The sequence below is a fragment of the Acinetobacter populi genome (assembly GCF_002174125.1).
In the GTDB taxonomy this organism is placed as follows: Bacteria; Pseudomonadota; Gammaproteobacteria; order Pseudomonadales; family Moraxellaceae; genus Acinetobacter; species Acinetobacter populi.
This window is the reverse complement of sequence record NZ_NEXX01000001.1, coordinates 692,058-749,728: the sequence shown is the minus strand read 5'-3', so window position 1 is coordinate 749,728 and position 57,671 is coordinate 692,058. Positions and strand designations below refer to the sequence as shown.

Here is a 57,671-nt window from a genome sequence, read left to right as displayed (position 1 = left end):
CAGCAGGTAATGTTAACTCATCTGTAGTTTACTCTCTAATTTATAAGTAAGTTAAGCATGCATTTCCATTCATAGAATGGAGATGCATTTTCTATTTTAGGGGAGTGGTCAATGAAAAAATTTGGACTGAAGCTGGCATTATTTTTATTATTTACACCTGTATGCTGGTTTGAGGTGCATGCAAGTGTCATATTAGATACGACAAGACTAATATATAACGATACAGATAAAGAAGTATCGTTGCATGTATTTAACTCGGGAACATACCCTGTACTATTACAATCATGGATTGATGCTGGAAATATTAAATCAACACCAGAAGATATGGATGTACCATTTCTAATTACACCTCCTATTACACGTATAGACAGTAAAGAGTCACAAACATTGCGTATTCGGTATATAGGAAGGAAGCATGATAAAAATCAAGAAACAGTTTATTGGTTAAATGTATTGGAAGTACCACCTAAGTCTGACTCTTCTGAAAATGAACTGAATGTGGCTTATAGAACAAGAATAAAACTTTTTTTAAGACCCGAAATTCTAAAATCTTTAGATTTATCAACATTAGTGAAAGCTGTGAAGTGGAACATAATTGGTAATAAATTAAATATAATCAATTCTACACCATTTAATATATCACTAGTTGATATTAATCTGGAAAGTAATGGTGATAAGTTTGATATTCCTGGTGAGATGATTTATCCCTATTCAAGTAAATTGTTTGAATATAATTTGTCTAATAAAGTAACTAAGTCAAATTTGAAGGTAACTTTAAATTATTTAAATGATTTTGGTGGTTTGAATTCAGCTTTAATATCGTCAGATTAACTCTGATGTGGGTGGTATTATGAATCTTAAGGTCGTAATAAAAATATTTTTTGGCTCACTGGTTCCATTGTGGCATTGTAGCTTTGGATGGGCAGATGAATTAAACGATAAGGTTGAGCATGTACGATTTAACGAAGATGTTATTTTTAGTAAGTATAAAAATGCTATCAATCTTAAAAGATTTGAAAAAAATGAAATAATTCCAGGTTTATATTATATGGATATCTATGTAAATGAAGAGAAAATTGGCTATTTTGATGTTGATGTTAGAGATATGGAGGGTAAAATAATACCATGTTTAACTACAGAAATTATTTTTAATATTGGTTTAAAAGAAAGTGTTTTAAGTAGTATTAAGGAAAAAATTGATAATTCTAATATGTGCTTTGATATAACTAAATTTTTAAGTGGATCGAAATTTAGAATTAATTCAAGTGATCAAAATATTTATTTATCTATACCACAAATTTATATGGATACAAATCCAAGAGGTTTTGTTTCACCTAAATTATTAAGTAATGGTATGAATTCTGCATTTTTAAATTATAACTTAAGTGCCTATGATAGTCAGTTTGAAAACAATAATACAAAATCAAGTTTTTTCTCTGTAAATTCTGGTATAAATTTATGGGGATGGTTTTTTAGACATAATGGTAATTATAGTTATTATAACGATAAATATAACTCTAAACATTCTTATCATAATATGAATACTTATCTACTAAAAGATATTTTTTCATTATCAAGTAAGTTAATTATTGGTCAAAGTAATACATCTGGCAGGGTTTTTGATTCTATTAATTATACAGGTATCTCTCTTTCTAGTGATGATGCAATGTTGCCAGAATCTTTAAGAGGATTTGCCCCTGTTGTTCGTGGTATTGCACAAACAAATGCTAGGGTTACGATTAGACAGAAGAATTCTATTATATATGAAACGACAGTACCCCCTGGTGAGTTTGTCATTCGGGATCTTTTTCCCACAAGTTATGGTGGGGATTTGCAGGTTGTTGTACGAGAAGCCAATGGGTTTGAATCTAGTTTTATCATACCATTTGCTTCAGTCGTAGATATGCTACGGCCTAATGCATATAAGTATGAGGTAGTGGCTGGAAGCTATAGAAATGAAAATATTAAAGATGGTCAGCCATTTTATCAGCTAACCTATCAAAGAGGTTTGTCCAATTTCATGACTTTGTATGGCGGTAGTCAGCAAAGCGATTATTATGGTTCTTATTTATTGGGGAGTGCTTTTAACTTTCCTTTTGGTGCATTTGCAGTCGATGTAACACATTCAGGTACACATGGCTTAGAGGATAATCTTACAGGGCAGAGTTACCGTTTGAGTTTTAATAAGCGTATTAATAAAACACATAGTGACATTACATTGGTTGGATATAAATTATCGACGGAAAACTATCTGGATTTCGATAATGCAATGTTATATCAGGAACAATTAAAAAATGGTTATACACTGAGTACAGATTCTTTTTTAAGGCCGAAAAATAGATATACATTGAGTTTGAATCAGAATTTAGGCGCTGAATATGGGCAACTATATATTTCAGGGCTTTATGAAAATTACTGGAATAGTTCTCATACAGGTAAGCAAATTCAATTTGGCTATAGTAACGCATGGCGAAGACTTTTCTACTCTTTAAATGTGAGCCGATATAGCAATCAATTCAATGATAATGACTATTCTTATATGCTTACTTTAAATATTCCTTTAGGAAAAGAAACCAAAGGTGCTCTAACGTCCAGTTTGGGTCGGAATACGAGTGGCGATTGGTATGAACAGTTAATGCTATCTGGATCTTCAGGGAAAAATAATCGCCTAGGTTGGTCTGTAACCACCAATAAGACAGAAGGCGAGCTACTTAATGCCACATTAAGTGGTAATTATACTAGTCCTTTTACTACTTTGGTTGGTTCTTCCAGTGTAAATGGTGATGCCAGAACAATAAGCGCCGGTGCTTCAGGTGCGATCGTGGCACATCCGTTAGGTGTAACATTTAGCCCTTATTCAAGTAATGGATATATTATTGCCCATGCAGAACAAGCAAAAGGTGTTGAAATTTCAAGCTATCCTCATTTAAAGCTAGATTTTTTAGGAAATGCAGCGATTCCAGTTGGATCTCCTTATCAAAAAAATACAGTAAGTTTAGATCCAAAGAATCTTTCTAATAACATTGAGTTAAAGTCATCGTCAAAAGATGTTTATCCAAGAAGTGGTGCAGTGGTTTTAGCAGAATTTGATACTAAAGTTGGTTATCCACTGCTATTAAAACCCATTCATTCCCCGTCGATTGCACTTGGTACAAATGTGTATGATGGAAATATGAATATAGTGGGGCAAGTCGGTCAGGGTGGTCTAATATACATTCATCCTTCTACTGTACAGGGGATACTTACGGTTTCCAACAGTTCGGCTCAGGAGAGTATTTGTACCATAAAATACGATATTCACGACCAGATAAAAATTGATTCTACTTCTAGTTTATACATATCAAATTATTCATGTGAATAGTGTTCATTAAATGAATGGGATACTTTTATGAAATTTAGAGATCATCTTTTTAAGTTAAACTGCCTATCAATTTTAGGTTTTGGATTTTGTTATGCTTCTGCTACTCAGGCAGCCTGCGTTGTATCCTCTGGAAGTCCTGTAACAACCACAATTCCTATGAATATTGGAAATATTTCTGCAGGAAGTGGTATGGCAACAGGAACTGTTCTCGCTCGCCAAACCATTCATGGATATCAGGATGTTTCCGTAAAGTGTGGGGTGAACTCGACATTTGCAGGTTTTAGGTTTGAGGGGGGAACATTATTATCCTCAACAGCATCGGGAGAGATATATGAAACAGGAATCCCCAATCTTGGAATGCGAGTTAAATTGTATGATGGTGCCTTTGCGCCAAAAACTTATCCCGGGACACTACAAAACGCTGATGGTAGTTGGGCATCTCGTATTTTTTCAGCTTCAGGATATTTAAAGGTTGATCTTGAATTTGTCAAACTTGGAGATATACCTGCTGGTGGAACAATCAATGGGTCTATACTGCCAAGGCTCATCATTTATGCAGCAAGCATTTCAAATCCTGCTGACCGTTACACAGTTGCAAACTATGGCTTTGGTGGTACGGTTGTCTATAACACACCTACATGCGCTACGCCTAATTATCAATATAATTTAGGGTCACATAATGTAAGTGTTTTACCGACAAATGGTTCATCTACGGTGTGGACTGCAACACCGATAACGTTAACCGGATGCAGCATATTTTATGGTAATAATAGTGGAGCCAATAGTTCGGCATCTTACCAGATCACAGGTTCAAATTCTGGGACTCCAACAGCAAACAGCCTTACAAAAAACTATGTTAATTTAGATTTTCTATTACCTTCAGGTGTTGAATCTATTCTCGGAACGACAGGTCTAATATCTGGTGATAGTACATCTTCTGCAAAAAATGTTGGTGTACAAATTGGTTATGATTCCAGTAGTACTAACACTTATGTGCCTGTTGATCTTACTTCAACCACTACAATTAGACCTAATATTGGTGGTAGTGGTAACTTGACTTTTCCATTTGCTGCACGGCTATATCGTTATGGTGATCAAGTAGTTTCAGGAAAAATAAATAGTTCGCTTATATATGTTATTTCCTATCAATAATATGATCATATTTTTTATAATCGTAAATTTAAGGGGTTGAATATTATAGGTGTTGAGAGCATCATTAATAATAGGAAATAAAGTTTAAGGAAATGTTTACGGTTGTTTTTTAATTGTATAATTAGAGTTGCACTATGAAACGTTTTTATCATATTAAATCTTTAAATAGTGGTTTAATTGAGTTATTGGAAGTTTTTATCGATCAACATAATCTAAATATTCCTAAGCAATTACATTATTATGATGTAAATGAAAGAGTTTCTTTTATTGAATGGTTTTCATTATTAGAGGAAATAGCACAAAAATATAAGGGGCCAGCGATTGAATTGGAAATAGCACAATGTGCCCAATTTTCCCATTTTGGTGTTTTAGGTTACCTTGGTCAGTCTTGCCAAAATATCTCTGAAGTCATACAAGTCTTTGTTAGATATCAAAGGCTTTGTTATGACTTCCTTCAACCAATAGTCTCTGTGGAAGGTTCAGATATTAGAATTAGTTGGGAATCTAATTTCGACATAATGAGTAGTTCTTTAGCAAACACGACAATGATTGCTATTTTATTTAATGTTGTTAGTCAATTTGTTTTTCCACAAAAAATTAAGTTAAATAAAGTTTATCTGAGCTCAAAAAAACCAAAAGTTACACAGATTTATGAAAGTTTCTTTGGCTGTCCTATTGAGTTTGAAAAAGATAAAATATGTATGTTTTTTTCTCAAAGTATTCTAGACTTAAGTATACCGAATAGTGATCGGACATTGAATAGTATTTTGATTTATCAGGCAGAAAAACTGCTTGATGAGCTTCCTGAAGTTAATTCTTTTGATGAGAGAATTCAAGCTACGATTATAGAAGCAATTCATGAACGTAATATTTGTATTAACAATATCGCTAAAAAATTAGGTTTATCAACACGTATATTACAAAATAAATTGCAGCAGCAAAATCGCACCTTTAAACAGTATTTAATGCAGGTGCGTAAAGAAAGGGCGTTATTATATTTGCGGGATAGTTCCTTAAGTGTTAGTGATATAGCTGAACTACTTGTTTATAATGAACAAAGTTCATTTAAACGTGCATTTAAAAGCTGGTTTAATATGAGCCCATTACAATATCGTCGTAATATGATACGAAAATCGAATGTGAAAAATATTGAGATCGAAAAATAATTTATAAATAGAGTTGTTATAAGTGGTTATAGTAACCCTGAGAATTAATTAATAATTCTAGTATATAGATTAAGAGATCTTATACGATGTAAGACCTCTTATATTCATGCAGAATTTTCTGTCCATATTTTAAGAGAACATGCTATTTTAGTTCTCCTTATTCTTAAAGTGAAATTGCCAATTTTAAAATCCGTTAATGAATTTGAAATCACCTAAAAATTTTTGGTAATTGACAGGGTTGCAGTTGCGTCAATTGGATTAGAAATCCGAGCATTTGGATTACCATTACTATATGCTTTATAGTAATTATCTTTATCCCATGCTTTGCTATAGATGAGGCTTGCAGTAAAGTGATGCGGCAATTCTTTGTTGACTGCAACACTGATATCTTGAAAGTTCGCTGCCGAGAAATTTTTAATACGCTGATGACCATAATGTGCATTTACAGACCAGTCTTCTGTGATGGGTTGATCCCAATTGATATCTAAGTAAGCTGATCCACGGGAATGTTGTGGTGTATCAGTGCCTAAAGTATCAGCGTTATTACCAAAATAATCACGAGTGTAAGTGACAGCATATTTAACTGTTAAAGGTCCATAACCAATTTCGGGAATAATTTCACCATAATTAAAACGTGTATGTCCTGTTTCAGCTGTGGTTTTTGCACCAGGATAATAGTAATAAGCGGCGGTAACGCCTAAGGAAAGATTGCCTAAATCATGATAATAACCCGTGTAAACATCCCACTCGACAGTGGCATCACGGATAAAATGATCACTGACAGTCGATGCCCATGTTCCAGCAAATACACCGCTTGGATGGCTGTAATCCAGTCCCCCTTGCAGGGCTGGTTTTCCCCATGTTTGCTGAAAGCCTCTGGAAACATATTGACTGGCAAGCGTGAGGTTGGCACTTAATGGGGAGATGGTTTCTGGGGCTAACTCGGCAGCATAAACAGAAGGTAAATATAATCCTAAAGTGATTGAAAGGAGCAGTTTTTTCATTTTTTCCCTTGGATGTAACTAGCACCTTATCGGACCTAAGGTGCTGTTGGTAAGACATATTTTATTGAAATGGACGTAGTGGTGTTTGGCGTATAGGTGCAGTGTCTGCTTTGAAATAGCCAGCTTGGGAAGGTGGTAGTTGTTGGCCACGGATTTGATCGGCAATTTTCTCAGCAATCATAATTGTGGTGGCATTTAAATTGCCTGTGATAATGATAGGCATGATCGAGGCATCTACCACACGTAGTCCTTGCAAACCATGGACACGGCCTTGGCCATCGACGACTGCCATATCGTCTTCGCCCATTTTGCAGCTGCATGATGGGTGGTAAGCTGTTTCAGCATGGTCTCGGACAAAACTATCCAGTTCGGCATCGGTTTTGAGTTGCATACTGGGGCTGATTTCCTCACCACGATATGCGTCAAGTGCTGGCTGATGCATGATTTCACGGGTGATACGGATACCATCACGAAATTCACGCCAATCCTGTTCTGTGGACATATAGTTAAACAGGATACTTGGGTGTGCAAATGGGTCTTTTGATTTCAGTTTAATCCGACCACGGGACGGCGAGCGCATGGAACCGACATGTGCTTGAAAACCATGTTCTTTTACTGCATTACTACCATTATAGTTAATCGCAACAGGCAAGAAATGATATTGGATATTAGGCCATTCAAATTCTTCAGATGAACGGATAAACCCACCCGCTTCAAACTGATTACTTGCACCAATACCTTTGCCTAAAAACAGCCATTCAGCGCCGATAGCAGGCTGATTATGCCATTTTAATGCTGGATAGAGTGAAACAGGCTGCTTGCATTTGTATTGTAAATACATTTCCAAATGATCCTGCAAATTCTCACCGACACCGGGCAAATCCTGTACGACATCGATGTCCATTGATTGAAGGAATGTACTTTGACCAACACCTGAACGTTGTAAAATTTGTGGGGAGGCGATTGCGCCGGCGCAGAGCAAGACTTCACGCTTTGCGTAAGCCTGTTTCATGTTTGCTTGATCCGCGCCAAGAATATATTCCACCCCAATGGCTTGTTTTTGAGTAAAGAGGATTTTGTTGGTTGTGGCATGGGTGACGATGGTTAAATTAGCACGATCTTTCGCCATATCGAGATAACCACGTGCGGTACTGGAACGACGGCCATTTGGTGTTACCGTCCGGTCCATGGGGCCAAAACCTTCTTGCTGATAACCATTTAAGTCGTCAGTACGTGGGTAGCCTGCCTGTACACCTGCTTCAATCATGGCATGGAATAATTCATTATTACCTTGCTTTGGCGTTGCCACAGACACCGGTCCACTGTCGCCATGGTAATCATTGGCACCAATATCACGTGTTTCGGCTTTTTTATAGTAGGGTAGACAGTCGGCATAGTGCCAGTTTTCAAGCCCTTTAATGCTTGCCCACTGATCCAGATCCATGGCATTGCCACGAATATAGCACATGCCATTGATCAGGGAAGAACCACCTAAACCTTTGCCACGACCACATTCCATCCGACGATTGTTCATATGTGGTTCAGGATCGGTTAAATAGGCCCAGTTATAGCGACGACCTTGTAAGGGATAGGCCAGTGCTGCGGGCATTTGCGTACGAAAATCCAGTCGATAATCTGGGCCACCGGCTTCTAATAATAAAACTGAAACATCTGCATCTTCAGTTAGGCGGGCAGCAAGGACATTACCTGCCGAACCCGCACCAATAATAATATAATCGTATTCTTGCTTGGTCATAATTTTCCTTATTTATGTTTGGATCAGAACTGAAAGATTGCTTCTGTTCAGTTCGTGCGAAAGGAGGGGAAATACTTAGAAAATACTGTGGTAATCGCCAAGCTCAACTTGAATGGATTTAACGCGGGTGTAATGTGCCAAGGTGCTGATACCATTTTCACGGCCAACGCCGGATTGCTTATAGCCACCGACTGGCATTTCGGCTGGGGATTCGCCCCATGTGTTGATCCAGCAAATACCGGCCTCAATCTGATGAATAATACGATGTGCTTTATTAATGTCTGGGCTGACCACACCTGCGGCTAAACCAAAAGGTGTATTATTGGCACGTCGAATCACTTCTTCTTCAGTCTCGTAGCTGAGAATACTCATCACAGGGCCAAAAATTTCCTCCTGCACAATTCGCATATCATCGCTACAGTCTGTAAACACTGTCGGCTGTACATAGGCACCTTGTGCCAATTCGCCTGTTGCACGTTCCCCACCAATAAGAAGTTTTGCGCCTTGTTGTTTGCCAGAATTGATGTAAGACAATACTTTTTCCATATGCGGAAAACTGATCAGTGGGCCAAAATTGGTTTGATTGTCCATAGGATCGCCCATGCGAATGCGTTTTACACGTTCGACTACGGCCACTTCAAAATCAGCTAAAAGTGTTTTAGGCACAAAGACACGTGTGCCATTGGTGCAGACTTGACCTGAACTAAAGAAGTTCGCCATCATCGCAATATCAGCCGCCTTATTGAGATCAGCATCATCACAAATAATCAGTGGGGATTTACCGCCCAATTCCATGGTGACCTCTTTGAGGGTGGAACCTGCGGCACTTGCCATGACTTTTTTGCCCGTTTCTACACCACCAGTAAATGAGATTTTTTCAATACCGGGATGTTCTGTGAGCCATTGGCCAATGTCACGACCTGCACCTTGTACTACATTAAATACACCATTGGGTAAGCCTGCTTCGGTATAGATTTCTGCCAGTTTAAACGCGGTAAGCGGTGTGACTTCACTGGGCTTGAAAATCATGGCATTACCAGCGGCAAGGGCCGGCGCAGATTTCCATAGTGCAATTTGAATCGGATAATTCCATGCGCCAATGCCCGCAACCACACCTAAAGGTTCACGACGAGTATAGAAAAAGCTAGAGTCGCGGAGTGGCACTTGTTCGCCCTGAATCGCGGTAGCAAGGCCTGCATAGTATTCCAGTACATCTGCACCTGTGACAATATCAACGGTTGAGGTTTCGCTATATGCCTTACCAGTATCAAGTGTTTCCAGTTGGGCCAGTTCATCATTCCGTTCACGCAAAATATCTACTGCACGACGTAAAATACGAGAACGCTCCATTGCGGTCATCGCAGCCCAGACTTTTTGTCCTTGTTTGGCACTGTGTACCGCTTTTTCAATATCTTGTTGAGAAGCCTGTTGAATGCTGGCAATCACTTTACCATTGGCGGGATTAATACTATCAAAACTTATACCACTGCTGGCAGGGGTGTATTGGCCATGGATATACAATGGATGAATATGCACATCATTCATATGGTTTCTCCTCTTGTTTATTCATTAAGTTTGGCGCGTTGCAACTGTATTTCTAAATAATCGTAAGCAATATGTCTGGCGGATTGACGATCAAATCGATCATACTGATTTAAACCGCCACGCAGCCATAGACCATCAATTAAAGCCGCAAGGCCGCTTGCGGCGGTATCTGCCTGATCATCTGGTAATAGTTTAAGAAACTGAAATTTTAGATTTGAATACAGGCGTCGATCATTGACCCGTTGTAAACGCGCAAGTTCAGGGGTATGCATACTGGCAGACCAAAAATCTAGCCAAACTCGCATCGCCATCTTATTCACCTGACTTAAGTCAAAATTGGCATTCACAATCGCCTTAAGATAGTGTTCCGGCTGTGGATCATTGACTTCCGCTTTGTACTGCTGAGTAATTTGGTACAGTCTTTTCAGCATTTCTCGCATACATGTCGTCATCAGTCCTTGCTTGTCACCAAAATAATGACTCACGATGCCGGTAGAGACTTCAGCTTTTTTAGCAATTTGAGCAATCGTGGTATGAGATAGTCCAACCTCATAAATCACTGCAAACGCTGCATTGATAATTTCTTCACGACGTTCATGTTCGGGTTTAACGATGCGTTTTTTCATGCTTGTATGCCATAACTCACTAAAATTTAAACCGATAATAAAATATTTAAAAAACAGCACAAGTCGCGATTCATATTAATATAACCTTTATTGATTGAATGTTCAATCAATAAAGGTTATGCTTGTTACAACAGGGTTTTTATATGAGTCTTGTAAAAGTGATCGGACACAGCTATTAAAGTGTTGATCTAATGATCAAGATGGTCCATTTTACTGAGGAGATGTTTATTTTTTGCCAGAGACGTTGTTGGTACTAAGTCAACAACACTGCAAAGGGAACAGGGTTCAAACCTGATTTTGATCAGCAGGTTTCATTTCTAATCTTTTATGACATTGTTTTTCATATGTGATGTTTGTCATGGCAGTACGATGCTGTCAGGCAAGAGAACATATTTTTTTAAATTCACTTGAGGATTGTATGGTGACAGATAATCCAAGAGCAGTTGATAATTCATCCATTCAAACAAAAGATCATTTAAATCGTGTGGTCTTTTATGTTTCAGCGCTCATTATTTTAATATTTTCATTTACCACGATTTTCTTTAATGATTTTGCCAATCATGTATTAAATACTGTGCTGGCTTGGGTTAGTTCCACGTTTAGCTGGTACTACTTACTTGCCGCAACGCTCTATTTAATTTTTGTGATTGTTGTTGCCTGCTCACGCTATGGCGATATAAAACTGGGCCCAAAACATTCCAAACCAGAGTTTAGCCTGCTCAGTTGGTCTGCGATGCTATTTGCTGCCGGGATCGGAACAGACTTGATGTTCTTTTCTGTGGCAGAACCATTATCCCATTATATGAATCCACCCGTTGGCGAAGGACAAACCTTTGAAGCCGCGCGACTAAGCATGGTGTGGACCTTATTTCATTATGGTTTAACGGGATGGGGCATGTATGCTCTGGTTGGCATGGCATTGGGCTATTTTAGTTACCGGTATAATTTACCTTTGACCATCCGTTCTGCCTTGTATCCAATTTTTGGTAAAAAAATTGATGGGTCAATTGGTGATAGTGTAGATACCGCTGCGGTGATTGGTACAATTTTCGGGATCGCGACCACCTGCGGTATTGCAGTGGTACAGTTAAACTACGGTTTACATGTGTTATTCGATTTGCCGGAAAACTTATGGGTACAAACGACATTAATTATTGTCGCTGTGATCGTCACCATTATTTCTGTAACAACCGGCGTCAACAAAGGCATTCGCATTTTATCTGAAGTCAATGTTTATGTGGCAATTGGCCTGATGTTATTTGTATTGGCAGTTGGCAATACCGAGTTTTTACTCAATGCCTTGGTACAGAACTTTGGCGATTATATTACGCGTTTTCCGAGTTTGGCATTGGAAAGTTTTGCCTTTGAACAGCCCAAAGACTGGATGAATAGCTGGACCATCTTTTTCTGGGCATGGTGGGTGGCTTGGTCACCGTTTGTTGGCTTATTCTTGGCGAGAATTTCTCGCGGGCGTACCATTCGTGAATTTGTCTGTGGTACCTTGATTATTCCCTTATTATTTACCATGACATGGCTGTCCATCTTTGGTAGTAGTGCATTATATAATGTGATCTTTGATGGTAATACTGCACTTGCGGAAACTGTACTGATCAATCCTGCGCATGGTTTTTATGATCTGTTGGCACAATATCCCGGTTTTGCCTTTATTGCGGGTGTTGCCACAATTACTGGCTTATTATTTTATGTGACTTCTGCTGACTCAGGTGCGTTGGTGCTAGGAAATTTTACGACAAAATTTTCGAGTATTGATAATGATGCACCGCGCTGGCTGCGTGTGTTCTGGGCAATTGCAATTGGAGTGCTAACCCTTGCAATGTTGATGGCAAATGGAATCACTGCTTTACAAAGTGCAACGGTGATTATGGGACTGCCGTTTAGTTTTGTGATGTTGTTGGTTATGGTCGGTTTATATAAATCCTTGCGCCTCGAGGATTATCGTAAAGCCAGTCGAAGTCTGAACGCTGCACCTGTCGTTGGTAATGTGGATATTCTGAACTGGAAACAGCGTTTATCCCGAGTGATGCAGCATCCCGGTACAACCGAGACGCTCCAGATGTTAGATGGTGTTTGCCAGCCTGCCGTTAAGACTGTTGCCGAAGAACTGATTAAACAGGGCATGCAGGTTGATGTGACAACGACACCACTGAAAGAAAATGATGCCCTTTATCATCTTGATTTAACAATTTATTTGGAAGAGGATTATAATTTTGTCTATCAGATTTGGCCCGTGCGTTATACTGCACCACAGTTTAGTGAACGTGGTAAATCCGGCAAACATTTTTATTATCGTTTAGAAACATTCTTATATGAAGGTTCACAAGATAATGATTTGGTAGGGTATACCAAAGAGCAGGTGATTAATGACATTCTGGATAAATATGAGCGTCATATGTCATTCCTGCATATGAATCGTATTGGTCCTGGGAATCGTCCGCTATTTCCAGATCCAGAGGATTAACATCAGTTAAAAAAGAGGCGATAATTCGCCTCTTTTTAATCGTTACGAAAAACATTACTGGATAAAGATTCGATCATAAAAATAGTGGTTTATTTATGACATAAGTGAATTTCTATATTCTTGTTTTTTAATCGAATGGATTCAAATTCCGGGTGTTTTTCGATATCGTCATTGCTAATGATGGTATTGATCTCTTGACAGCTTGCATAGCAAATTCTGCTGCTTACCCCAATTTTACTGCTATCGGCCAGAATGAAAGTTTGTTTTGCTCGCCTAGACATGCTTTGTGCAATCAGTGCTTCCTCACTATAAAAACTGCTCGCACCAAAATTTGCACTCAAACCAACGGGTGATAGGAGGGCGATGTCCACAGTAAATTTTTGAATTTCTGCAATGGTAAAATCCCCTTGAGTTTGTGGGCGATTGAAAATCCGGCCGCCAATTAAAATAATTTCATGTTGTGGGCTTTCATTTTCATCGGCCAGTGTCAAATTCATCACAGCCTGAATACTGTTGGTGATAATGGTTAAACCGGACATGGTGCGTAATTCTTCAGCCAACATTGATGTGGTTGAACCTGCATCAATAAAAATACTTTGCCCTGGTTTTAATAGTTCAACAGCTTTACGCACGATACTGCGTTTTTCTTTTGCCATATGTTGATAACGTTGTGTTAGCGGGGCTTCTTGATTAATCGGTTCAATGGCAACGATGCCACCATGCACACGTTTTCCTTCTCCCATGGCTTCGAGTTCAATAATATCTCGACGTGCAGTTTCTCGTGAGATATTTAATTCTTTCATGATGCGTTCAGTGGAAATATTTTTAAAATTACTCAATAAAGCCCGAATTCGATGTAAGCGTTCTTGTTGCAGCATCAGCGCAAGATTCCATAAAGAAAAGCATCGTTAGATTGTAACCATTAATGTAGCAAAGAATAAGGCTTATGTGTATAAAAATGTATTTGTGTATTTTCTTGCATTTTAATAAAAATAGGCATAATCTATTTCTAGCTTATCCACATTTGTCATTTCATCGCTTAGAGAGGGTCATATGGTTACACGTTCCACTATTATGGATACCAATAGTTTTCGTGCTGAACATGCCAATGCATTAGATGCCGAAACTCGCCAACTTACGGATAAACGAAGTAAAATTTTGGGTGGTTCGTACCGTTTGTTTTATCGCAACCCTGTGCATCTGGTTCGTGGTGAAGGGCAATATTTATGGGACGCGGCAGGGAATCAATATCTCGATGCCTATAATAATGTGGCAAGTATTGGACATTGTCATCCAGCAGTGATTGAGGCTGTGAATCAACAGATGAAGATGTTGAACACACACACACGCTATCTGCATGAAGGTATTCTGGATTACACCGAGCAGCTTTTGACTACTGTCCCGACCGAGGTTGATCGTGCCATGTATATGTGTACTGGTTCAGAAGCCAACGATCTAGCGATTCGTGTAGCACAGTCTTATAGCGGTGGTACAGGCATTATTGTTTCACAGGAAGCCTATCATGGCACAAGTGCATTAACCTCTGGTTGTTCGCCTGCACTAGGTTCCGGTCAGACATTGGCTGACACCACTCGTTTGGTACCAGCACCAGATGCTTATCGTGTGGATACAGCTGATTTAGGCGAATGGTTTGCCAATCAAATCCAACAGCAAATTGATGATATGAACGCACATGGAATTAAATTTGCTGGATTTTTAGCAGACTCTATTTTTTCATCCGATGGCGTGATGCCAAACCCAGTAGGCTTTTTACAAAAAGCCGTCGATGTTGTCCATGCCAATGGCGGAATTTTTATTGCAGATGAGGTTCAGCCAGGTTTTGCCCGTACTGGTGATGCATTTTGGGGTTTTGCCCGGCACGGTGTGGTACCGGATATCATTACCACAGGTAAACCGATGGGCAATGGTATTCCTGTGTCTGGTTTATTGGCAAAAAGCGATGTGTTATCTGCTTTTAGTGATCAAATTCCTTATTTTAATACTTTCGGTGGTAATCCGGTGTCGATGGCGGCAGCTCAGGCGGTTTTGAAGGTGATTCAGGAAGAACAATTACAGGCTCATAGTCAACAGGTGGGCGCATTATTACAAGCTGAACTGACAAAACTGATGGAACGACATGAATGTGTTGGCGATGTGCGTGGGGCAGGGTTATTTATTGGTTTTGAATTGGTCAAAGATCGCCAAAGTAAAACACCGGATAAAGCATTGGCTCTGGATTTAATTGAAGAGTTGCGTAATACGCATCGGGTACTGACTTCTGTTGCAGGTCCTTACGGGAATGTTTTAAAACTGCGACCACCACTGGCATTTCAAGTACAGGATATTGATTGGCTGGTTAATGCATTGGATCAATCTTTATTAAAGTTAAAAAGATCATAATGATTAATATTGTTAATTAATTTAATAATAATAATGTATCCGCAATATCAATATATATTATTGGTGTTGTGGATTTTTGTGTTTTAAAAAAATATAAAAATTAATTTAATGTATATTTATATATCATATTGATATTTAATAATTTATTTATTTTATTTCTTGGTGTTTTATTATTGTGCAATGATATATTTAATGGTCATTTTTGGTTCACTTATAATCATGTGTTTTGATTTTATTTAAGCAATTTTTAGATTTTTATTTTAGATTTTTAGATATTTGAACGCCTAAACTAAATTATAAAAAATGAATGTTATAAAAATCAGCAAGATAAAAAGTATAAGGAGTATTTGTTTAAATTTTGGCATTGAAATTGCTTTTATAGATAAACTGGTATAAACCAGATTGAATTATGAAACTTCCTATTTAAAGAGGTATAAAGATGAAACGATCACTGAAAGATCAAGCTAAATGTATTTTAGCAATGAGTGGATTGATGGTATTCGGTACAGCAAATGCTGGAGTAATAACGGTTTATACCTCTTTAGAGGCAGATCAGTTACCCAGTTATACCGCAAGTTTTAAAAAGGCTTATCCCGATGTCACAGTGAAATGGGTTCGTGATTCCACTGGCGTCATTACTGCCAAACTTCTAGCAGAAAAAAATAATCCCAAGGCAGATGTGGTGGCAGGATTGGCATTGACCAGTCTAATGGCACTGGATAGACAGAATATGTTAATGCCTTATGCACCTGTGGGAGTTCAGAAGCTGGATAAACGTTTTGTCAGTGATAAAAAAGTACCGACATGGATTGGATTATCGGCTTATGAAGCTGCACTTTGTGTTAATAGTATTGAGCTGAAAAAACGTAAATTGCCCTTACCGCAAACTTGGCAGGATCTGACTAAGCCAATTTATAAGGGGTTGATTGTGATGCCGAATCCGGAATCTAGTGGTACTGGCTATTTAAATGTTTCTTCGTGGTTGCAAATGATGGGTGAGCAAAAAGGCTGGGCCTATATGGATGCCTTGAATAAGAATGTCAAACAATATATTCATTCGGGTTCAAAACCCTGCAAAATGGTTGCACAAGGAGAAGCCGTGATTGGCGTTTCTTTTGGCTATCGTACAGCACTATTAAAACAAAAAGGCGCACCGATTGATCTGGTCTTTCCAAAAGAAGGTTTGGGTTGGGATATGGAAGCCGCAGCAATTGTGAAAGGGACCAAAAACTTAACTGATGCACAAAAATTCATGAATTGGGCGGTGAGTAAAGATGCCAATGTTTTGGCTGCGACACAGTCTGCGGTTGTTGCTTATCCGGGAGTTGCAAAACCAGTTAAGTTCAGACCATCAAATGTCAATGCATTAATGATTAAGAATGATTTTGCATGGGCTGCAACCAATAGAGACCGTATCCTGAAACAATGGAATTCTCGTTATTCAGCCAAGAATGAGCCGAAATAATATTCAGATCTAATGCAGCGTTGAGATAGGAAGATTGCTTGGGTGTCTTAGGTGAGTGACACAACAATCTAGATAATACTTGTTGATTTTGAGTCTATTTAATTGTGTGCATTAAATAGTTGACTCAAAGAGGTATCCGTATGAATACATTATCCCGGAAACAATCTACGCCCCAAAATTTAGATGGGAGTGCAGAGAACAAAAACAAAAGCGGACAGTCGGCACTTGAGATGATTGGTATTCGCAAACAGTATAAAGATTTCGTGGCACTACAGCATATCGATCTGAGCCTTGGGCAGAATGAGTTGTTATGCTTTCTTGGACCTTCGGGTTGTGGAAAAACCACATTATTACGCTTGATTGCAGGTCTGGATGAAATCGAACAAGGTCAACTGATTAAAAATGGAGAAGATATCAGTCAGTTAAAGGCCGAAAAAAGACGCTGTGGTATTGTTTTCCAAAACTATGCACTGTTTCCCAATCTAACGATTGCTGACAATATTACCTATGGTTTGCAGGGCGCATATTGGTCCAATATCCGTAAACAGGAGCGGGTGACACAGTTGTTGGAAATGATTGGGCTATCGGGTTCCGAGAAAAAATATCCCTTACAGCTTTCTGGTGGACAACAACAACGGGTAGCCTTAGCACGTGCCATTGCTTCTGAACCTGATATTTTATTATTGGATGAACCTTTATCTGCACTGGATGCCAGAGTCCGTCTACATTTACGTCAGGAAATCAGAACATTACAACAGCGTTTGCATATTCCGACTATTTTGGTCACTCACGATCAGGAAGAGGCACTGACACTGGCCGATCGTATTGTGGTGATGAATCATGGTGTGATTGAGCAGGTGGATACGCCCGAAAATATTTATAAGCATCCAGCAACAAAATTTGTTGCAACCTTTATCGGGCATATGAATCTATTGCCTGCAAAAATTAAGGCCAATCATCTCCTTGAAGTCGGTGATCAGCAACAGATTAGTATCATTTTAAAGAAACAGTTTATTAGTAATACACCAGTAGAGATTGGCTTTAGACCTGAAGATGCACAATTGGTTGATGTCAATGACAGTATGCTTGAGCATAAATTGTATATCTCTGCATTTATTAAGGCGCATGAGTTTTTAGGTGCAAAGGCACGATTACATCTTGCTCTGGATCAGGCGGAGACTCCACAGGACGAAGAACAGCAGCCATATCTGCAAATTGATATTGATCATCATCTGAGTAAAAAATTCGCTCTGGATCAACAGGTATGTATCACGATTGATCATGATCGACTACATGTTTTTGAAACAGATGGAGGTGCATTATGCTAAAACAGCCTGTCCTCCCGGATGAATCCAGCCATCCATTCTGGGAAAGATACCAGCTTACGCCGAACAATGCAGTTTTGCTTTTACAGTGTGCAATATTGTTTATTCTGGTGGTCATGCCGCTTGGTGTAATTATTTATAAGTCTTTTTTTGATCGAGATGGGTTGTATGTTGGATTGGCCAATTATGTGGCGTATTTTTCCGATTCGACTTTAACCAGTTCGATTTTTAATTCTCTATTTATTGCAGTTATTGCAACCAGTATTACTTTGGTTACGGCAAGTTTGTATGCCTTTGCACTTACCAGCAGCCGTATTCCATTGAAAGGTTTTTTTAAAGTGGTCGCTTTATTACCGATTTTGGCACCGTCTTTATTACCTGCAATTTCTCTGGTTTATTTGTTTGGTAATCAGGGCATTTTAAAAGCATTACTTGGTGATCTGGAAATTTATGGGCCATTGGGGATTGTCATGGGATATTGCTTCTGGCTATTTCCGGCAGCATTGATGATCATGATTTCTGCCTTTCGGGGACTTGATGCACGGTTATTTGAAGCCAGTCGCAGTCTGGGTGCAAGTCCGCTAAAAACATTCTACTTTGTCATGTTGCCATCTTTGAGAATTGGACTGGTCAGTACGGTGCTGATTGCCTTTACCAATGTGATGACAGATTTTGGGATTCCAAAAGTGATAGGTGGTTCCTATAACATGATGGCACTGGATGTCTATAAACAGATTATTGGTCAGCAAAACTTTAGCATGGGGGCAGTGGTGTCATTACTGCTGGTTATTCCTGCCGTAATTTCTTTTACCATTGATCGCTTACAGAAAAAATCGCAAAGCAGAATGCAGCATCAGGATATTCGTCCCTATCTTAGTGGCAAGAATAAAGGTCTGACCATTGCATTATTTGTGTTTTGTGCTTTGATTGCTGGTTTTATGCTGTTGGTCACTGGTACTGCGATTTTTGCTTCTTTTGTCCAGTATTGGCCTTATGACATGACACTGGGACTTTCACATTATAATTTTGAATATGTGGATGGTGGTTGGAATTCCTATTTTAACTCTCTGAAACTGGCTTTTGCTGTGTCCATTTTCGGTACTCTATTTATTTTCTTGGCGGCTTTTACCAGTCAAAGACTAAGAGGATATGAGTTTTTGAAAAATACCATTCAGGGCTTTGCATTGTTACCGATGGCAATTCCGGGGCTGGTATTAGGGCTTGCTTATATCTTCTTCTTTAATGATCGTGCCAATCCCTTAAGTTTCCTGTATGGCACCATGTATATCTTGATTTTATCAACGATTATTCATTATTACACCGTACCCCATTTAACTGCTGTGGCGGCTATTAAACAGCTTCCTATACAACTGGATAATGCCGCACGCAGTTTGGGCGTGTCCTTACCCAAAACATTATGGAAAGTGTATATCCCGGTCTGTCTGCCAGCCATATTTGATATTTCGGTTTATCTTTTCGTGACGGCAATGACCACCGTGTCCGCAGCAATATTTTTATATACACCAGATACTATACTGGCCTCGGTATCTATTCTGAATATGGATGATGCAGGTGATACGGCTGCTGCTGCTGCAATGGGATCACTGGTGTTAATTTCATCCATGATCATCAAACTAGTGCACTGGTTATGCACCCGAGCATTGTTACAACGGACACAGGCTTGGCGACAATTTAATCAGTAAATCCTGAACCATGCGCCACCTGGCTTGGCGCAAATATTCCACTTCACGCAACACTGAAAAATGATTGGTAACAATCATATCGGGACACTTTGTCTTTAAAAAAGCCAAAGTAAATTTAAATCTATTTTAAATCAATGTTATGGGGATTATGAAATGAAGACAACCTACTTTCACACATTGGCGTTTGTTCCACTTTTATTCGGTTTTTACACGCATACACATGCCGGTGTAGTGACCACAGAAGGGCAGGATATCATCATCAAAACTGATGGCGGTTTTAGCGCAAGAACCGCAGATGATCAGTTTTCTATCAGTCTGACGGGACGGATTAATTTGGATACCTCGTATTCTTCTGGCGTATTAAATAATGCAACCGATGATAAGAGCCGGGTAGATAGTTATTTGCGTCGTGGCTATTTTGGCATTACCGGGACAGCCTTCAAAGACTGGTATTATGAAATGATTGTCAATGGTTATGGGGATCTGGGCAGTGAGAGTCAACTAGAATGGGATACATTCTTTTTGCAATATAAAGGGTTACCTTGGTTTGATGTCATGATTGGGCGTGCGGTCAGACCTTTTGGGTTGGAGCAATCAATCAGTTCGGGTGCAACTTCTACCATTGAGCGTGCAGCAATCTGGGATTTAACCAATGCTGGCAATACCGAATCCAGTCAGCAGTTACAATTGAGTAAAGGCTATGACAAGATGAGCTGGGCGGTGTCATTATATGATAATGGCAATACTTCGGTGAACTCCCAAAGTACCCGTTATGGTTATGATGGACGGATTACTTATGCGCCTATTTTAAGTAAAAAAGAAGTCTTGCATCTCGGACTTTCTCTGGATGATGCCAATATTGATCAAGGGACATTTACCGCCAAAAGTACATTGGGGGCGAAAAAATCTGACGGGATTAAATTTGCCACAGGAACTTTTGACAGTGATCGTTCTGGTGTACTGGAATTTGCTTATATGAATGGTCCGTTTTCAGTGCAGTCAGAATATTTGAAACGCAAACTGAAAGCGGTGGATGACAGTAGTGAAGATGCCGATATTCAGTCCTATTATCTGATGGGGACTTATACGCTTACAGGTGAATCGAGAGGCTATAGTGCCAAATCTGGTAAGTTTTCCAATATTACACCGAGTCATAAAACAGGTGCATGGGAGCTTGTCGGACGTTATGAACACGTGGATGTTGATCAGTACGACAGTAAAAAAGCAGATGTTTATTTACTGGGCGTAAACTGGTATGCCAATAAAAATGTCAAGTTAATGTTAAATTTACAGAATATTCAGACCAAGCAAGTGGCAGAAGCTAGTCGTGATGATTCTGGGAATTCTGCATCCATGCGTGTTCAATATAATTTTTAAGGGCATGCATCATCTTGAACATTTTTGCTGAGATACGGATAACGGTTCAAGACCATCTCGGATGTTGTCTTGTATCTCGGGAAAATAGATGATCGCTATACATTTAAAAAGCAATGTGTCTTCAATAACAGGTTAAATATGTCCGGATTTGCAATTCTATTATTATGTTTATCGACCATTGCCCATGCCTCGTGGAATTTATTTGGTAAAAAAGGTGCGGAAGCCGGACTTTCTTTTTATTTAATTGCAGTTGTGGCCTCATGCGTATTTTATGTTCCTTTACTGGCATTTGGCAGACACTGGTTTGATGTATTACCTGCTTCATTCTGGATTTTGGTCTTTTTTGCAGGGATTGCGGAAACATTTTATTTTATGGGGCTGGCAGGTGCTTACCGTTTTTGCTCACTCGGGTTGAGTTATCCTTTGGCAAGGGCTTTACCTGTGCTATTGGTGCCGATAGGTAGTTTTTTAATTTTTCATCAAACCATGAGTATATCTGCATTGCTTGGTGTGGTATGTGTGGTGATTGGAATGTTGGGATTACTGAGATTTGATCAGGGATCACGACATAAAGGTTATATGATCGCTTTTGCACTCTTGGCAGCTTTGGGTACCATGGCGTATTCTATGATTGATTATCAAGCACTACAATTGGCAGGTGAATATTTACCGGATATCCCAAAATTACAGATAGCATTGTTTTATGCAGCGTGTCAGGGAATTGCAACGATTCCCTTTTTAGCCATGATTCTGCTTAAAAGAAGTGAACGACAAAAATTAATCACCACATTCAGGCTGTACAGAAATACTGCCATATGGGCTGGGCTGGTCATGGCCATCACCTATACACTGGTTTTGTTTAGTTATATGTTTGTCACGAATGTCAGTTATGCAGTGGCTTTTCGCCAGTTGAGTATTCCTATTGGCGTATTATTTGGTGTAGTTTTTCTAAAAGAACCGTTGACGCCAAGAATTGCAATTGCCAACCTAATCGTGTTGCTGGGTTTGATACTGGTTGTGGTCTAATAAGCACCTCCTACTGAATTTTTATCTCAAGTCATAATATATGATTTATTTCTGCTAATATGCTGATAGAGATCGGTCCTGTGTATTTGCCGGACTGTGTACGATACGATGTCATAAATGGAAGATTTAATCTGGCGTAGGAATAGAAAGAATAGGTTTTTCTTTCCATACGGTGATTATTAAGGTGATGAGTACAAAATTGACCAGTGTAAAAACGCCTCAGTACTTAATGATGAGAGATCATTTGGCCGCTCAAATTGAACAGGGTGTATTCAAATCAGGTGACAAACTGCCATCTGAGCGAGAAATGTCGGAACAATTCAATGTGACCAGAGTTATGATTCGGGAGGCTTTACTTGCTCTTGAAACTGAAGGACTGATTTATCGGCAAGATCGTAGAGGTTGGTTTATTACCCCATCACGGATTATTTATAATCCCCGTAGTACCGAAAGTTTTATTCAATATGTCACTGCACAGGGAAGAACACCAAAAAGTGAATTAATCTCGGCTGATTTGGTAGAGGCTTCGGAATGGGCTGCCAAAAGACTAGGTATTCCGGTGGGTGCACCTGTGTATTCAATCTGGCGTCGACGTTTTATCGATGGTCGCCCTGTTTTTCTGGAGCATGTACGGGTTAATGCAGCATTGTTTCCAGCATTTTTGGACAAAGATCTAACGCATTCCTTGACCGAAATCATGTATAAAAATTACGATACCGAACTGGTTCGAGTATCAATCAATTTACATCCTGCTTCACTGACCACAATACAGGCTCGGCATCTTTTGGTGGCATCGGGGACATTGGGTTTATATATTTGTCGTAGTAGTTTTAATATACAAGGACAAGTGACCAATGTAGATCAGGAATACTGGATTCACGATGCATTAGAAGTGACTCTAGAAGCCACCAAAGATGATAGTGCATTACAAAAACATGTATTTCCTCAATCTTAAATCTTTATGTTATTAAGGTGGGCTCTTTTCTGTCTAAGTATAGTTAATCAACATAAATCATTGTTTAAGCTGTGGTTGGGCTTGCCATACAGCGATTAACCACATAAGAAACTGCCGCCGTACGAGTTTCTACACACAGTTTTTCAAACACATGCTCAAGATGTTTATTAATGGTTCTTGGGCTTAACTCCAGAATATCGGCAATGTCCTTGTTGGTTTTACCTAGAATAAGCCAGTGCATGACCTCCGCTTCACGTGGGGTAAGTTGAGTGCAATGTTTGAGAATTTCGGTTGTCGCAGGGGCCTGTTGAATTGGTTTCAATTGCACCAGATAGTTTTGAGTCGGCAAATCCTGTTGAGGACTGAGCATGATCAGTTGAAACTGTTGGCTAGCGGTGGAGTAGCGACAATGCAGCAAACTTTTTTCGACTTCGTTGTGCTGTATATCGGCAACCCATTTTTTTAAGCCTTGTTCAAAACTGTCCATATCGATTAAATGCTCATTGATCAAATGCTGGGCTTTAGCCGTCTTCCATGTAATATGTCCTGCGTGATCAAGTGCTAGAATCGCGATTTCAGTTGCATCAATGACCTGCTGTTGCTGTTTGAGCAGGGTGGCATTATTCAGGTGGGTTTGTACACGAACTAGGACTTCGGCAATATTTAACGGCTTGGTGACATAATCCACGCCGCCGGATTGAAAGCCACGTACAATATGTTCGGTTTCGGATAGGCCGGTCATAAAAATAATCGGAATATTCTGGGTCAGGGGACTGGCTTTTAGCTGGATACAGCATTCAAAACCATCCAGATTGGGCATATTGCCATCCATCAGGATAATGTCTGGATGATATTGATGGGCAATTTCAATGGCGGTAATCCCATCGAGTGTGACCAGTACGGTATAACCCGCTTCATCCAGACTTTCATGTAATATTCCCAGATTTTCCGGTACATCGTCGACAATTAAAATGACAGGTTGTTCTGGACTCTTCATGTTAAGCTCACTTTGTTCCTCAGTGTTTCAACTGAAATTCGTTTAAATCCTGTTTAACTGATTTCAAATCATATCTGGCGATATGTTGCAAAAGATTATCCCAAAGGGCTTGATCGTGAGGGAAATGTTGATGGCAATAGCTTAAAAGCTGTTTTAACCCACGAATATAGCCTTGATTGGCAAGCACATTGAGCATGTTGATGGCATCACTGACGCTATCTGGCATTTCCATCGCAGAGATTGGCGGAATCAACATATGTTCTTTGCCTGATTGCTGTGGACTCAGGTTTTGTGAATCTGGTCTGACATTGTGATCACGCTGTACAGAATGGGTTGAATCCTGCTGTGCTTCTGCCAAGTCTAATGCTTCTGATGGTTGAGATGCTGCATCAATCCATTGTATATCCAGTTTGTCTCCGATCTTATTTAACAAAAGATTAAGGTCGACAGGTTTCACTAGAAAATCTTCATTTAAAATTTCGGTTTGTGGATTGGTGGTGCGTTCATTGGCATCGGCGGAAATAATCAAAATAGGGACATTGGTCATTTGATTACGACGTAGAATTCGTGCTGTTTCCCAGCCATCTAGCGTGGGCATGGTCAGATCCATGAGAATCAGGTCTGGCAGAAATTCCGGTACCAGACGTAAGCAGTGTAGTCCTGATTCGGCTTCTTCGACGGCAAAGCCCAAAGGTTTAAGAAAATTGGTCACCAAACCACGATCAACAGCTTCATTATCCACCACCAGAATTTTTCTGCGCTCACCCAGATAGCCGACAATATGATTACTATGCAGATTGGCAATCGGATGGATCAGATCTTTAGATGGCAGATAGAGTTTGATTTTAAAGATAGTTCCTTGATTTAACTGGCTTTGAACATTTAACTGGCCGCCCAGTAGTTCGGTTAAGAGTTTGACAATCGGCAAACCCAGTCCTGTGCCGGTGAAGCTGCTTTGCATGACATTGCTGCCGCGTTCAAATGGATCAAAAATACGTCCAATGTCCTGCTCTGCAATTCCACAGCCACTATCTGCAATTTCAAAATACGCAGTTTGAAAACGATATTCCACTTTGAAGCGAACCCAACCCTTACTGGTAAATTTGAGTGCATTTCCCAGTAAGTTAATTAAAATTTGTTCCAGACGTTTTTGATCTATACGCACATAGTTCGGAATATTGTCATGAATATCTGCGTAAAATTTTAGATTTTTTTGTTCGAATTGCGGTTCAAACATTTTTATAATCTGTTGCAGAAAATTTGGAAACTGTATGTCCGACATATGCAGGGAAATTTTACCAGTTTCAATTCTGGCAAGATCGAGTAAGCCATCGATTAACGCTGTTAGGTGTTGACCACTGCGACTAATGACGCCCAATGCCATTTCACCCTGATTAGACAAATGTTCCTGTTTTTGAATCAGCTGGCTATAGCCGAGAATACTATTGAGTGGTGTACGAAGTTCGTGGCTGATTCCGATCAGATAACGGCTTTTTGCGGCATTGGCAGTTTCTGCCTGTATTCTGGCATCCTGAAGTTGCTGATCAGTAATTTCATGGGCAGCAATCTCGTCAATCAGCAATTGATTCTGAGTGCTACTTTCCTGCTCGGCATTGCGACGGCTGACATCATTTAGAACTAACCACCATGCTGCAACACACATCAATAAAAATAATACGGCATATATTTTTACAAACAGCATGAAGATATGGTTAATCTCGTTTGCATTGGATGGTCCAAGTAAGCTGGTTTCCTGAATATAGACCAGACTCAGACACACCGCCAATACAATGCCCAGTACAAAGGTCACCAGAATATACAGACCGAGCTGGCTGTTTAGCCGTTTAGCCCAGTTGGAGGGCAGCAGTGTGGCAACGATCTGATTGAGCTGTGCCGACCAGCGACCATGTGGCTTGCATAGATCGTGACAACGTGCTTCCAGCGAGCAGCATAACGAACAGATATTGCCGCGATAGGCAGGACAATCGGCAATGTCGGCAGACTGATAATCATGTTGACAGACCACACAGGTTTCAATCTGTACAATTGACATCGGTGGTGGTGCAGTCCGTGCTAAATAATATTTACCCTTAGTGATATAGGCAATGATGGGAACACTCAGAAACGATGTTGCCAGTGCAATAAAGCCAGCCAGTGCTTTGGCATAATCCCCGAATAAATCCAGATAGCATAAAATGGATAACACTGAGGCAATACATAAGGCACCGACACCAACCGGATTAATATCGTATAAATATGCTCGTCGAAACTCGATGCCTTTGGGGCTAAGTCCGAGCGGTTTGCAAATGATTAAATCGGCAACGATGGCACCAATCCAAGCCAGCGCAATATTACTATACAATCCCAGAACTCGTTCAACTGCATGGATAATGCCCAGTTCCATTAAAAGTATGGCGATACAGACATTAAACACCAGCCAGATAATGCGACCCGGGTGATTGTGGGTCAGTCGGGCAAAAAAGTTGGACCAAGCCAGAGAACCAGCATAGGCATTGGTGACATTGATTTTAATTTGTGAAATACAGACAAAAATCAACATGAAAAACAAGGCAATGACCGGGTGGCTAAAGACCTGTTGATAGGCGATCCAGTACAGATAAGTCGGATTATTAATTTCGTCAAAAGGCACAAAATAATGTAAAGCCAATACAATCAGCATCATGCCGACAAATATTTTAATAAAGCCAAAGATGATCCATGCCGGCCCACCCAAAAATACTGCCAAAGACCATTTTTTAGCGTTTTTTTCGGCATCGGGTAAGAAACGCAAGTAATCCACCTGTTCCCCGACCTGAGTGATCAGGGAGAATACCAGGGTGCATGCTGCCCCAAATGCCAGCACATTAAAGCTCAGGCTATCGGTCTGTTCACCAATAAAATATTGGCTTTCTTCAATTAGTCCCGGATTTTTCCAGAAGATAAAAAACCACGGTAACAGTAATAGGAACAACCAGATAGGTTGGGTAAACGATTGGATTTTATTAATATAATCAATACCACGAATCACCATTGGAATAATGATGAGTGCAGAAATCAGGTAACCCAAAGCCAGTGGAATATTGAGGGTAAGCTCAAGGGCCATGGCCATGATTGCAGCTTCAAAGGCGAGAAAAATAAACGTAAAACTTGCATAAATTAGCGAGGTGATGGTCGAACCGATATAACCAAAACCGGCACCACGCGTTAATAAATCAATATCGACATTATATTTTGCGGCATAGTAACTAATTGGCCAGCTACTGAGAAAAATTAAAATTGAAACCACAATCAGGGCATAAAACGCATTGTAAAAACCATATTGCCAGATCATGGTTGCACCAATTGCTTCCATGGCTAGAAACGAAACCGATGACATGGCGGTATTGGTCACTGTCCATAATGACCATTTTCGTATCGATTTTGGTGCATAGCGCAGCGCATAATCTTCAATACTTTCATCAATTACCCATGAATTGTATTCACGGCGTGTCGGGATAACACGCTGTGGGGCATGGGCTTTTGAGTCAGTTTTATTCATTGGCAGCAGAAATTGTGCAGGCGGTGGATGGATTATTGCCAAGCAATAACCGTACCTTTTCTATTTAAAATTCTGAATCTGACAAGCAGGTGATATACGCAATGTAACGTATATACCCAATTCGGTTCTCGCAATAGTCTTGCTTCACAAGCACACATTGATCGACGTCAATGTGAATGAGCATGACACTTGAGGGGACCATGAATATGACCACAAACGTAAAATCTACGGCAAAAAAAGCATTGATTGCAGGCTGTCTGGCTGTTCCATTCCTGATGGCATCGGTATGGGGGAATGCGGCACCAGCAACATCCGAGGTCAATAAAACCAAGTTAAAAGTTGATGATAAATTTGTTTATGTTGGGCAATTACACTCATCAACAGGCACCATGGCCATCAGTGAAACAGGATCTATTCAGGCAGAACGTCTGGCGATTGAACAGATCAATAAAGCAGGTGGTGTGCTTGGTCGGCAGATCAAAATTGTTCAGGAAGATGGTGCATCCGACTGGCCAACCTTTGCGGAAAAAGCCAGAAAATTAACCGAGAAAGATCGTGTAGCAGCAATTTTTGGTTGCTGGACATCGGCATCACGTAAGGCGGTGTTACCGATTATCGAACGGAATAACTCATTATTATATTATCCGACGTTTTATGAAGGTCTTGAGCAATCCAAAAATGTGATCTATACCGGTCAGGAAGCAACCCAGCAGGTACTTGAATCACTTAACTGGCTGGCGCGCGAGAAAAAAGCCAAAACTTTCTATCTGGTCGGTTCGGATTATATCTGGCCACGGACCACCATGAAAATTGCCCGTACGCATATCGAAAAAGTGTTGAAAGGTAAAGTAGTTGGGGAAGAATATTATCCACTAGGCAATACCCAGTTTGGTTCACTCATCAATAAAATGAAACTGAAAAAACCGGATGCAATTGTTGCTGCCGTGGTTGGTGGTTCCAATGTATCGTTCTATAAGCAAATGAATGCAGCAGGGGTGACTGGCGCCAAACAAACCTTATTAACTTATTCGGTGACAGAAGATGAATTGCTCGGTATTGGCGGCGCCAATATGGCTGGTTTCTATTCGTCAATGAAGTATTTCCAAAGTCTAAATAATCCAAATAACATCAAGTTTGTACAGGCCTTTAAAGCCAAGTATGGTCCAAAAGCGGTGGTCGGTGATGTGACACAGGCAGCATATCTTGGTCCTTGGTTATGGAAAGCTGCTGTTGAAAAAGCAGGTAGCTTTGATGTTGATAAAGTGGTGAAAGCATCACCGGGGATCGAACTAAAAACAGCACCTGAAGGCTATGTGAAAATCGATGCCAATCATCATTTGTGGAGTAAAGCCCGAATTGGTCAAGTGTTGCCAACAGGTCAATTCAAAGTGGTATATGAGTCCAAAGGTCTGATCAAACCAGATCCATTCCCTAAAGGTTATTAATCCTTGTCTGATGAGGAATGTCTGACATTCCTCATGCTCTATTTCGTTTAAAAAATTTAATGATTGGCTGGGAGGAATTGCGATGGATTTTAGTCTATCTGAATTCGGTGCAATATTTGCCATGCAGGGCTTTAATGGTTTATCAGTTTTCTGTGTTTTGTTACTGATGGCGCTGGGACTTGCGATTATTTTCGGGCAAATGGGTGTCATTAATATGGCACATGGTGAATTTCTAACCATAGGTGCCTATACCACTTATGTCATTTCAACCCTAACAGAAAGCTATCTGCCGCAGTTGATGTCGTACTATTTTTTTGTTGCTATTATTGCGGCATTTTTGGTGGCAGGGTTTATCGGTTATCTGGTGGAACGGCTGATGATTTCGCATCTATATCATCGACCACTTGATACATTGCTGGCAACATGGGGCTTAAGTCTGGTGATGCAGCAGGCATTTCGCTCTATTTTTGGTCCAAAAGAAGTGAGCCCGACTTTACCTGACTGGTTGATGGGGTCTTACCAGCCGACAGATACCATTGATATTCCTATTAATGGTTTGTTTCTGGTGGGTGTGACCATTGCAGTGACGGCTTTTGTTTATTTCTTGATGTATCGCTCACGCTGGGGCTTGCAATTACGTGCGACCAACCAAAACCGTTTTATGAGCAATGCAGTGGGTATTAATACCAAAAAAGTAGACCGCATGACTTTTGCTTTAGGCTGTGGTCTGGCTGGAATTGCTGGCGCTGCTTTTACCACGATTGGTTCAACTGGACCAACCGCAGGCTCACTTTATATTGTTGATACTTTCCTTGTGGTGGTCTTTGGCGGTGCTGCAAGCCTGATTGGTACAATCGCATCGGCCTTTAGTATCGCACAGGCGCAATCCATTTTGGAATTCTTCCTTTCCGGCTCAACTGCGAAAGTTCTGACTTTGTCGACAGTGATCATTATTTTAATGATGCGTCCTCAAGGTTTGTTCTCGATCAAAGTCCGTAAATAAACATTCAGTGAGGGAATCGTAATGAAAAATTCATTGAATAGTCTATTGGGTGGCAAAGAAGGTGCCATTGGTTTACTGATTCTAGCTGTGTTAATGCTTCTGGTCATGCCGATGTTTCTTGATGTTTTCCGACTCAATTTGATGGGGAAATATCTAACCTATGCTTTTGTTGCCATTGGTCTGGTGTTGTGTTGGGGTTATGGCGGCATTTTGAGTCTGGGACAAGGGATTTTCTTTGGTATTGGCGGTTATTGCATGGCGATGTTTCTAAAACTTGAAGCTTCGGATATGCAAAGTACTGCTGCACAAACCACACCAGGCATTCCGGATTTTATGGACTGGAATCAGATTACTGCTTTGCCTTTATTCTGGGAACCATTCCATAGTTTTAGTTTTACCATTTTTGCCATCATTGTGATTCCAATTTTACTGGCATTTATCATTGGCTTTGCCATGTTTACTCGCCGGGTGGGGGATGTGTATTTTTCTATCATCATGCAGGCCATTGCTGCGATACTCACCATTCTGGTGATTGGTCAACAAGGTTTGACTGGTGGGATTAACGGGATTACCGACCTAAAAACCCTACATGGCTGGGATATCCGTACCGATGAAGCAAAATACGTTTTGTATTATATCAATGCCTTGTTGCTGATCGCTGTGATATTGCTAAGTCGTTTTGTGCTGAGTTCAAAACTGGGACGTTTATTATCTGCCATGCGTGACAAGGAAGAGCGAGTACGTTTTTCCGGTTATAACGTTGCCATGTACAAAGTCTTTATTTTCTGTTTTGCAGCGGTAATTTCTTCTATCGGCGGGGCAATGTTTACGCTACAGGTTGGCTTTATGTCACCAACTTTGGTGGGCATTGTGCCATCAATTGAAATGGTGATTTTTGCCGCTGTTGGTGGTCGCTTATCCATTCTTGGTGCTGTATATGGTGCTGTGCTTGTGAATCTGGGTAAAACTTATTTTTCCGAAGCATTCCCGGATTTATGGCTATATTTACTAGGCGGGCTGTTTATTGTGGTGGTGATGTTCTTACCGAATGGCTTGGCCGGGTTATATGAAAAATATGTCCATCCGCTTTTCTTTAAACGCAAAAACAACGTACAGACCAAAGTCACCAAAGAGAATACATCTGTTGCAGCGAGTCAGATCGATACAGGAGGCTCCAAATGAGTAAGGCAATTGGCGTTGAAATGAAAAAACCGGTATTGGTGATTGAGGACCTGACTGTGTCTTTTGACGGCTTTAAAGCCGTCAGTGACCTGAACTTCTATGTCGATGCCAATGAGGTTCATGTGGTGATTGGTCCCAATGGTGCAGGAAAAACTACAGTACTGGATTTGATTTGTGGCAAGACCAAAGCCACTGCGGGAAAAATACAGTTTAAGGGACAGGAATTAACCAAACTTAAGGAATATGAGATTGTACGGGCAGGTGTCGGACGAAAATTTCAGAATCCGTCGATTTATGAAAATTTGACAGTATATGAAAATCTGGAAATGTCTTTTCCGCGCGGACGCAATGTCTGGGGTTCATTATTTTTTAAGCGCAGCCATGATGTGGATGATCGAATCCATGAGGTTGCAGACAGTATTTTTCTGACGGATTTTCTCGATACGCAATCTGAATTGTTATCACATGGACAAAAACAATGGCTTGAGATTGGAATGCTGCTGATGCAGGACCCGGAACTGTTAATGCTGGATGAACCGGTTGCCGGTATGAGCGTGTCTGAGCGAGAAAAAACGGCTGTGTTGCTGAGACAAATCAGTACAGGGCGTTCGGTACTGGTGATTGAGCATGACATGGAATTTGTCAAATCAATTGCCGATAAGGTGACGGTACTGCATCAGGGAAAAATTCTGGCAGCAGGAAAAATGGATGATGTACAACACGATCCAAAAGTGATTGAAGTCTATCTGGGACATTAAGGAGACAAATATGAGCGGATTATTTGAAATTCAATCTTTACGTTCTGGATATGGTCAGAGTGAAGTCATTCATGATGTGAGTCTGACGGTACAACCCAAAGAAATTGTTGCCGTTATGGGGCGCAATGGTATGGGGAAGACCACATTCTTTAAAACCCTGATCGGTGCCATCAAAAATACGTCGGGTGAAATTAAGCTGGATGGTAAAAATCTGGAAAAAATGGAGGCATTCAAGCGGGTACAAAATGGTGTGGCTTATGTGCCTCAGGGACGTATGATTTTTGGTACCATGTCTGTACTGGAAAATATTCAGACCGGATTACCCGCTTCTGCACATGGACGTGTCCCTGATGATTTATATGAATTGTTTCCGGTATTATGGGAGATGCGTAAACGCAAAGGCGGCAACCTGTCGGGTGGTCAACAACAGCAACTGGCGATTGCACGGGCGCTGGCCACCAATCCCAAGGTGTTGTTACTGGATGAACCGACGGAAGGGATTCAGCCTTCAATTATTAAAGACATTGCAAAAACATTAAAGCAAATCCGCGATCAACGGGATTTGACGATTATTGTTTCCGAACAGGTATTGAGCTTTACCATGGCCATGGCGGATCGTTTTCTGGTGATTGATAAAGGTCAGTTTGCCTACGAAAATATTCGTGAAAATGTGGATGAAGAGACCATTAGCAAATTTTTATCTGTTTAATCGAGCTGTAATCTGCTGTTTTAATAAAACGCTGAAACTGGCTTTTAGACTTTTATTTTAATCCTTGTATTTACAGGGATTTTTTTTATATATTCATCGAATGATGCCTCTATACGTAATTTTACGTATTTCTAGCGACGCTGTTTCGCTGCAAAATCCAATCACAGCGTAATTTTTTGATATGGGAAAAAACGATGAGACATGGTGATATTTCAAGCAGCCCTAGTACCGTTGGTGTAGCAGTTGTGAACTATAAAATTCCACGCCTGCATAACAAGGCAGAAGTACTGGACAATGCAAAAAAAATTGCAGAAATGCTGATTGGTATTAAACAGGGTTTACCGGGCATGGATTTAATCGTGTTTCCTGAATATAGCACCATGGGCATTATGTATGATCATGATGAAATGATGGAAACTGCGGCAACCATTCCTGGCGATGAAACTGCGATTTTTTCTGCGGCATGTAAGCAGGCCAATGTCTGGGGTGTTTTCTCCATTACTGGTGAACAGCACGAACAACATCCACAGAAAGTGCCATATAACACTTTGATATTAATTAATAATGAAGGTGAAATTGTACAGAAATATCGCAAGATTATTCCATGGTGTCCGATTGAAGGCTGGTGTCCGGGGGATACCACCTATGTAACCGAAGGACCAAAAGGCATCAAAATGTCCTTGATTATCTGTGATGATGGGAATTATCCGGAAATCTGGCGTGACTGTGCCATGAAAGGTGCTGAGTTGATTGTCCGTTGTCAGGGGTATATGTATCCATCGAGTGAACAACAAGTCCTCATGGCAAAAACCATGGCATGGGCCAATAATGTCTATGTGGCAGTTGCCAACTGTACCGGATTTGATGGCGTCTACACTTACTTTGGTCGTTCTGCCATTGTTGGTTTTGATGGACGTACGCTAGGTGAATGCGGTACCGAAGAAAATGGTATTCAATACGCGCAGTTATCTATTCCGGAAATTCGTGACGCACGTCAATATGATCAGGCGCAAAATCATCTATTTAAGCTGTTGCATCGTGGTTATACCGGCACATTTAATAATGGTGATGGCGATAAAGGTGTTGCAGATTGTCCATTTGATTTTTATAGAACATGGGTGCTGGATGCACAAAAAGCACAGGAAAATGTGGAAAAAATTACCCGCTCAACCATTGGTGTAGCAGCATGTCCAATCGGAAATCTTCCTCATGAAGGTTTAGAGAAAGAAGCTTAAGTTCTGGCGGTGAGGATTGCATCATGACATTTGCCAGTGACAGACTTCAACATCAGCAGGATGTTTTGGCTCAACAACAGTATGATCAACAGGGGCAGCAACAGGCTGCCCGCACTTCACGCTTCAAGTTTGAACCCCAGCAACTGATGCAAATGCTAAGAACCAGAATCGTGGGACAACCGCATATTCTCGATGCACTTGAGGATATGCTCAATGTGGTGAAGGCAGATTTTAACCATCCGGAACGACCTTTGTCTGTCACCATGTTGCTGGGACCTACAGGCGTAGGTAAAACCGAAACAGTACGGCTAATCAGCGAAGCAATTCATGGTCATGCCCATGCTTTTTGCCGGATCGACATGAATACACTGGCACAAGAGCATTATGCCGCAGCACTGACGGGCGCACCGCCTGGTTATGTTGGTAGTAAGGAGGGCAACACGTTATTTGACATCGAAGCCATACAGGGCAGTTTCTCCAAACCTGGCATTGTACTTTTTGATGAAATTGAAAAAGCTAGTACAGAAGTGATTCGTGCTTTATTAAATGTGCTTGAAACAGGGACATTAACATTAACCGCAGGAACAAAATCCATAGATTTTCGTAACTGTATGATTTTTATGACCAGTAATGTTGGTGCAAAAGAGAGTCAGGCCAGATTGCAGTTGCTCAATAAATTTCCTGCCCGTATAGCCGATATTGCACACCGCCTTAAACTGGATGATCATGAGATGACCAAGCGGGCACTCAAGCATAAATTTGATCCAGAATTTCTCAATCGTATTGACCGTATTTTGTATTATCAGGCGATTCAGTCTGATGAGGTACAGCAGTTAATTGCAATAGAACTAGAGAAATTAAATCGCCGTTTAAAACGTCAGGGCCGTGCGGTGACATTATCGGATTCAGCTGCACAATGGTTGGCCAAAGATCATGATATCAGCTATGGCGCCCGAGGTCTGGTCAGAAAACTTAGAACACATCTGGAACCTATTCTGGCACGTTATTTTCTAACACATCCCGAAGTCGGACAGGTCCATATTAGCTTAAAACAACAACAACTTGTGGTAGAGCGTGGCGCTGCGGATCAGAATATTTTAGATCAACAGCCTAAACATTCTAGTAACTGATGCGGTGCTCTGGGGGAGGGCATTCACATCATGACAAAAGGGGAGGAGGCGATGGGGAAATAAAGGCTCAAACAGGGTTTGAACAGCGATAAAACTAAATCTGGGGCAATCGGCAGAAGATCGTCGATTGCCTCAGGTTTAAACATAAGATTGAAAACAGAACCAAAATAATGATTCAATCCATGTACTGCCAATTATGAACGTTTTGGATATTTAATCAGGTCAATGATGGCAAAACTCCCACTGAGTAAGGCTAGACCTATACCCATCATACAGGTCATTACCCAACCACCATGATTCCATGCAAAAATACCCAGTGCCGAGCCTGATGCTGCGCCGATAAAATATAAGGTCATATAAATGGAATTTAAGCGGGATTTGGCATCATCCCGTAACTGATAAATAATATTCATATTGGTAATGTGCAACATCGAAATCGCAAGGTTAATGGTGGTAAAACCAAGAATAAATGCCACCACATAATATTGGCTCAGATAAATAAATATCCAGCTCGACAACAACACCAGAATGCCGAATATCGTCAGTTGTCGTGCATAACCTCGATCAGCCAGTTTTCCGGCAAATTGTGCAAAAACCGCACCGACAATTCCGGTCAAACCAATTAAACCAATTTGAAAATCGGAAAAGTAAAAGGGCGATCGAGACAGTAACAAGGCCATGGTAGAAAACAAGGTACTCATCGAAGCAAAGGCAAATGCACCGACCCCGCCACGGATACGCAAACGCGGTTCCGAACGAATCAGTTCAAGCATGGTGCCAAACATGGCGACATAATGTAGTTGAATAGTCGCGGTATGCGGTAAGCGGGGACGTAACAGTGCAGTTAAAATCAGTAGAATAATGGCACTGAGCAAATACACCGTGTTCCAGGCAAATAAATTGGATAATAATCCGGCCAGACTGGTCGAAAGTAAAATCCCGATAAATAAGCCACTCATCAAAAAGCCAATGACGGTACCGGTTTTTTTAGGTTCTACTAGTGTGGCAGATAAAGGGATCAATACTTGTGCAGCAATGGTAAATAGACCGGTCATGGCTGTACCAAACCACAGCATATAAATATTCTGGGCAAATGCACTGATCAATAATCCAACCGCAGCCAGGCACATGAGTAAAGGAATAAAGATATGTTTTTTTAGCAAATCTCCCAGCGGTACCAGCAGTAATAAACCAAGTGCATAGGACACCTGTGCAAAAGTGACGGTGAGTTGTGCCTGTGCCGAACTGACAGCAAAATGCAGTTGAATCGAATGAATCAGCGGTTGATTAAAATAATTTGCACCTGCACATAAGCCACATGCCGCTGCCATAAGCCAGAGTGTTGAAGTTTTTAAACCGGTCTGAGAGGAGGTCGCCATATTTTTGCCTAATCAATGGGGTGTAAAGCGGTATGCGGTGGCATTAATTTCAATCAGCATATTGGGTAATGCAAGCGGATTGTACAGGAATTAATGTACAGGCTGGAAAACGATTCTGTTGAAAATAGTGACGCATGCAAGCAATGAGCTTGAGATGTTTTTGTCGATCATGCTCAACTACCAGCATTGTCATTTTTGCGATATTTGCCCAGTCAAGTTGAGCCATGTTTAATGCCTGTTGAATATTATGAAATACGTTATCGCATTGCTGCTCAAATGAAATAGGCATATGGCCGGACATGTGTTCGCCGCTTTGTCCTGCAATATGGATAATTTCCTCTACATCTTTTAAACGAATACGCGTCATGTGTGAATAGGCATATTGTATTGGATCATAAAGTGTTTTTGGATTTTCGATCTGAATCAGGCTTTTTGTCTGGTTTAACATGAGAAAGATAGTCAGTTTTAAGAATTGTTGCTAGTATCAAAGCTCAAGTTAACTTGAGGTCAAGAATTTTTTGCAAAAAACAGCACAGGATTTAATGACAATTGGTGATGTAGCAAAACGTAGTGGCTTAAGCATCTCAGCCATTCGTTTTTATGAAGAAAAAGGCTTAATCCGTAGTCTACGCACCAATGGCAATCAGCGTCGTTATGCACGGCATATGTTACGCCGTTTAGCATTGATTAAAGTTGCCCAGCGCGTGGGTTTATCTTTACAGGATATTCAGCAGGCTTTTGCAAATTTACCGGAAGGCAAAGCTCCGAGTAAAGCCGATTGGCAGAAGATGTCTTCTCGCTGGCAACGGCAACTTGAAGAAAAAATTCAGCTTTTACAAAATATGCAAACTCAACTGGATTGGTGTATTGGTTGTGGTTGTCTGTCACTGGACAATTGTCCGCTGCGTAATCCGGAAGATATTTTTGCTCAGGATCCACAAACCCATGAATATTGGGAAGAAATATGAGATGCTGCGGCTATTTGCTTAAAGTACAGCTAAAATAAACGCGTCAAAATTAAAAGGAAAATAAGCACATATCATCAATGGGCGCTGTTTTTTCAAAAAATAAGGGTTCGATGAATGAGAAAATAAGCAACATGCCTTTATTAAAACGCACTTTTAACAATCACAATAGACCAGTGCTTTGATCATGGTGGCAGGGAAAAACTTTATGCTCCCTGCCTTTATCAAAAAGATATTATCTAGCGTAGATTACTTTGATTGATGACTGGTTTGTGTATCGGGTAAAAAGAATGTTGCCAGCCCTAAAAGGGGTAGATAGGAACAAAAGCTAAACACCCATGCAATACCATTTTTATCGGCCAGATAGCCCAATCCAGCGGCGGCTATACCACTAATCCCAAACATAAGACCAAACATCAAGCCGGCAATCATACCTACACGGCCGGGCACAGCTTCTTGGGCGTACACGACCATGGCAGAAAAGGCCGATGAAATCACCAATCCGGTAATGACAGTGAGAATTGAGGTCCAGAATAAATTGGCATAAGGCATTAATAAAGCGAATGGAATAATGCCAATAAAAGAAACCCATATTACCGCTTTTCGTCCGATACGATCTCCGATTGGCCCTCCGGCAAATGTACCGAATGCCACAGCTGCCAAAAAGGCAAATAAATATAATTGTGCCTGTTGAATGGTGAGATGAAATTTATCTATTAAATAAAAAGTGTAGTAATTACTTAAACTGGCAATATAAGTAAATTTTGTAAACATGAGAACAGCGATCATACTTATGGCACGAATGAGCATGGAACCGTGTAATTTAAAGCTACTTTTGCTGGCATGTTGAATGGCCCTAGTCTGCATATGTATGATGGTCCATTGGCTCACTTTAAATAAAATGCCGATTGCAATTAATGCGACTAACAATAACCATGCGGCGGCTGCCTGACCATTTGGAACAATGATTGCAGCAGCTAACAGAGGACCTAGGGCAGAACCGGTATTCCCCCCGACCTGAAAGGCGGATTGTGCTGTTCCGAATTTTCCGCCTGAGGCCATTCTGGCAACGCGGGATGCCTCAGGGTGAAACGTCGAGGACCCTACACCGATCAGAGAAGCTGCAATCAACAACATATAAAAACTACTGGCACAGGCCAGTAAAGCAATGCCGATGAATGTCACCATCATGCCGATCGGGAGTAAATAGGGTTTAGGATATTTATCCGTATATAGACCGATCCAAGGTTGCAATAATGATGCGGTGATCTGATAAACCAGAGAAATTAAGCCAATCTGTGTAAAGCTCAAGGCAAAGCTGGATTTTAACATGGGGTAAATTGCCGGAAGCGCAGCTTGTATTAGATCATTCAGCAGATGCGCTAGCGCTACCGCCAGAATCATGTGCATGACCATACCTTGTACTGGATTTGGTTGGGGCGTAACAGGATTTTTATTGGGAAGACGTGGCGTTTCCATAAGCAAAATCATATCCTTTGAATATTGACATTTTTTATTATAATTTGTCATATTGAAGCATATATTCCAAAAATCATTGTATAAGTGACAATTAAATGGCTCAAAAGATGGAAAGTGCTTCCCAGCTTGTGATCGCCCGTGGATCATTACATCCTTATAAAAGTATTATTGCGCCGCATGTTCATCGGCGTGCTCAGCTTTTGTATGCATCAGAAGGAACAATACGTGTGCATACCGCAGCAAATATATGGCTGGTTCCACCACAATGTGCTTTATGGATTCCGGCAGGCGTAGAACATAGTGTAATTTCACTGAGTCAGGTACGATTGAGTACAGCATTGGTCGAGGAAAAAGCAGCAGTTTCACTGGGGAATCAATGTTTTCTTGTGCGCATGACCAATTTACTCAGAGAATTGGTGTTAAGACTGAATCAGCTTGCTGCATTAGAGGAACAAGAGCAGTCACATACAGAAGATGTAGAAAAAGCCTTACAATTACTTATCTTTAATGAGATTCAGCATGCGCTGACTTTTCCCATAGAAATTCCATGGCCCAAAGACAAGCGTTTAACTTCCATTTGTGAGGCTTTACTGGATCACCCCGATCAACCCAAGGATATTAATATATGGGCTGATCAAATTAATACCAGTTCACGCACCTTAATTCGGCTTTTTAAGAAAGAAACAGGCTTATCCTATCGCGCCTGGATTCAACATATGTATATCGTTCTGGCGCTTGGCAAATTGGCAAGAGGTGAATCCATTTTTCATATTGCTACGACATTAGGCTATGCCAGTCCAAGTGCATTCAGTGCAATGTTTAAACGCCATTTGGGCCACCCGCCACAACGTTTTAGCAAGGTGAAATGATATGAAAGATGACGTGAGATGATTAGATCAATAAATTGGTTTGCTGAAGATGTGCTTCTTTCCCAATCCAGAATGGACGATTATTTTCACCATGACCAAACCAGTCACCCAGATACATGGGAATTTTGAGTGGATCTAAATGTTCGGCAAAAATTTCGGCAATGCTTTGCGGTACATTTTTTTGTGGACAGTGATAAAAATCACCTAGCACAACGGCTTGAAGATGGTTGAGATCAATACTTTGCAATAGCTGTACCAGTAAGCGTTCCAGCCGATAATATGGTTCACCTACATCTTCCAGTAATAAAATACTGGGTTGATCCAGTCGCAATGCCCAAGCTGTACCTTGTAAACTGCATAAAGTGGCCAAATTGCCGCCTAGTATTTTCCCAGATATGGTTTTTGTCGATTGTGCATGTGTATTAAGAGGCTGAACTGGATAATGATTTTTTTGTTGTTGCAACACAGGATTGAGTAAAGCCAGCACTTCCTGCGCATTACTGGAAATCTGCATGACGTCATTAAGATTTTTAACAGCAATTTCCTGAAAAACCGGTGCATGCAAAGCCTGCCCGCCCAGTCTTGCTACATAATTGAGTAAAACAGTACTGTCAGAATAGCCAATGATTGGTTTATTTAAAATCCAGTGATCCAGATAAGGTAATAACTGAGCCGCACCAGTACCGCCACGGCCACACCAGATGGCATCAATGTTCGGATCTTCACAAGCTTGTTTTAAATCATTAATACGTTGCTCGATAGTGCCTGCCAGATAACGATGTTGGGCAAAAATATTTGGCGATAAAATTGTATTTACAGCAAATTGTTGTAAATGTTGCTGTGCAAGTTGAATGGGTTCTGCATCTACACATGCACTAGGGGCAATGACCTGAATATTCATGGCAACTAAAGTCAAAATTTAAATGTGGATAGTGTGGCATAAACAGCAGAGGACTCAAGTTCTTTTGCTGGAAAAGCTGACCATCAATACACCGAGGATATTTAAGGCACAGCCCACCCATTGCCAGCCATTGAGCTGCTCATGCAAAAATAGCACTGCAAGTATAATGGTAAAAATTGGCCCACCTGCACCAATCATTGCCGCTCTGGATGGTCCAATGCGTACAATACTTTGCATGAGTAAGATTGTTGGTAATACCGTGACAAAAAATCCCAAGGCAATCCCATAGCCGTAAACCGCCATTGGTAGCGAAATTAATGCTGTAATTGGATGTGGTGTGGCAAGCATATAATGCACAATGGTTCCGAGACAGGCAACGGTCATGGCCAGTCCGGTAAACCGCCACGAACCGAATCGTTCAATCAATCGGGGTGTCATTAATAAATATGCTGCAAAAGCAACCGCACTGGCAAAAACCAAACTTGATCCAAGCCAGATATTTTGACCAAAACCCGTACCCTGATGCTCGGCCAGCATCACAATCACTGTACCACTATAACTAAGCAAAATAGCCAGCCAGATTTTTAAAGATAATTTGTGTTTAAAAATGACTGTCGAGGCTAAAACCGTCAGCGTGGGATATAAAAATAAAATAATCCTTTCTAATGAAGCACTAATGTACATCAGACCAATAAAATCCAGCCAACTGGCAAAGTAGTAGCCTAACAGACCGGCAAAAATCAAAAGCAGCCAATCCTTAAGCAAAAGATTGTTTTTATGCTTTGGAGCGAAATAAATCAGCAGGATAAAGAAGGGAAGTGCACTCAACATTCGCAAAGTAAGCAGGTTGGTGGCATTCACCAGCGGGGATAAAGCATAGGCTTGCTTGATGAAAATCGCTTTACTGGCAAACAAAAAGGCTGCGATTAAAGCAAAACTGGCGCCCCAGTGTAGAGGTTTCAAGAGTCTATCCTTTATACGAGGGTACTTACTTTAATGGGACAAACCTTAAAATTATAGGAAATTTTAGTTTATTTTAGCACTATGATTTATGAATGAATAGTATTTATTATCTAAATAATGGGTAGTATTTATTTTTGAAATCATATTAGAATCAGTGATCAAATATTCATATGGGGGAAGTATCCTGTGCTGATGCAGTACGGATGATACTTTGACTACGTAAATTAGCTTGAGGAATGCTCATGCAGATCGGAATCCCAACCGAAACCCTCACGGGTGAACACCGTGTGGCAGCGACACCAGAAACAGTAAAAAAACTGACCAGTGCCGGACATACGGTAGTGGTTGAACGTGGTGCCGGTGTAAAGGCTGCTTATATCGACAGTGCTTATGAACAGGCAGGTGGCAAAATCACCGACAATGCCTATCAGGGTAGTCAAATTGTATTGAAAGTTCGTGCGCCACATGGCGACGAAATTTCAAAACTTGAAGCCAATAGTATTGTTGTAGCAACGTTTGATCCTTATCGCAATCCGGAACTAGATCGTTTTGCCAGTCAGAATGTCTCTGCATTTGCGCTTGAATTATTGCCACGGACTTTATCCCGTGCGCAAAACATGGATGTGTTGTCATCGCAGGCAAACCTGTCAGGTTATAAGGCAGTGTTGCTTGCTGCAAATGAATATCAACGTTTATTTCCCATGTTAATGACTGCTGCCGGTACGGTAAAACCTGCCCGCGTGGTGATCATGGGGGTTGGGGTTGCTGGTTTACAAGCCATTGCCACAGCAAAACGTCTGGGCGCAGTGGTTGAAGCAACCGATTTACGTCCAACAGCTAAAGAGCAGGTTGAGTCTCTAGGCGGGAAATGGCTTGATGTACCAATGTCGGCAGAAGAGCAACAACGGGCGGATGATGCGACTAAAAATGGTTATGGCTGGACCCCGGGTGAACAATACATTCAGGATCAGGCGGCGATTGTCGATAAGGCAGTTTCCAATGCTGATATCGTAGTGACAACAGCTTTATTGCCGGGACGTAATGCACCACGTTTAATTCATGCTGCAACCGTGGCAAAAATGAAGCCGGGTTCGGTCATTCTGGACATGGCGGTTGAAAGCGGTGGCAATGTTGAAGGCTCCAAAGTTGGTGAAACCGTGATCACGGAAAATGGCGTCAAGATTCTGGGTGTGCCGAATATTCCTTCGACAGTCGCTACAGAAGCTTCGGCACTCTTTGCGCGCAACGTATTGAACTTTATTGAAACTTTATTTGATGAAAATAAAGCATTAAAACTGAATCAGGACGATGAAATTCAAAAAGCATTATTGGTCACGCATGGCGGTCAAGTCCTGCTGAAGCGTGGTTAGGGAGATTCCTCATGGTTGAAACGATTACAATTTTCGTGCTTGCTATTTTTGTTGGCTATTACGTGGTTTGGGGGGTTACACCTGCATTGCATACGCCATTGATGGCGGTGACCAATGCCTTGTCCTCGATCATTATTGTTGGTGCGATGATTCAGACAGTTGGATTACCTGTGCTGGGTGTCGAAGGCAGTGTGGCATTTCAAAGTATTAATGTGGTCAGTGTGCTGGGTGCAATTGCTGTCTTTCTGGCAAGTATCAATATTTTTGGTGGCTTTGCCGTGACGGCACGTATGCTGGAAATGTTTAAGCCAAAGCAAAAGAAAAAAGAGGGCTAATCAATGGAATTTATTCATGATTTTATGAAAGGCTATGCGGATTGGTTCTACCTGATCGGTGCTGTACTCTTTATTTTGACCTTGCGTGGTTTATCCGGACCCAAAACAGCGATTGCCGGTAACCGTTACGGTATGATCGCTATGGCGATTGCCGTGATCACCACATTCTTTGTTGCCGATCATCCTGTGATCTGGATGATTGTCGGTGCTATGGTTTTAGGTGCTGTAGTGGGGATTGCTCGTGCCCGTACCGTACCGATGACACAAATGCCGGAAACTGTGGCATTGATGCATTCCTTGGTAGGTTTGGCAGCAGTTTTGATTGCGATTGCTGCGATTCTACATAACAACCAGCTGGTTGCCTTGTTTGCAGAAAATGGTACGGCACTTGATGCGGCGGGCGTACAACATGCCCATATGAATAAAGTCCATTTATTTGAGTTGTTTGTAGGGTGTTTTGTTGGTGCAATTACCTTTACGGCTTCAGTTTTTGCCTATGGCAAACTGGCTGCAAAAAAATGGGCCAAAACCATTTCGGGTGGCTGGGTTAAACCGGTGCAGGCGATCATCTTTCTGGCAATGCTGGTTTGCGGATTCTATTTCTTTTCAACTGGCAACATGAATGCGTTCTGGGCGATGACGATACTGGCATTGGCATTTGGCTGGGTGTGGATTGCTCCAGTTGGTGGTGGTGATATGCCGGTGGTGGTGTCCTTGCTGAACTCGTTCTCGGGTTGGGCGGCTGCTGGGATTGGTTTCACCCTTGAAAATAACATGCTGATTGTTGCTGGTTCGCTGGTTGGTTCATCCGGTGCAATTCTGTCTTATATCATGTGTAAAGCCATGAACCGCTCCATCATCAATGTACTGTTTGGTGGCTCGATGGGCGGTGCAGCTGTTGCCAGTAGTAATGCAGATGGTGCACAGGTACAGCGTAACTATCGTTCTGGTTCTGCTGATGATGCCGGCTTCCTGATGTCAAATGCAGACAGTGTGGTGATTGTACCGGGTTATGGTATGGCACAGGGTCGTGCACAAAATGCAGTGAAAGAACTGGCCAACTTGCTTAAAGAGCAGGGAGTTAAAGTACGTTTTGCCATTCATCCAGTTGCAGGTCGTATGCCAGGGCATATGAACGTTTTGCTTGCCGAAGCAGATGTACCTTATGAAGATATTCTGGAAATGGATGAAATCAATTCCGATTTTCCGGCAACCGATGTGGTGTTGGTGATTGGGGCCAATGACGTGGTTAACCCAGCTGCCAAAGATGATCCAAACTCACCGATTTATGGTATGCCGATTCTTGAAGCGCATAAGGCACGAACAATTATGGTGATCAAGCGTTCTATGGCAACAGGTTATGCCGGACTGGACAATGACTTGTTCTATAACGAAAAAACCATGATGGTATTTGGTGATGCCAAGAAAGTTGTAGAGGATATGACCAAAGCCATTAATGGGACTGGGCATTGATCGTTGAGTGAGAATATAACACTGTATTAAGCCATCTTCGGATGGCTTTTTTTATGGAAAATTTAATAGAAGACAGTATCTGAAAAGTTGTTTAAATTGTTTATAGATAGACATAAGATTGTAGAAAGAATATTTAAGACGAAGATTTTTATATTGATAGTGATATGTTAAAAATGAGTGATGAATTGGCTGGCATGAGGGGAGCAACATGATATTGAAGATGATGATTGGCATATTGTGTATGGGATTATTTTCCATTGCCCGGGCTGAATCTTTTTTGATTACCGATGCTTCCCAAATTTATGATGTTCGCATTGATGTGGCATGTGAAGAAGATAAGTGTGGCGGTGAGGCAAAGATTGTCTTATACCAAAAAGGCAAAACAAAAGTTTTTCAGCAATTTACATCCGAAGATTTAAATTTTTATTTGCCCGAGGATCGGCAGCCGACTGTAGGTGAAAGGCCAATGTATGGCTATCAAAGTGGATTAATGTTTGGGGATTTTAATTTTGATGGCACTGAGGATATTGCAATTCGCAATGGCAATAATGGCCCCTATAATGGTCCAAGTTATGCGGTTTATGTTTATCATAAAAATAAAAACAAGTTTGTATTTAGTCAGGAATTAACTGATTTAACTTTTGAAAACTTGGGTATGTTTCAAGTCGATCCAAAACGCCAGCGCATTATTACATTCAGTAAAGGTGGATGTTGTTATCATGCAAAACGGGAATATGCTGTCCTACCTAAAAAAGGTTTGGTTCTATTATCAGAATCAATTGAAGATGCCATGAGAGGTGATGATCAGGTGGCAATTATTCAGCGTGACTTGATTCGTGGTCGCTGGAAAGAAACTGTAAAATTATATCCTTTGAAAGATATTTATCCTGATAATTAAATATGATGTATGGTAAAAGTACATGATTTATATTAAAAATTATGATGAAAATCTTATTTAAATTCATCTGTTAATTATGAAAAAGACAGGGGGTATTGGCATGATATGGAAATCTTTGATGGGAATATTATGTATGGGAGGACTATCAGCGACAAATGCTGCAATATTGATGATCAATGATGCCTCCCAATTATATGATGTCAGAATTGAGATTGGTTGCGTACAGCAAGAATGTAGTGGAGAGGCAGAAATTACTTTATCGCAAAAAGGCAGGCCACAGGTTTTCCAGAAATTTAGCACAACACAGTTGAGTTTTTATCTGCCTAAGCATGATCAATCCGATGTGGATCATCTATTGAAATATGATAATCAAAGTGGCGTGATCTTTGGGGATTTTAATTTTGACGGGAATGAAGATATTGCGATTCAAGATGGAAATTATGGAGCATATGGCGGTGTGACATATGATATTTATGTAATGAATCGAAAACGCCAGAAATTCATTTATAGTGCAGAACTATCAAGACTGACACAAGAGAGTCTAGGTATGTTTAGACTTGATCCAGACACCAAGAGAATTATTACCTTAAATAAAAGTGGCTGCTGTAATCATACCCGTTCCGAATACGAGGTTGTGCCGCAAAAGGGTTTATTGTTAAGTCGAGAATATAGTGAAGTATTGATGCTTTCAGGCGAGGAAGTGGAAATCATCGACCGAAAACTGGTAAATGGGCATTGGCAAGAACAAATCTGGCACTATCCGATAAAACAATATCATGAGATAGAGAAACAATAAGGGAGGGGAATATGCGATCAATAAAGATCGCATATTGAGTAACGCAGTGATTTAACTAAATTGTTCTGCTGGGGCTGGACGCCACAGACTTTCTAAGTCATAAAATTTACGTGTAGTAGGTAACATGACATGGACAACGACAAAGCCGAGATCAATTAAAATCCATTCGGCATCGCGTTCACCTTCAATACCAATCGGGCGAAAACCAGCCTTACGTGCTTCTTCTGCAACATTGTCGGCCAATGCCTTAACATGGCGTGTAGAGGTACCGCTAGCAATTACGATGGCATCGGATACGCTGCTGATATTCGAAACATCGAATTCAATGATATCTTTTGCTTTAACATCAAGAAGGGCTTCTTGAACAACATGTAAACATGTTTTAATTTGTGAATGTTTATCTGAAACTGCGTCTAAACTAGGTTTATGTGCGGGCGATGGTTCAATATTCATAAAAGGAAAAAAATCCTGAAATTGTGTCACTATCTACTATAAGAGCATTTTTATAAAAAATCAATTGATGCTTTATTCATCAATCGATTTTTTTAAGGAGATGGCGATGTCAAACATCGCCCTACTCAGCGCATATTAACCTTGAGTTGCCTGAATTGCAGTCAGGGCAATGGTAAATACGATATCGTCTACCAATGCACCTCGAGAGAGGTCATTGACTGGTTTGTTCAAGCCTTGCAGCATCGGACCAACACTGACCACATTGGCAGCACGTTGTACCGCCTTGTAGGTGGTATTACCGGTATTTAAGTCTGGGAAAATAAAGACATTGGCCTGACCTGCAACTTTGGAATTCGGCGCTTTTTGCTTACCGACACTCTCTACCGAGGCAGCATCATATTGTAATGGACCATCAATCAGTAAATCCGGACGACGTTGCTGGGCAATCTGGGTGGCTTGACGTACTTTGTCAACGCCTGCACCTGCACCGGAATCACCAGTTGAATAACTGATCATGGCAATGCGGGGTTCAATACCAAAGGCCAATGCAGAATCAGCAGATTGAATCGCAATTTCAGCCAGTTCTTCGGCATTTGGATCTGGGTTGATGGCACAGTCACCATAGACATAGACTTCATCCGGTAACAGCATAAAGAAGATAGAAGACACCAGTGAGTATTCAGGGGCAGTTTTAATCAACTGGAATGCCGGACGTACTGTATTGGCTGTGGTGTGAACTGCACCAGAAACCAGACCATCGACTTCATCCAATGCCAGCATCATGGTACCGAGTACCACGGTATCTTGTAATTGTTCGTTGGCCTGTAAATCGTTGAGTTTGCCTTTACGACGTTCAACCATAGAGGCAACATAGTTTGCACGAATACTGTCAGGATCGATAATTTCCAGATCAGCAGGCAATTCAATATTACGTGCTTTGGCAACTTCCTGAACTTCTTCTGGTTTTGCCAGCAGTACGCATTGGGCAATACCACGATTTTGACAGATTACCGCTGCCTGTACAGTACGCGGTTCTGCGCCTTCTGGCAGGACAATACGTTTTTTTGCTGCAATAGATTTTTGTACCAGTTCATGACGGAAGGCAGAAGGAGACAGGCGTGGGGTGCTTTCAACATCACATTCCTGTTTTAACCAGTCAAAATCAATATGGCTGGAAACAAAACGGGTGACTTGCTCAGCACGTTCGATATCATCAATGGGGACTTCATTGGCAATATTTTGAATATTCTGCATGGCCTGAAAGCTGTCCAGAACGGTAGACATGACTGGTAAGCCAGCTTTATAAGCTTGCTGGACAAAGCCATGAATTGCAGTATTTGGGTTATTTTCGCTATTGGATAATACAATCCCAGCAAGCGGAACACCGCTAAGCGCGGCAACACTACTTGCCAGAACCACATCACTACGATCACTTGATGCAACCAGCAGTTCGCCTGCCACCAGTTTATCCAGCTCATGTTCGATACGACCACTGATCAGCGTACTGTGTTGTACACGACTTTGTGCTGCATTTCCCTCATTAATCCATGTTGCCTGAATGACCGCAGCGATATCCAGTGTGCGCGGCACACTCAAGGTTGGGCTAAAAGGCACCAGACCGATAATCGGAAATTGCTGGCTGCCAAGTAACGGCGAGAAGCGCTGTAAGGCTGAGGTAAAACCTTCAATCTGGCTGGTTAAACGTAACCCTTGATCGGTTGCCACCGGAATTTGTGCATTTTCGGCAGATAAACCTTTGCTGCGCATAAACAGCACGCCAGCGGTACGATGTGCATTTGCACCACCAAACGGACGTAAATGACTATCGACAATCTCTGCGGTTAATTCTGGATTATTCAAATCTGCAGTACTGATAAGAATCACCCGTGCATCCAGTGCTTGTGCCAACGCTGCATTCAGTTGTGAGGTATAGCTTTGGCTGGCATTTGGCACCAGACCTTCCACCAGCATGACTTCATGATCTTTAGAGACATGACGATGTAGGCTGACCACTTCTTCGAGTAGTTCATCCATTTCACCAATACCGACCATATGACTGGTTTTTTCATGGCTAATGGGATTGACTTGCGGGCGTTGATAAATATGAGAAATCAGTGCTGAAGTTCGGCTAATACTATTGTTTTTTTCTTGTGCGAATGGTTTTAAAAAATTGGCTTTTACGCCGATACAATCAAAAGCCTGTATCATGCCCAGGCATGCAGAGGTCAGTCCAATCCCTTCAGCTGTCGGTACCAATAAAAATGTTTTCATGAAATCTTCCTATTTTTTCTAACAAGATAGGTGCATATAAAAATGCACCTACTGAAATTTTAAAGATCAAAATGTTTTGAATTATGCCGTTTCAAGTGCATTTAACGCAACCTGCCTAGTTTCCTGTGCAATACGACTTTCTTCGTCGGTTGGAATGATCCAGATCATTGGGCCTGTGCCTGCATCAATGCGGATTTCCTGACCACGCGTTTTATTTTTTTCGCTGTCCAGACTAAAACCAAAGTGTGGTAATGATTTGATTACTTTCTCGCGGATATAGGCGGAATTTTCGCCAATACCACCAGTAAAGATCAAACCGTCGATTTGTGGTAGGGCACAGCTCATTGCAGCAAGTGATTTGGCCAAACGATAGACAAATACTTCAATGGCTAGCGTTGCATCATGATTGCCCTGTTCGGATGCATCAATCAGGGTACGCATATCATTGGAAAGACCGGAAATCCCCAATAAACCACTTTCACGATTGAGCATACGATCAATACGATCCAAATCCCAACCCAGATTGGTTGCTAAAAAATGATGCAGACTCGGGTCAACATCACCACTACGGGTACCCATACACAGCCCTTCAAGCGGGGTTAAACCCATGCTAGTGTCCAGACTTTGTCCATTCCATATGGCACAGGTTGAACTGCCATTTCCCAAGTGTGCAACCAGCCAGCCGCCCTGATTTTTTTGACCAGCCAGTGTCGATGCTCTTTCGCTGACATAGGCATGACTTGTGCCGTGGAAACCATAGCGACGTACACCATGTTCTTCATATAGCTTTTTCGGAATCGCATAATGATAGGCTTTTTCTGGCATACTTTGATGGAATGCTGTGTCAAATACAGCAACCTGTGGTAGATCAGGATACATTTTTAAGGTTGCATCAATACCGACCAGATGTGCTGGATTATGCAAAGGTGCTAGGGCGGAAGTGGCTTTGATATGGTCAATGACATCTTGATCAATCAATTGTGCTTCAGTCATTTCACCACCATGGACTACACGGTGACCAATGGCATCAAAATGAAATTTCTTCAAGCGTTCCATGGCAACTTCGAGTGCCTGTTTGTGATCTGCCTGACCGAGTTCGACTTCAAATTTTTCCTGACCTTCGGTGATCCCTGAAATACGTGCATTTGGCGTACCCAGATTCTCTGCCAGACCATAAATACGGTAGTCATGATCGTCAAGCAAAAGTGCATATTTAATGGAAGATGAACCACAATTGATTACAAGTATATTAGACACAGTCAGTTATCCCTAAAAAAACAAAACTTTCAAATCTTATGTAGGCCAATCTGTTACTGGATAGAATATCAAATGGTCTACGTTCCATAGGCGTGTTATGGACTGGTAATGTAATCGTTCCCGGTCAGAACGAGTCCTATTAAACATGCTCTGGTAAAATGCGACAAGTTAGACTTTGGGTTACTAGACTTTAGCATCATTTAAATTTTTAGGTTCTGTGTTTTTTGTTACTAATTATTTGTTATAAAATATTATTTTTCATTTTAATAGATGTTAATTTCTGTGTGAATGCCCTAAAAATCAGGTAAATCCATTTCATTTTTATGGCTTTATTAGACTTAAGCCGAACACTGAAATCCGTTTTGGATACAAAAAAGCCCTAAAGCGAGACTTAGGACCTGTTGAGAATTAATCACATATTAAATTTAAGCTAGAAATAAGGCGTTTTATGTTCTATTTCTGCATGAAAAATGGCTAAATTAGACTTATACTGCGTTAACCAGCTTGCCAATATACACATATTGCCTGTGCTGATTGCCTTGTCTAAGCCATAATTTTTCTCATTTTTCATTGCAAAGATCAAATCTCAACACGCCCTAGGACTCAAAAATGAAAAAATGGTGCTTATTGGCGAATTTGTCCATCGCCTAAAACAATCCATTTCTGTGAAGTTAAACCTTCTAGTCCCACTGGACCACGGGCATGGATTTTATCGGTTGAGATACCAATTTCTGCACCAAGACCATATTCAAAACCATCGGCAAAGCGTGTAGACGCGTTGACCATGACTGAGCTGGAATCGACTTGGGTCAGGAATTTACGCGCCTGAGTATAGTTCTCGGTAATAATGGCATCGGTATGATGTGAACCATATTGATTAATATGTGCAATTGCCTCATCAATATCGGCCACCACTTTAATCGCCAGAACAGGACCTAGATATTCGGTGTACCAGTCTTCTTCGCTTGCAGCCTTGATTTCCTGACCCAGAATATTGCGTGTCACTGGGCAACCTCGAAGTTCCACATTTTTTTCTGCGTATAGTTCGCTAATCAATGGCAAAAATTCTTCTGCCACAGGTGAATCCACCAGCAGTGTTTCCATCGCATTACAGACACCATAACGATGTGTTTTGGCATTGAGAGCAATCGGCAATGCCTTGTGTAGATCAGCCTGACGTTCTACAAAGACATGGCAGTTACCATCAAGATGTTTAATCACAGGAATGCGTGCTTCATTACTGATGCGTTCGATCAGGCTTTTGCCGCCGCGTGGCACAATCACATCCACAAATTCCGTCATGGTAATCAATTCGCCCACAGCAGCGCGGTCACTGGTTTCAATCACCTGAATAGCCTGTTGTGGTAAACCTGCGATTTTTAAACCATGTTGAATCGCTTGTGCGATGGCTTTATTTGATTCAATTGCTTCTGAACCGCCACGTAAAATGATGGCATTACCGGATTTTAGCGCCAGTGATGCAGCTTCCAGTGTAACATTTGGACGGGACTCATAAATCATGCCGATCACACCTAGCGGCACACGCATTTTACCAATCTGAATGCCGGAGGGGCGATAGGCCAAATCCGTAATCACGCCAATCGGGTCTGTAAGCGCAATAACATCTTTGAGTCCGTTTAACATCGCCTGAAAGCGTGCAGGAGTCAGTTCTAGTCGATCTAGTAATGCCGGTTCAAGTTGTTTGGCATGACCATTGTCCATATCAATTTTATTGGCAGCAAGAATAAATTGTTGGTTATTCTCTAGTGCAGTATAAATTTCTGATAATGCATTATTTTTTGCATCAGTCGCCAAGCCAGCCAATTGGCGCGAAGCAAGACGCGCCTGCTTTCCGATTTGCGACATATAGTGTTGAATAGACTCACTCATGATTGACCCGAAAATTTTTTGATGAATGACATGTGATAAAAATCACTTAGAAACTAAAGATAGAAATCTAAACAAAGAAGCCTAAAAAAGTTTGCTGGTAAAATACATAAAAAACATGCGATATGCAGTTTATCAGACTTTATGAAAATCAAGCCACTTTCAATATTGATTATGTTATAGTTAAACGAAATATAAAAGGGCAGTGTTGATCAAAACAGGAAAAGGAATCTTGCTTTGGTGGTTAGATTGAGTCAATCAGCACGTCGATGTAAACAATAACAAGCCTATATTTACGTTGAGATGACGTTAAATAAAGGAGCAATCACTTGTATAAATGACTTATACAAGGCTGGGAGGGCATAGTGAATAGTATTGCTAAGGATCGGGCACAACAATCTTTTGAGATTAATCCAACAGATTTTTTCGAGTTATATCATCGTGATGTATTTAAACAACCCGCCAAGGAGTTTTGGTTAGATGGTTGGAAAGTTGAATATATGGCGATTGCACAACCCGAAACCATACATAAAACACCAATTGTCATTGTCGGTGGGGCATTTCAAAATTTTAATTCCTATAAATATTGTGTTGAACAATTATTTCAATGTGGGCCAGTGATCCTGATTGACTTACCCTCGATGGGGGCCAATCAACAAATTTATAATAAGGACAGTGGGGCTTCGGCAGCAATTTTGGAACTTCCTGATTTATCGCATATGTTGGGGATTTGGCTGGATGCCATGGGGATCAGAAAAGTCTCCATGATGGGGATGTCCTTAGGTTCTGTGGTGGCTTCACACTTTGCTGATCAACGTCCGGAATTGGTTGAACGTATGGTGTTGATGGGCGTGATGCAAAAGACTAGACCCAGTTGGCGCATGATTCTTGAAGAGTCATTAAAGCTGATGCAGGAAGGTCGAATGCAGGAGTTTGGACAGGCAGTGATCCTGTATTTGGTTAACCATGCCAAACTGGATCAAACCCGCATGTCACCAACCGCAAAGCGATTATTTTTTCAACAAATGTCGGAATTTACTACGACAGAACAATTACGCTATGAAATCAATTGTAATCGCCTATTGCGATTACACAGTGTGCCTGCACCGAGCTGTAAAGTGCTGGTGGCTGCTGGGCAATATGATAGTTTCACTCTGCCATTTGAAAATGCCCATTTTGCCTTGCAATGTCCGGATATGGAATTTGCCTTGATTGCGAATGCTGACCATGTACCACAATTGCAACGTCGTAAAGAAACCATGAATTTATTTAGCACTTTTTTACGTGGTGATCCAATTCAGCATCTGGAGGGGATTATTCCGATGTCCCGTGCCCAAATGCATTTAATGGAACGTCGGGGTGAAGAGCGTATTAAAGTCAAACAACCACATACGTATATGTCTTATCGTCATTCGGATTTGACCGCAAACGTAGACATTATCAACATTAACTTTTTTGGTGTATTGCTTGAGGTCAAAGACATTGATAAAACACAGGAAGTTGCTCGCTATGCACGAGATATGTCGTTATCTTTGACGGATGAGCAGGGTGAATTTTCGATTGAATGTTTGATTTTTGAAATGAAAGCACATCAACTAAGAATATTATTTAAACATGGTAGTTTTGAGCTTGCAGAGCGGTTGTTGCAATATATTGCCACTCAAAAACAAGTGATAGAAGAAATAAAACGCTCTGTTTAATCCACTATGGCTTATGGTAGAAGTGAGATACATATACCATAAGCCTTGATTTAATATTCAACCTGATTTTTTAGCGTTTAGCTTTTAGATTTCCGCCAGCACCACCCAGACAAAATCTCCAAGATGCGCTGTTGATGGTGTGTGATCTTTTTGGCTAGGTTGTTGGATATTGACCTGATGATAACCACAATTTAAAAAGAAAGCTTTGACTTCATCGGGTGTGGTGAAATGAAAGCTAAACGCACTTCTGGATAAGAACTTTAATAATTTGCTGCTATTCCAGACCAGATTTGCCAGGGGATGTTGAACGGGTTCGGGACATAAGTCGGTTAAATAATAAAAGTGATCGAATTCCCGACCATATTCTGCCAAGCTAGTCCACAAGGTTTTCAACGCAGCTTTATCAAAATAATTGACCAGTCCTTCACTGATGACAACCAATGGTGCCTTGCGATCCAGAGGTTCAAACATGTCCTGAATCTGTGGGGTAAACAGGTCAATTGCTAGGACTTGTGCATCAGGTTGACCTGCTTTTTGCAAAGCCTGTTTTTTGATTCTTGCCATATTGGGCAAGTCGACTTCGATATAGGTCAAACCCGGATAATGTTTGCGAAAATGCCAGCCACGGGGTGATAAACCTGTTGCAATTTCAATAATCTGTAAGTTGGGATGTTGTGCCAGTAGGTCAACCAGTGTTGCATCAATCAGGGTATGACGCTGTTGCAGTGTAGTACGGATACTACCACCAATAAATCGTTCTGCACTGGCTTCAATAGGTTGTAATAGACCGGTTAAAAACTTGCCTTGTGTCGTGGCAAAGGCAGGATGGGAAATACCCATCATATACCAACGATAGCCAGTATAATGTGCAGTGAATGAAATATGACGATGCTTTGAGCGTAGTGGTTTGGATAAATTCGATTGTGTCATGTCGATCCTGTGACAATATTTTGTTGTTTTGCTGTATTAGGGCCTGTTGAGAATTAATCACATATTAAATTTAAGCTAGAAATAAGGCATTTTATGTTCTATTTTTGCATGAAAAATGGCTAAATTAGACTTAATACTGCGTTAACCAGCTTGCCAATATACACATATTGTCCACACTGGTTGCCTTATCTAAGCCATAATTTTTCTCATTTTTCATAGCAAAGATCAAATCTCAACAAGCCCTAGGTAGGATGCCAATTCATCACGAATTGACATCTTTTTGTACTTTATAAGCTTTCTACAAATTGTTCAATTTTAGTTTTGGTTTTTTGCCATTGTTCACCCAGATCAAGTGTCTGTTTAATCGCAATCTGCGGAATCTGTCCACGCATTTTTTCCAGTCTGCTCTGGTTCGGTAACTCAAGATCCTGTAAACCCTCCAGCGCGATACAGGCTGCGTTACGGTCATTACAGACCAGGCCCATGTCACAACCAGCGTTTAGGGCAGCACGAATACGGGCATCGGCACCTCCGGCAACACAGGCAGCTTGCATGGATAAATCATCGGAGAACAAAACGCCATCAAAACCGAGTTGTTGCCTTAAGATTTTTTGAATCCAGAATTGTGAGAAACCTGCAGGATTGGGATCAATGGCTTCATAAATGACATGTGCCGGCATGATTGCATCGAGTTCTGGCATCAATGCTTTAAAGCTAAGCATATCGTGTGCTTCGATCTCTGCAAAACTGCGGTTATCGATGGCGGCAGCGACATGTGAATCGGCCTTGACAGAACCATGACCGGGGAAGTGTTTGCCGGTGGTTGCCATGCCTGCCTGTTTCATGCCTTGCATAAAAGCTCTTGCCAGCGGAATAATATCCTGAGGATTTTTAGCAAAGCCGCGATCACCAATTACATCACTGATATCATCAATGTCCAGTACCGGGGCAAAACTAAAATCGATACCAACCGCAAGTACTTCGCTTGCCATCAGCCAGCCACAGGCATGAGCCAGTTCAAGTGCAGCTTCAGGTTGCGTAAGATAAAGCTCGCCTAAGCGGCCCATGGCTGGAATGCGACTAAAACCGTGTTCGGGTTTGAGTCTGCGTACTCGTCCACCTTCTTGGTCAACGGCAATCAGGATTTCCGGACGGACTCGGCGGATATGATCGGTGAGGGCGCGCACCTGTTCTGGTGATTCAATGTTACGTCCAAATAAAATTAGGCCGCCGACTTGTGGTGCCTTTAATATTTCTATGTCTTCACTGGTTAATGTTGTCCCAGCGACATCCAGCATCAGTGCACCAATCATAACGTTTCCTTCATGTTCTATTCACTTTTTGCAAAAAATAAGTTCGCAATGTAATGATTTTTTACATTTACGGCATCAAGAATATGCTAAAACTAGCAAATTCTAAATTTCAATGCATTATTGTTTGAGCATAATAGAAGCGATTCTTTAAAATCGCAAAGTATTATCGGTGCATAACTCACAGGAAGCATAAATCGATTATGAAGCTACAACACATTGCTTGTGCCATCGCCCTTGCAACAGGCGGTCTGTTTTTTACCCATGTTGTATCTGAGGCTATGGCAGCCACCGAAACAAAAACTGTGCAAGGGGCGATTCAGCCAACACAGGAACAAGCGCTGGTTGCCCGCCAAATGGCAACGCTGGTTGATCGTCAGCATTATTTGCCAATGCGCTTAGATGCCAATACATCAGCGCGCATTTTTGATATGTATATTGATAGTCTTGATCCGGATCATAGCTTGTTTTTACAAAGTGAGATTGATCAGTTTAAACAAAAATATGCAGCTGGCTTTGGGTTGGCATTAAAAACAGGAAATTTACAGCCCGCGTATGAAATCCATGCCATGTATCGTGAGCGCATCCAACAATATTATAATTATATGCTGGCTGAGCTGAAAAAAACTCAAAATTTACATCAGAAGAATGTATATCTGGATACCGATCGTGAAAAAGCACCTTTCTTCAAGACCAAACAAGAACAACAGGATTTTTGGAATAAAGTGCTGACTTCGCAATTGATTGGGTTGACCATCACCAAGCAAGAAGAAGCAGCCAAACAGCAAGCACTGAAAGATAATCCCGATCTGGCACAGGGTGAAAATCTGACCCCACCTGAAGATTTAACCCCGGTACAAACACTGGAAAAACGTTATAAACGTCAGCTGGAACGTGTTTCCCGGGTGAAAAGTGATGATGTACTGGAAAAAACCTTAAATGCCATGTTGGCAACTTACGATCCGCATAGTAACTATTATCCACCGATTGATGCGATGGAATTAAACCGTCAAACCACGTTACAGCTTGAAGGGATTGGCGTGACTATTCGTCCGGAACGCGGCAATGAGGATTATACCAAGATCGAAACCATCGTTG

Annotated in this window: 47 protein-coding genes (2 of these 47 cut by a window edge); 29 read left to right on the top strand and 18 right to left on the bottom strand. The window is 41.1% G+C overall.

All coding sequences use genetic code 11. The features are described 5' to 3' along the window. The 5 genes from CAP51_RS03380 to CAP51_RS03360 form a co-directional block, all read left to right on the top strand. Positions 1–50, top strand: partial view of a fimbrial protein gene (locus CAP51_RS03380; protein ID WP_087619330.1) — the 3' end only. The gene continues 499 nt to the left of window position 1, outside the view; the window shows 50 of its 549 coding nt (coding positions 500–549); its start codon lies beyond the left edge, outside the window; it ends in the stop codon at positions 48–50. Positions 51–111: 61 nt separating this feature from the next. Continuing rightward, a complete protein-coding gene (locus CAP51_RS03375; RefSeq protein ID WP_087619329.1) occupies positions 112–831 on the top strand; it encodes a fimbrial biogenesis chaperone in 720 nt (239 codons plus the stop codon). A 19-nt stretch (positions 832–850) separates the two neighbouring features. Further along, entirely contained in the window at positions 851–3,361 is a 2,511-nt protein-coding gene (locus CAP51_RS03370) for a fimbria/pilus outer membrane usher protein (RefSeq protein ID WP_087619328.1), read from the top strand. A gap of 27 nt (positions 3,362–3,388) precedes the next feature. After that, a complete protein-coding gene (locus CAP51_RS03365) occupies positions 3,389–4,513 on the top strand; it encodes a fimbrial protein (RefSeq protein WP_087619327.1) in 1,125 nt (374 codons plus the stop codon). 134 nt (positions 4,514–4,647) lie between these two features. Continuing rightward, positions 4,648–5,679, top strand: coding sequence for an AraC family transcriptional regulator (locus CAP51_RS03360; protein WP_087619326.1), 1,032 nt, complete (start codon positions 4,648–4,650; stop codon positions 5,677–5,679). A gap of 212 nt (positions 5,680–5,891) precedes the next feature. On the opposite strand, the gene CAP51_RS03355 is transcribed toward CAP51_RS03360, so the two are convergent. From CAP51_RS03355 to betI, 4 genes are all read right to left on the bottom strand, one after another. After that, complete coding sequence (locus CAP51_RS03355) at positions 5,892–6,683, bottom strand: TorF family putative porin (RefSeq protein WP_087619325.1); 792 nt, start codon at positions 6,681–6,683, stop codon at positions 5,892–5,894. A gap of 61 nt (positions 6,684–6,744) precedes the next feature. Next, on the bottom strand, positions 6,745–8,439 hold the full coding sequence (gene betA, locus CAP51_RS03350; protein ID WP_087619324.1) for a choline dehydrogenase: 1,695 nt from the start codon (positions 8,437–8,439) through the stop codon (positions 6,745–6,747). Between the two features lie 75 nt (positions 8,440–8,514). Beyond that, on the bottom strand, positions 8,515–9,984 hold the full coding sequence (betB, locus tag CAP51_RS03345) for a betaine-aldehyde dehydrogenase (RefSeq protein WP_087619323.1): 1,470 nt from the start codon (positions 9,982–9,984) through the stop codon (positions 8,515–8,517). Positions 9,985–10,001: 17 nt separating this feature from the next. Then, on the bottom strand, positions 10,002–10,610 hold the full coding sequence (betI, locus tag CAP51_RS03340) for a transcriptional regulator BetI (protein ID WP_087619875.1): 609 nt from the start codon (positions 10,608–10,610) through the stop codon (positions 10,002–10,004). A gap of 418 nt (positions 10,611–11,028) precedes the next feature. Here betI and CAP51_RS03335 point away from each other — a divergent pair, with 418 nt between their 5' ends. Continuing rightward, the gene (locus CAP51_RS03335) at positions 11,029–13,089 is read left to right on the top strand and encodes a choline transporter (protein WP_087619322.1); all 2,061 of its coding nucleotides are present in this window, start codon (positions 11,029–11,031) and stop codon (positions 13,087–13,089) included. Positions 13,090–13,178: 89 nt separating this feature from the next. Here CAP51_RS03335 and CAP51_RS03330 read toward each other — a convergent pair whose 3' ends face one another. Continuing rightward, positions 13,179–13,967 (bottom strand): DeoR/GlpR family DNA-binding transcription regulator, encoded by a 789-nt coding sequence (locus tag CAP51_RS03330; protein WP_087619321.1) that lies wholly within the window; start codon positions 13,965–13,967, stop codon positions 13,179–13,181. A gap of 175 nt (positions 13,968–14,142) precedes the next feature. Between CAP51_RS03330 and CAP51_RS03325 the strand changes: the two genes are divergently transcribed. The 7 genes from CAP51_RS03325 (at position 14,143) to CAP51_RS03295 (ending at position 23,340) form a co-directional block, all read left to right on the top strand. Beyond that, entirely contained in the window at positions 14,143–15,489 is a 1,347-nt protein-coding gene (locus CAP51_RS03325) for an aspartate aminotransferase family protein (RefSeq protein WP_087619320.1), read from the top strand. A gap of 481 nt (positions 15,490–15,970) precedes the next feature. Continuing rightward, positions 15,971–16,954, top strand: coding sequence for a putative 2-aminoethylphosphonate ABC transporter substrate-binding protein (locus CAP51_RS03320; RefSeq protein WP_245809082.1), 984 nt, complete (start codon positions 15,971–15,973; stop codon positions 16,952–16,954). Between the two features lie 140 nt (positions 16,955–17,094). Next, positions 17,095–18,282 carry an ABC transporter ATP-binding protein gene (locus tag CAP51_RS03315; protein WP_087619318.1) on the top strand — a complete coding sequence of 396 codons (1,188 nt, stop codon included), beginning with the start codon at positions 17,095–17,097 and terminating at the stop codon, positions 18,280–18,282. Beyond that, positions 18,276–19,982, top strand: coding sequence for a putative 2-aminoethylphosphonate ABC transporter permease subunit (locus tag CAP51_RS03310; protein WP_087619317.1), 1,707 nt, complete (start codon positions 18,276–18,278; stop codon positions 19,980–19,982). The genes CAP51_RS03315 and CAP51_RS03310 overlap by 7 nt, the downstream gene beginning before the upstream one ends. 153 nt (positions 19,983–20,135) lie before the next feature. Beyond that, positions 20,136–21,359 carry an OprO/OprP family phosphate-selective porin gene (locus CAP51_RS03305; protein WP_087619316.1) on the top strand — a complete coding sequence of 408 codons (1,224 nt, stop codon included), beginning with the start codon at positions 20,136–20,138 and terminating at the stop codon, positions 21,357–21,359. A 138-nt stretch (positions 21,360–21,497) separates the two neighbouring features. Then, a complete protein-coding gene (locus CAP51_RS03300; protein ID WP_087619315.1) occupies positions 21,498–22,385 on the top strand; it encodes a DMT family transporter in 888 nt (295 codons plus the stop codon). 187 nt (positions 22,386–22,572) lie between these two features. Continuing rightward, a complete protein-coding gene (locus tag CAP51_RS03295) occupies positions 22,573–23,340 on the top strand; it encodes a UTRA domain-containing protein (protein WP_087619314.1) in 768 nt (255 codons plus the stop codon). 64 nt (positions 23,341–23,404) lie between these two features. Here CAP51_RS03295 and CAP51_RS03290 read toward each other — a convergent pair whose 3' ends face one another. Both CAP51_RS03290 and CAP51_RS03285 read right to left on the bottom strand, forming a co-directional pair. Next, positions 23,405–24,337 (bottom strand): response regulator transcription factor, encoded by a 933-nt coding sequence (locus CAP51_RS03290; RefSeq protein WP_087619313.1) that lies wholly within the window; start codon positions 24,335–24,337, stop codon positions 23,405–23,407. A gap of 19 nt (positions 24,338–24,356) precedes the next feature. After that, positions 24,357–27,875 (bottom strand): hybrid sensor histidine kinase/response regulator, encoded by a 3,519-nt coding sequence (locus CAP51_RS03285; RefSeq protein ID WP_087619874.1) that lies wholly within the window; start codon positions 27,873–27,875, stop codon positions 24,357–24,359. Between the two features lie 206 nt (positions 27,876–28,081). Here CAP51_RS03285 and urtA point away from each other — a divergent pair, with 206 nt between their 5' ends. The 7 genes from urtA to CAP51_RS03250 all read left to right on the top strand — a co-directional run bounded on the left by urtA (position 28,082) and on the right by CAP51_RS03250 (position 35,337). Further along, entirely contained in the window at positions 28,082–29,320 is a 1,239-nt protein-coding gene (gene urtA, locus CAP51_RS03280) for an urea ABC transporter substrate-binding protein (RefSeq protein ID WP_087619312.1), read from the top strand. A gap of 82 nt (positions 29,321–29,402) precedes the next feature. After that, positions 29,403–30,323 (top strand): urea ABC transporter permease subunit UrtB, encoded by a 921-nt coding sequence (gene urtB / locus CAP51_RS03275; RefSeq protein WP_087619311.1) that lies wholly within the window; start codon positions 29,403–29,405, stop codon positions 30,321–30,323. 21 nt (positions 30,324–30,344) lie between these two features. Then, entirely contained in the window at positions 30,345–31,505 is a 1,161-nt protein-coding gene (gene urtC, locus CAP51_RS03270; RefSeq protein WP_245809062.1) for an urea ABC transporter permease subunit UrtC, read from the top strand. After that, on the top strand, positions 31,502–32,263 hold the full coding sequence (urtD, locus tag CAP51_RS03265; RefSeq protein WP_087619310.1) for an urea ABC transporter ATP-binding protein UrtD: 762 nt from the start codon (positions 31,502–31,504) through the stop codon (positions 32,261–32,263). The genes urtC and urtD overlap by 4 nt, the downstream gene beginning before the upstream one ends. A 10-nt stretch (positions 32,264–32,273) precedes the next feature. After that, complete coding sequence (gene urtE / locus CAP51_RS03260) at positions 32,274–32,972, top strand: urea ABC transporter ATP-binding subunit UrtE (protein WP_087619309.1); 699 nt, start codon at positions 32,274–32,276, stop codon at positions 32,970–32,972. A gap of 194 nt (positions 32,973–33,166) precedes the next feature. Beyond that, positions 33,167–34,207: an aliphatic amidase gene (locus CAP51_RS03255; protein ID WP_087619308.1), complete on the top strand. Its 1,041-nt coding sequence runs from the start codon at positions 33,167–33,169 to the stop codon at positions 34,205–34,207. A gap of 23 nt (positions 34,208–34,230) precedes the next feature. Then, positions 34,231–35,337 (top strand): AAA family ATPase, encoded by a 1,107-nt coding sequence (locus tag CAP51_RS03250; RefSeq protein ID WP_087619307.1) that lies wholly within the window; start codon positions 34,231–34,233, stop codon positions 35,335–35,337. Between the two features lie 194 nt (positions 35,338–35,531). Here CAP51_RS03250 and CAP51_RS03245 read toward each other — a convergent pair whose 3' ends face one another. Next, on the bottom strand, positions 35,532–36,716 hold the full coding sequence (locus CAP51_RS03245; protein ID WP_087619306.1) for an MFS transporter: 1,185 nt from the start codon (positions 36,714–36,716) through the stop codon (positions 35,532–35,534). Positions 36,717–36,765: 49 nt separating this feature from the next. After that, complete coding sequence (locus CAP51_RS03240) at positions 36,766–37,164, bottom strand: RidA family protein (RefSeq protein WP_245809061.1); 399 nt, start codon at positions 37,162–37,164, stop codon at positions 36,766–36,768. Positions 37,165–37,258: 94 nt separating this feature from the next. Between CAP51_RS03240 and soxR the strand changes: the two genes are divergently transcribed. Further along, positions 37,259–37,684: a redox-sensitive transcriptional activator SoxR gene (soxR, locus tag CAP51_RS03235; protein WP_087619305.1), complete on the top strand. Its 426-nt coding sequence runs from the start codon at positions 37,259–37,261 to the stop codon at positions 37,682–37,684. Between the two features lie 246 nt (positions 37,685–37,930). On the opposite strand, the gene CAP51_RS03230 is transcribed toward soxR, so the two are convergent. Continuing rightward, positions 37,931–39,097, bottom strand: a complete 1,167-nt coding sequence (locus tag CAP51_RS03230) for an MFS transporter (RefSeq protein WP_425426756.1) — start codon at positions 39,095–39,097, stop codon at positions 37,931–37,933. 158 nt (positions 39,098–39,255) lie between these two features. On the opposite strand from CAP51_RS03230, the gene CAP51_RS03225 reads away from it, so the two are divergent. Beyond that, complete coding sequence (locus CAP51_RS03225; RefSeq protein WP_087619304.1) at positions 39,256–40,029, top strand: AraC family transcriptional regulator; 774 nt, start codon at positions 39,256–39,258, stop codon at positions 40,027–40,029. Between the two features lie 22 nt (positions 40,030–40,051). On the opposite strand, the gene CAP51_RS03220 is transcribed toward CAP51_RS03225, so the two are convergent. Continuing rightward, on the bottom strand, positions 40,052–40,930 hold the full coding sequence (locus tag CAP51_RS03220; protein ID WP_087619303.1) for a S66 peptidase family protein: 879 nt from the start codon (positions 40,928–40,930) through the stop codon (positions 40,052–40,054). Between the two features lie 54 nt (positions 40,931–40,984). Further along, the gene (locus CAP51_RS03215; protein ID WP_087619302.1) at positions 40,985–41,893 is read right to left on the bottom strand and encodes a DMT family transporter; all 909 of its coding nucleotides are present in this window, start codon (positions 41,891–41,893) and stop codon (positions 40,985–40,987) included. A gap of 242 nt (positions 41,894–42,135) precedes the next feature. Here CAP51_RS03215 and CAP51_RS03210 point away from each other — a divergent pair, with 242 nt between their 5' ends. The 5 genes from CAP51_RS03210 (at position 42,136) to CAP51_RS03190 (ending at position 46,765) form a co-directional block, all read left to right on the top strand. Continuing rightward, entirely contained in the window at positions 42,136–43,263 is a 1,128-nt protein-coding gene (locus tag CAP51_RS03210; protein WP_087619301.1) for a Re/Si-specific NAD(P)(+) transhydrogenase subunit alpha, read from the top strand. A gap of 11 nt (positions 43,264–43,274) precedes the next feature. After that, complete coding sequence (locus CAP51_RS03205; protein WP_087619300.1) at positions 43,275–43,598, top strand: proton-translocating transhydrogenase family protein; 324 nt, start codon at positions 43,275–43,277, stop codon at positions 43,596–43,598. A 24-nt stretch (positions 43,599–43,622) separates the two neighbouring features. Then, positions 43,623–45,071, top strand: coding sequence for an NAD(P)(+) transhydrogenase (Re/Si-specific) subunit beta (locus CAP51_RS03200; protein ID WP_425426755.1), 1,449 nt, complete (start codon positions 43,623–43,625; stop codon positions 45,069–45,071). Between the two features lie 208 nt (positions 45,072–45,279). After that, a complete protein-coding gene (locus CAP51_RS03195) occupies positions 45,280–45,969 on the top strand; it encodes an FG-GAP repeat protein (RefSeq protein ID WP_245809060.1) in 690 nt (229 codons plus the stop codon). Between the two features lie 133 nt (positions 45,970–46,102). Continuing rightward, entirely contained in the window at positions 46,103–46,765 is a 663-nt protein-coding gene (locus CAP51_RS03190; RefSeq protein WP_245809059.1) for an XAC2610-related protein, read from the top strand. A gap of 51 nt (positions 46,766–46,816) precedes the next feature. On the opposite strand, the gene rsfS is transcribed toward CAP51_RS03190, so the two are convergent. From rsfS to CAP51_RS03170, 4 genes are all read right to left on the bottom strand, one after another. Further along, on the bottom strand, positions 46,817–47,218 hold the full coding sequence (gene rsfS, locus CAP51_RS03185; protein WP_087619297.1) for a ribosome silencing factor: 402 nt from the start codon (positions 47,216–47,218) through the stop codon (positions 46,817–46,819). A 135-nt stretch (positions 47,219–47,353) separates the two neighbouring features. Further along, positions 47,354–49,489, bottom strand: coding sequence for a phosphate acetyltransferase (gene pta / locus CAP51_RS03180; protein WP_087619296.1), 2,136 nt, complete (start codon positions 49,487–49,489; stop codon positions 47,354–47,356). An 81-nt stretch (positions 49,490–49,570) separates the two neighbouring features. Next, entirely contained in the window at positions 49,571–50,746 is a 1,176-nt protein-coding gene (locus CAP51_RS03175; protein ID WP_087619295.1) for an acetate/propionate family kinase, read from the bottom strand. Between the two features lie 624 nt (positions 50,747–51,370). Next, positions 51,371–52,636, bottom strand: a complete 1,266-nt coding sequence (locus tag CAP51_RS03170) for a glutamate-5-semialdehyde dehydrogenase (RefSeq protein ID WP_087619294.1) — start codon at positions 52,634–52,636, stop codon at positions 51,371–51,373. A 362-nt stretch (positions 52,637–52,998) separates the two neighbouring features. Here CAP51_RS03170 and CAP51_RS03165 point away from each other — a divergent pair, with 362 nt between their 5' ends. Further along, a complete protein-coding gene (locus CAP51_RS03165; RefSeq protein ID WP_087619293.1) occupies positions 52,999–54,333 on the top strand; it encodes an alpha/beta fold hydrolase in 1,335 nt (444 codons plus the stop codon). Positions 54,334–54,417: 84 nt separating this feature from the next. Here CAP51_RS03165 and CAP51_RS03160 read toward each other — a convergent pair whose 3' ends face one another. Together CAP51_RS03160 and nagZ are read right to left on the bottom strand one after the other, a co-directional pair. Continuing rightward, positions 54,418–55,263: a class I SAM-dependent methyltransferase gene (locus CAP51_RS03160; RefSeq protein ID WP_087619292.1), complete on the bottom strand. Its 846-nt coding sequence runs from the start codon at positions 55,261–55,263 to the stop codon at positions 54,418–54,420. Positions 55,264–55,550: 287 nt separating this feature from the next. Further along, positions 55,551–56,576 carry a beta-N-acetylhexosaminidase gene (nagZ, locus tag CAP51_RS03155; RefSeq protein WP_087619291.1) on the bottom strand — a complete coding sequence of 342 codons (1,026 nt, stop codon included), beginning with the start codon at positions 56,574–56,576 and terminating at the stop codon, positions 55,551–55,553. A 200-nt stretch (positions 56,577–56,776) separates the two neighbouring features. Here nagZ and CAP51_RS03150 point away from each other — a divergent pair, with 200 nt between their 5' ends. Continuing rightward, positions 56,777–57,671, top strand: partial view of a carboxy terminal-processing peptidase gene (locus tag CAP51_RS03150; RefSeq protein ID WP_087619290.1) — the 5' portion only. Its footprint extends 1,292 nt past the window's final position; 895 of the gene's 2,187 nt are visible here — the first part of the coding sequence; it begins with the start codon at positions 56,777–56,779; its stop codon lies beyond the right edge, outside the window.

Coding starts and splice junctions, on each gene's coding strand:
- CAP51_RS03170 (WP_087619294.1), bottom strand. CDS start 52,636: ATGAGTGAGTCTATTCAACACTATATGTCGCAAATCGGAAAGCAGGCG.
- urtC (WP_245809062.1), top strand. CDS start 30,345: ATGAAAAATTCATTGAATAGTCTATTGGGTGGCAAAGAAGGTGCCATT.
- CAP51_RS03305 (WP_087619316.1), top strand. CDS start 20,136: ATGAAGACAACCTACTTTCACACATTGGCGTTTGTTCCACTTTTATTC.
- rsfS (WP_087619297.1), bottom strand. CDS start 47,218: ATGAATATTGAACCATCGCCCGCACATAAACCTAGTTTAGACGCAGTT.
- CAP51_RS03255 (WP_087619308.1), top strand. CDS start 33,167: ATGAGACATGGTGATATTTCAAGCAGCCCTAGTACCGTTGGTGTAGCA.
- CAP51_RS03240 (WP_245809061.1), bottom strand. CDS start 37,164: ATGTTAAACCAGACAAAAAGCCTGATTCAGATCGAAAATCCAAAAACA.
- CAP51_RS03295 (WP_087619314.1), top strand. CDS start 22,573: ATGAGTACAAAATTGACCAGTGTAAAAACGCCTCAGTACTTAATGATG.
- CAP51_RS03210 (WP_087619301.1), top strand. CDS start 42,136: ATGCAGATCGGAATCCCAACCGAAACCCTCACGGGTGAACACCGTGTG.
- CAP51_RS03285 (WP_087619874.1), bottom strand. CDS start 27,875: ATGAATAAAACTGACTCAAAAGCCCATGCCCCACAGCGTGTTATCCCG.
- CAP51_RS03330 (WP_087619321.1), bottom strand. CDS start 13,967: ATGCTGCAACAAGAACGCTTACATCGAATTCGGGCTTTATTGAGTAAT.
- CAP51_RS03225 (WP_087619304.1), top strand. CDS start 39,256: ATGGCTCAAAAGATGGAAAGTGCTTCCCAGCTTGTGATCGCCCGTGGA.
- betI (WP_087619875.1), bottom strand. CDS start 10,610: ATGAAAAAACGCATCGTTAAACCCGAACATGAACGTCGTGAAGAAATT.
- pta (WP_087619296.1), bottom strand. CDS start 49,489: ATGAAAACATTTTTATTGGTACCGACAGCTGAAGGGATTGGACTGACC.
- CAP51_RS03190 (WP_245809059.1), top strand. CDS start 46,103: ATGGGAGGACTATCAGCGACAAATGCTGCAATATTGATGATCAATGAT.
- CAP51_RS03300 (WP_087619315.1), top strand. CDS start 21,498: ATGTCCGGATTTGCAATTCTATTATTATGTTTATCGACCATTGCCCAT.
- CAP51_RS03310 (WP_087619317.1), top strand. CDS start 18,276: ATGCTAAAACAGCCTGTCCTCCCGGATGAATCCAGCCATCCATTCTGG.
- CAP51_RS03200 (WP_425426755.1), top strand. CDS start 43,623: ATGAAAGGCTATGCGGATTGGTTCTACCTGATCGGTGCTGTACTCTTT.
- urtB (WP_087619311.1), top strand. CDS start 29,403: ATGGATTTTAGTCTATCTGAATTCGGTGCAATATTTGCCATGCAGGGC.
- CAP51_RS03370 (WP_087619328.1), top strand. CDS start 851: ATGAATCTTAAGGTCGTAATAAAAATATTTTTTGGCTCACTGGTTCCA.
- CAP51_RS03315 (WP_087619318.1), top strand. CDS start 17,095: ATGAATACATTATCCCGGAAACAATCTACGCCCCAAAATTTAGATGGG.
- betB (WP_087619323.1), bottom strand. CDS start 9,984: ATGAATGATGTGCATATTCATCCATTGTATATCCATGGCCAATACACC.
- urtA (WP_087619312.1), top strand. CDS start 28,082: ATGACCACAAACGTAAAATCTACGGCAAAAAAAGCATTGATTGCAGGC.
- CAP51_RS03220 (WP_087619303.1), bottom strand. CDS start 40,930: ATGAATATTCAGGTCATTGCCCCTAGTGCATGTGTAGATGCAGAACCC.
- CAP51_RS03355 (WP_087619325.1), bottom strand. CDS start 6,683: ATGAAAAAACTGCTCCTTTCAATCACTTTAGGATTATATTTACCTTCT.
- CAP51_RS03205 (WP_087619300.1), top strand. CDS start 43,275: ATGGTTGAAACGATTACAATTTTCGTGCTTGCTATTTTTGTTGGCTAT.
- urtE (WP_087619309.1), top strand. CDS start 32,274: ATGAGCGGATTATTTGAAATTCAATCTTTACGTTCTGGATATGGTCAG.
- CAP51_RS03360 (WP_087619326.1), top strand. CDS start 4,648: ATGAAACGTTTTTATCATATTAAATCTTTAAATAGTGGTTTAATTGAG.
- CAP51_RS03365 (WP_087619327.1), top strand. CDS start 3,389: ATGAAATTTAGAGATCATCTTTTTAAGTTAAACTGCCTATCAATTTTA.
- CAP51_RS03195 (WP_245809060.1), top strand. CDS start 45,280: ATGATATTGAAGATGATGATTGGCATATTGTGTATGGGATTATTTTCC.
- urtD (WP_087619310.1), top strand. CDS start 31,502: ATGAGTAAGGCAATTGGCGTTGAAATGAAAAAACCGGTATTGGTGATT.
- betA (WP_087619324.1), bottom strand. CDS start 8,439: ATGACCAAGCAAGAATACGATTATATTATTATTGGTGCGGGTTCGGCA.
- CAP51_RS03320 (WP_245809082.1), top strand. CDS start 15,971: ATGAGTGGATTGATGGTATTCGGTACAGCAAATGCTGGAGTAATAACG.
- CAP51_RS03230 (WP_425426756.1), bottom strand. CDS start 39,097: ATGGTCATGCACATGATTCTGGCGGTAGCGCTAGCGCATCTGCTGAAT.
- CAP51_RS03160 (WP_087619292.1), bottom strand. CDS start 55,263: ATGACACAATCGAATTTATCCAAACCACTACGCTCAAAGCATCGTCAT.
- CAP51_RS03250 (WP_087619307.1), top strand. CDS start 34,231: ATGACATTTGCCAGTGACAGACTTCAACATCAGCAGGATGTTTTGGCT.
- CAP51_RS03325 (WP_087619320.1), top strand. CDS start 14,143: ATGGTTACACGTTCCACTATTATGGATACCAATAGTTTTCGTGCTGAA.
- CAP51_RS03335 (WP_087619322.1), top strand. CDS start 11,029: ATGGTGACAGATAATCCAAGAGCAGTTGATAATTCATCCATTCAAACA.
- nagZ (WP_087619291.1), bottom strand. CDS start 56,576: ATGATTGGTGCACTGATGCTGGATGTCGCTGGGACAACATTAACCAGT.
- CAP51_RS03375 (WP_087619329.1), top strand. CDS start 112: ATGAAAAAATTTGGACTGAAGCTGGCATTATTTTTATTATTTACACCT.
- soxR (WP_087619305.1), top strand. CDS start 37,259: ATGACAATTGGTGATGTAGCAAAACGTAGTGGCTTAAGCATCTCAGCC.
- CAP51_RS03290 (WP_087619313.1), bottom strand. CDS start 24,337: ATGAAGAGTCCAGAACAACCTGTCATTTTAATTGTCGACGATGTACCG.
- CAP51_RS03245 (WP_087619306.1), bottom strand. CDS start 36,716: ATGGCGACCTCCTCTCAGACCGGTTTAAAAACTTCAACACTCTGGCTT.